This window comes from Arthrobacter sp. Leaf141, from assembly GCF_001424565.1.
Taxonomy (GTDB): Bacteria; Actinomycetota; Actinomycetes; order Actinomycetales; family Micrococcaceae; genus Arthrobacter.
This window is the reverse complement of record NZ_LMOL01000010.1, coordinates 228-57,898: the sequence shown is the minus strand read 5'-3', so window position 1 is coordinate 57,898 and position 57,671 is coordinate 228. Positions and strand designations below refer to the sequence as shown.

Here is a 57,671-nt window from a genome sequence, read left to right as displayed (position 1 = left end):
GAACAACGGCGTGCTGATTGACCAGCTCGGTTTCGGGCTCTACAAGGTTCCGGCGGCGGGGACCGCGGATCTCGTGGCAGCGGCCCTGGATGCCGGCTACCGACACTTCGACACGGCAGCCATGTACGGCAACGAGACCGGCGTGGCCCGCGGGCTGTCGCCCCTGCTGGGCGGTCCGGCCGGCAGCGGCGGTTCCGGCGAGCTCAGCAACTCCCTGGCCCGCGGGGACCTGTTCATCACCACCAAGCTCTGGAACGACCACCATGGCTACGACGCCGCCCTGCGGGCCTTCGACACGTCCATGGTCAACCTGGGCCTGGACTACATCGACCTGTACCTGATCCACTGGCCGTGCCCGGCCAAGGACCTGTACCGGGAGACCTACCGCGCCCTGGAAACCCTCTACCGGGAAGGCAGGGTCCGCGCGATCGGCGTCAGCAACTTCCAGCCCGCCCACCTGGACCGGCTCCTGGAAACCGCAGAGGTGGTCCCCGCCGTCAACCAGGTCGAACTGCACCCCTGGCTGCAGCAGGAGGAGCTCCGGGCCAAACACGCCACCCTGGGGATCCGGACCGAGGCGTGGAGTCCGCTGGGCCGCGGCCAGGTCCTCACGGATCCCGGCATCGCCGGCATTGCGGCCGCCCACCACCGGACGCCCGCGCAGGTAATCCTCCGCTGGCACATGCAACTGGGCAACATCGCCATCCCCAAGGCATCCTCAGAACCGCGCCTCCGCGAAAACCTGGATGTTTTCGGCTTTGACCTGTCCGCGGCGGACATGGCCGCGCTCGCAGGCCTCGACCGGAACCAGCGCACCGGCTCCCACCCCGACACCGTCAACTAGGACCAGCACTTATGCAGACTGCAGACCCGGGCGCACCCACCTACCTCAGCGCAGGCCTGGCCGCGCGGACCACGGCCGGCGTGGTCCAGCTGGCGGGGGCTCCGGTGGCTTACTGGACCTACGAACCGCAGCACGCGGCCCCGGAAACCAGGACCATGCTGGTCATCCACGGCTTCCGCGGCGACCACCACGGCCTGCTGCGCGTGGCCGATCTCCTGCCGGACATGCGGATCATCATGCCGGACCTCCCCGGCTTCGGCAGCTCGGCCGCTTTCGCCGACGGCAACCACTCCGTGGCGCACTACGGCCGCTTCATCACCGGGTTCATGGCGGAACTGGGACTGGGGCCGGAGACCGTGCTGCTGGGCCATTCCTTCGGTTCCATCATCGCCGCGCACTTCGTGGCAGCTAACCCCGGCACCGTCACTCCGCTGATCCTGGTCAATCCGATCGCCGCACCCGCGCTGGAAGGGCCCAAGGGTGTCATGACGCGGCTGGCCGTGCTGTATTACCGGCTCGCGGCCCGCCTCCCCCGCCGCGCAGGGCTTGCCCTGCTCCGCAGCCCGTTGATTGTCCGGATCATGAGCGAGGCCATGGCAAAGACCAGGGACCCGGGACTGCGGGGGTTCATCCACGGCCAGCACCATGCCTATTTCAGCGCCTTCGCCGACCGGGACAGCCTGCTCGAATCGTTCACGGCGTCCGTCAGCGGCAACGTCACCGAGGTGGCCGCCCGGCTTACCCTGCCCGTCCTGCTGATCGCCGGCGAAAAGGATGAGATCGCCGCCCTGCCTGACCAGCACACCCTCCTGGCGCAGCTGCCGGACGGCGAGCTGAAGGTGATTCCCGGCGTCGGACACCTGATCCACTACGAAACGCCGGAACCGGCCGCCCACCACATCCGCAGCTTCCTGAAGGACCATCCCGCGTGAAGATCGTCATCGATGCCCGGTTCACCCGCACCGACCACCACGACGGCATCAGCCGCTACGGTGCCAGCCTGATCGCGGCGACCGCCAGGATCGCCGACGTCGAGATGCTGGTGTCCGATCCACGGCAGCTGGCCCTGCTGCCGGACGTGCCGTACACCCTGATCAGCAGCCCGTTATCGCCAAAAGAGCTGTTTGTGGCACGTCAGGTCAACAGGCTCGGCGCTGACGTGGTGGTCTGCCCGATGCAGACCATGGGCACGTGGGGCCGGAAGTACGGCCTGGTGCTGACCCTGCACGACCTGATCTACTACGAGCACCCCGCCCCGCCCGGATTCCTGCCGGCCCCTGTCCGGGTGCTGTGGCGGCTTTACCACAAGGCGTTCTGGCCGCAGCGGCTGCTGCTGGACCGCGCGGACACGGTGGCCACCATCAGCCGGACCACCGAGGCGCTGATGGCAAAGTACCGCTTGACCAAACGTCCGGTGGAAATCATCAGCAACGCACCCCAGCCGGACCAGGTGCCCCGCGACGCCGCTGCCGGCGCGGACCGCTCGCTGGTGTACATGGGCTCGTTCATGCCTTACAAAAACGTGGAAACCATGGTGGCGGGCATGGCCGGTCTGTCCGGGTTCACGCTGCACCTGCTCAGCAGGATCACACCCGCCCGGCGGGCGGAGCTGGAACGCCTGGTTCCTGCGGGCGCGCAGGTGGTGTTCCACAACGGGGTGACCGATGCGGAGTACGACGCGCTGCTCCGGAAGGCCACGGCGCTGGTCAGCCTGTCCCGGGCTGAGGGATATGGCCTGCCGCTGGTGGAGGCCATGGCCGTGGGCACGCCGGTGATTGCCAGTGACATTCCCATTTTCCGAGAAGTGGGCGGGGACGTTGCGGCGTACGTGGATCCGGCCTCGCCCGTCGGGTTCGCCGCGGCGGTGGCGGACCTGGCGGACCGGGAGCACTGGGAACAGGTGTCCCGCCGCTCCGTGGCCAGGGCCGCCCAGTTCAGCTGGGAGGACTCGGCCCGCCAGCTGGTGGCCGTCGCCGAGGGAATTGTCCGCCGGCGGCAGCTCTAGAGGACGTCCACGCCGTCCAGCCGCAGCTGCACCGGTTCCACGGTGCGCTTCGCGGCGGCCGCGGCCCGGGTGGCCCGGAGTACGCGGACCACGCCCGCGGCCTGGGCATAGGAGAAGAAGAGCAGTGTCCGCACGTCCTCAGCCGGCCGGCGTGCCGATGCCGGCCCGTTGAGGAGCACCGGCGCCGGCCCGGCGGTCCGCAGTGTTGTTCCTGCCGTGTCGAGTGCCGCGGCCACAGTGCCGGTGAAATGGTCGACGGCGGCGCGCGGCCCCGTCACGGAGGCGACCCGGACGGACGGCGGCAGCTGCAGTTCGGTCCGCAGGGCCAGTTCCCGGTAGGCGTGGCCGGCCGGATCCCAGCGCAGCAGGGCGCCCACCGCCGTGGTGTCTGCAGCGGTGACCACCACCAGGCCGCCGTCCGCTGCGGGGCGGACCAGTGCGGCAGCGTTGAACCAGCGCCGCACGGTGTCCTCGCCGGCGCGGAGGCTTTCCCGGCGCAGCAGCGACTCGCCGTCCAGCAGCAGCGCGGCCGCGTAGCCGCCCTCGGCCACAGGTTCGGCGCCAACCGTGGCCACCACCAGCGCCTTCCCGGAGCCTACGGTGGCCTTCACCTGGTCGCCGGATGAGGTGATGACTGTTTTGCCGGGAAAGGCCCGGCCCAGTTCCTCGGCGGTCCGCAGCACCCCGGTGGCGCCCTTGCGCAAATGCCGGCCACCGCAGTGCGTGCAACGCCAGTCCGGGGCGGGCGTGGAGCACCAACGGCATTGGGCCATGGCCGACCCCGCCCCGGCGATCGCCAGGGGGCCCTGGCAGGTTCCGCAGCGCGCCGGCTCCCGGCAGGTTTCACAGGCCAGCGACGGCGCGTAGCCGGCCCGGGCCACCTGCACGAGCACGGGGCCGCGCTCCAACCCGTCCTTCGCGGCACGCCAGGCTGCGCCGGGAAGCCGTGCGATGGAGGCAAGGGGGTCGCGCTCCTGCTCAAAGCTGTCGGCGGTATTCACCACCCGCGGTACCGTGCGCCGCATTTCGGTGCGGCCCGATTCCACAGGGAAGGCCCACCCTGCAGCCACCAGGCGCTGGACCTCGGTGCTTCGGGCGTGCCCTGCCAGAAGGCACGCGGTGCCCTCCTGTTCGGCGCGCAGCAGCAGGACCTCGCGGGCATGGGCGTAGGGTGCGCGCTGTTCGATGTGGAGGTCGTCGCCGTCGTCCCAGCAGGCAACAAGCCCCAGGTTGCGGACCGGGGCAAACGCAGCGGACCTGGTGCCGATGGCCACCGTGGCGGTTCCGGCGAGCAGGCGCAGGAAATTCCGGTAGCGGGGGGTGGGCCCGTCATCGGCAGTCAGCCGGGCCACTGCTTTGGCCGGTATAAGCGCCAGGACTGCGGCCTCGAGGCGGTCCAGGTCGCGGTAATCGGGGACCACCACCACGGCTCCCCTGCCCGCTGCGTGGGTGGCGGCGATGGCCTCGGCCATCAGCTGCGGCCAGCCCGCGGCGCCATAGCCCTGCAGCGGATGGAGCACGGCCCGGGGGGAACCCCCCTGGCCCAGGTGCCGCAGGTAGGCGGGCCCGTTGTGGTAGGTATCCCAGGCGGAGCCGGCATCCGGCGCAGCTGCGGGCGGATCCTGCTCCGCCCCGGATTCGCTTCGCGGGTAGTCCTTGTCCAGTTTGGCCACCCGCGGCGGAATGGCCACGCGGATGACGTCGCTGACAGTGCCGGCGTAACGGGCTGCGACGGCGTTCACCAGGTCGCGGATGGCCGGGGTGAGGACCGGTACCGGTGACACGACTTTGGCCAGCGGCACAAGCGTGTGGCCGGCGTCCGACTCCGCTGTGCGTTCCAGGAGGAAACCGCTGAGGTCCTGGCCGTTGAAGCTGACCTTGACCCGCACGCCTGGTTGGGCGGCCTGGTCGAGGGATTCCGGGACGGCGTAGTCGAAGGGCCGGTCCAGGTGCGGCAGCGTCGATTCCACCAGCACCCTGGCCACCGGCAGCTCCCGTGCCAGGGGTACGCCGGTGGGCAGCCGCCTGGCCGGGAAACCCTGCAGCAGTGTGGGCTGCAGGGCGCCCGGAAGCTCCAGTGCCGGTTGGGCGGGGGTGTCAGCAACCACTGCGGCTACCTCCGATCGGCCTGGTGGTGGATGGGTCCAGCCAATCACCAGGCACCGACAATCGGCCGGGAGCCCGGCGGCTGCGGACCCTAGGCGTTGAAGTAGGCCTTGAGGTCGTCCACGCGGTCGAGGCGTTCCCAGGTGAAGTCCGGATCGTCGCGGCCGAAGTGGCCGTGCGCTGCGGTCTTGGCGTAGATGGGCCGCTTCAGGTCCAGGGCGTCGATGATGGCCCGGGGCCGCAGGTCGAAGATCTCGGCTATCGCGGCGCTGATCCGGGCAGGATCGACAGTCTCGGTGCCGAAGGTTTCCACGTAGGTGCCAACGGGCCGGGCCTGGCCGATGGCGTAGGCGATCTGGATTTCCGCGCGCTTTGCCAGGCCGGCGGCCACCACGTTTTTAGCCACCCAGCGCATGGCGTACGCGGCGGACCGGTCCACCTTGGACGGGTCCTTGCCCGAGAACGCGCCGCCGCCGTGGCGGGCCATGCCGCCGTACGTGTCAACGATGATCTTCCGGCCGGTCAGGCCGGCGTCGCCCACCGGGCCGCCGATGACGAACTCGCCTGCCGGGTTAAGGATGTTCGCGGCGCGGGAGATGTCCAGGTTGGCGCCGGCCAGGACGGGTTCGATCACGATCGAGGCAAGGTCCGCGCGCAGCTGCGCGAGGCTGGTGCCTTCGGCGTGCTGGCTGGAGATGACCACCGTTTCGACGGACACGGGCACATCGCCGTCGTATCCCACGGTGACCTGGGTCTTGCCGTCCGGGCGCAGGTAGGCCAGTTCGCCGGACTTGCGCACCTGGGTGAGCCGTTCGGAGAGGCGGTGGGCCAACCAGATGGGGGTGGGCATAAAGGAGGGGGTCTCGTCGCTGGCGTAGCCGAACATCAGGCCCTGGTCGCCGGCGCCCTGAAGGTCGTAGTCGTCCTCCTGGCGGCCTTCCCGGGCTTCCAGGGAGTTGAAGACGCCACCGGCGATGTCGTTGGACTGCTGGCCGATGGAGACGGACACTCCGCACCGGGCACCGTCGAACCCGTTCGCTGAAGAGTCATAGCCGATGCCGAGGATGGTCTCCCGGACGATCTGGGGAATCTCGACGTATGCGTCGGTGGTGACCTCGCCTGCCACGTGGACCAGGCCGGTGGTGGCCATGGTTTCCACGGCAACCCTGGATTCAGGGTCCTTGGACAGCAATGCGTCCAGGATGGCGTCACTGATCTGGTCACAGATCTTGTCCGGGTGGCCTTCCGTCACGGACTCTGAGGTGAAGAGCCGGAGGGCGGCGGGCGTAGCCCGGGAGGTCTGGGGAAGGTGCAGCGGTAAAGTCACTCAACTACCTTACTGGTTGGAGGCGGCGCGCCCGCCGGGACATGACCCCGCGCTAAGCGGGGGTGGCCCGGATCACGTCAGGCGCGGTGCGGTACGTGGTTCAGTTCACAGCCGATCCTGCGGATGACTGCCGCCGCAACCTCGGTCTTGGTTCCGGCGGCCTCCTGTGGTTCGGAGCCGGAGCGGGACAGGATGACCACGGCGTTGGTGTCCTGGCCAAAAACCTTGTCCGCGCCCACGTGGTTGACCACCAGAAGGTCGCAGCCTTTGCGTTGCAGTTTGGCCTGCGCGTAAGCCAGCACACCGCCCTGTTCATCCCCGGTTTCGGCGGCGAAACCGACAATAAGCTGGTCTTCGCGCTCCGGGCCCTGGTTCCGGAGCTCCACCAGCTCCTGGAGGATGTCCGGATTGCGGACCAGGCTGATGACGGGGTCGGCGGTGTCGTCCCGCTTTTTGATTTTGGTGCCGGAGATTTCCGCCGGCCGGAAGTCGGCCACGGCGGCGGACATGATCACGACGTCGGAATCAGCTGCGGCGGCAAGGGCGGCTTCGCGAAGCTGCAGGGCAGTCTCCACGGACACCGTTTCGACGCCGGGAGGCGCAGGGACTTCCATGTGGGCGGCGAGCAGCCGGACTGTGGCGCCGGCGTTCCGGGCGGCCACGGCGAGGGCCACGCCCTGCTTGCCGGAGGACCGGTTGCCCAGGAACCGGACCGGATCCAGGGGTTCCCGGGTGCCGCCGGCGCTGATGGTGACGGTGCGGCCGGCCAGCGGCAGCGCGATGTCGGTGTCGCCGTGCATCAGGGCCATCGCGGCGGCGAAGATGTCTTCGGGCTCGGGCAGGCGGCCGGGTCCGGAGTCGGAGCCTGTCAGCCTGCCGCTGGCGGGTTCCAGGACCGCCACTCCCCTGCTGCGCAGGGTTTCCACGTTGGCGCGGGTTGCGGCGTGCTGCCACATCTCGGTGTGCATGGCGGGGGCGAAGAGCACGGGCCCGGAGGCCATCAGCAGCGTGTTGGTGAGTAGGTCACCGGCCTGGCCGGCTGCCGCTTTGGACAGAAGGTCCGCGGTGGCCGGGGCCACCACAACGAGGTCCGCCTCGTGGCCCAACCGGACGTGGTTAACCTGGTGGACGTCGTCGAAAACGCTGTTGCTCACCGGGTTGCCGGAGAGGGCTTCCCAGGTGGCAGTGCCGACAAACCGGGTGGACGCCTCGGTGGGGATCACCGTGACGTGATGGCCGGCTTCAGTAAAAAGCCGGAGGAGCGATGCCACCTTGTAGGCGGCAATCCCTCCCCCGACTCCGAGGACTATGCGCACGTGACCTCCGTCAACAGCAAGTCAGGCTCGGCTGCAGGACTACTCTGCGGCTTCGATCGGTGTGGACACCAGTTTGCCTTCGTTGATCTCGCGGAGCGCGATCGAGAGGGACTTTTCGTTCAACTTGGTGTCGACCAGCGGGCCAACGTACTCGAAGAGGCCCTCGTGCAGCTGGGCGTAGTAAGCGTTGATCTGGCGAGCACGCTTGGCACCGAAGATCACCAGGCCGTACTTGGAATCGGCTGCCTCAAGCAGCGAATCGATCGGCGGGTTAATGATGCCTTCAAGGTTCGTGGACACGAATTCTCCAAATTACTAGCGGGCTGACGAAGCGGTCAGTGTGGATGCGGGGTCAGCCCCATGAGTGAAACAAGCTCGTCCGCTGCCCGGCGGACGTCATCATTGATGACTGTGTGGTCGAACTCCGGTTCAGCAGCAAGTTCCACTTTACCGGTTTCCAGCCGTCGCTGCTGCTCCTCGGCGGATTCCGTGCCGCGGCCCACAAGCCGGCGGACCAGTTCTTCCCAGCTGGGCGGGGCCAGGAAGACGAACTGCGCCTCCGGGAGGGCCTCCTTGACCTGGCGCGCGCCCTGCAGGTCGATCTCCAGGAGGACCGACTTGCCGTCGGCGATGGCCTGGTTCACCGTGCTCTTCAGCGTGCCGTACGTGTTCTGCCCGTGCACCACCGCCCACTCAAGGAATTCACCCTCGGCAATGAGCCGTTCGAACTCGTCCTTGGATTTGAAGAAGTAGTGCACCCCGTCAACCTCGCCCGGGCGGGGCGCCCTGGTGGTGGCGGACACTGACAGCCACACTTCGGGGTAGTTGTCGCGGATGTAGGTGGACACGGTGCCTTTGCCAACAGCCGTCGGACCAGCGAGGACTGTCAGTCCAGGTAACTTGTGCACGTATTCCTTTTGCCGGGGGTGGGGATGCGGCCGGATGCGGCCCGCTAACTCTCGTCTATAAAATCTACCAGCGCCTGGCGCTGGTGCACGCCGAGGCCCCGGACCCGCCGGGACGCGGCAATGCCGAGCTGCTCCATGATGGCGGCGGCACGGACCTTTCCGATGCCGGGCAGCGATTCGAGCAGTTCGGACACGCGCATCCTGGCCAGGGCGTCGTCCTCCCCCGCCGAACTGATGATGTCCGCCGCGGAGCGCTTGCCGTTCTTCAGGCTCTCCTTGGCGTCCGCCCGGGTAGCCCTGGCGGCTGCCGCCTTGTGAAGTGCGTCAGCGCGTTCCGCAGCAGATAAAGGTCGCAGGACCATAAGAGGACACCCCCGGATTCGGCGGATGGTCCAGGGCGGCCGCCCTTGAACCTGTCCTGAAACTACTCTTCAGGACTGCGTGAATCAATGGATCGGCCTAAACGGCGCCCTATTACCCGCACAGCCCGTCCAGGGTCCGGGCCGCAGCTGCCCGGAGCCGGACCGGATCGGGGCCGGCGGACAGGATGTCGCGGCTGGATGTGCCCAGCACCTGCGGATACGCCGCGCCGAACGTGGCGCGCAGATCCGCGGGGGTGGCCCCCTGTGCTCCCAGTCCCGGAGCCAGGATGGGGCCGCGGACGGCCGCCAGATCAAGGTCCAGGCTTGCCAGAGCGGAGCCCACGGTGGCGCCGACCACCAGGCCCACCGAGCCCAGGTCCCCGGCGTAGCGGGTGTTCTCCGCTGCCGCCGCTTCGACGATCCGCCGGGCCACGGAGTCCGCACCGCCAACGTGCTGGACGGAAGCGCCTTCCGGGTTGGACGTCAGTGCCAGGACAAATACGCCCCGGCCCGTTTCCGCGGCCAGGTCCAGCGCCGGGCGCAGCGACTCAAAGCCCAGGTAGGGGCTGAGGGTCACGGAGTCCGCGGCGAGCGGCGAACCGTCCCGCAGCCAGGCGTCCGCGTAGGCGGCCATGGTGGAGCCGATGTCGCCGCGTTTGGCGTCCGCGATGGTCAGCACGCCCGTCTCGGTGGCAGCTGCGAGCAGTTCCTCGAGCACCGCCATGCCGGCCGAGCCGTGGCGTTCGTATAGGGCCACCTGCGGCTTGATCGCGGCAGCGAGGGAACCTACGGCGTGCAGGACGGTGCGGGAAAACGTCCGCAGCCCTTCGGCGTCGTCGTTCAACCCCCACGCGGACAGCAGGCCCGGGTGCGGGTCAATGCCCACGCACAGCGGGCCGCGGCTGGCCATGGCCGCGCCGAGCCGGGAACCGAAAGGCTCCCGGCCGGCGGATTCCTGCTCAGGCATTCCGGCGGGCCGCTTCCTGCGAGGCGGCCAGCGCGGCAGCGTGTTCCTGCAGGCTGGTGACGGACCATTCGTAGGTGCGCATGGCCTCGATGGCCTGGACCGCCGCGTTGAACTCAGCCACCGTGGTGATGCAGGGAATCCCGATCGAGGTTGCCGCTGCCCGCAGTTCGTAGCCGTCGCTTCGGGCTTCGCCGCCGGAGGGGGTGTTGAAGACCATGTCGATCTCCCCGGCGACGACCAGGTCCGCGATGGTGCCTTCCCCGTCGGCACTGGATCCCTCGGCCACCTTGCGGACCGGGGTGGCCTGGATGCCGTTGCGGCGCAGGACGTCTGCGGTACCGCCGGTGGAGACGATCTCGAAGCCCAGGTCGGAGAGCCGCTTGACGCCCATAATCACGGAGCGCTTGTCCCGGTTGGCCACGGAGACAAAGATCTTGCCTTCAGTGGGCAGGGCGTTGTTGGCTGCGGCCTGGCTCTTGGCGAAGGCGGTGTCGAAGTGCTTGTCGATGCCCATGACCTCACCGGTGGACCGCATTTCGGGGCCAAGCAGGGAGTCAACCACCTTGCCCTCCACGGTGCGGAAGCGGCTGAACGGCAGCACGGCCTCCTTGACGGACACGGGGGCGTCCAGCGGGAGCGTGGAACCGTCGCCGGTTTCCGGCAGCATCTTGTAATCGCTGCGGAGCTGGCCAATCGTGACGCCGGTGCCGATCAGGGCAGCGGCCTTGGCCATCTGCACGCCCGTGGCCTTGGACACAAACGGTACGGTGCGGGAGGCCCGCGGGTTGGCTTCGAGGACGTAAAGGACGTCGGAGGCCAGCGCGAACTGGATGTTGATCAGGCCCCGGACGCCGACGCCTTCAGCGATGGCGCGGGTTGCCGTGCGGACCCGTTCGAGCACGTTGGTGCCCAGGGTGATGGGCGGCAGGACACAGGCGGAGTCGCCGGAGTGGATGCCGGCTTCCTCGATGTGCTCCATGATGCCGCCCAGGTACATGTCGGTGCCGTCAAAGAGGGCGTCGACGTCGATTTCGACGGCGTCCTCAAGGAACCGGTCGATCAGGACCGGGTGGTCCGGGGTGATTTCCGTGGCGTTGGCGATGTAGCGGGACAGATTGGGCTCGTCGTAGACGATTTCCATGCCGCGGCCGCCCAGCACGTAGGACGGGCGGACCAGGACGGGGTAGCCGATTTCGTCGGCGATCTTCTTGGCGTCCTCGAAGGACACGGCGGTGCCGTTCTTCGGGGCGATCAGGCCGGCCTGGTCCAGGACCCGGGAGAACATGCCGCGGTGCTCGGCAAGGTCGATCGCTTCCGGTGAGGTGCCCAGGATGGGCACGCCGGCGTCGGCGAGCTGCTGCGCCAGCTTCAGCGGCGTCTGGCCGCCCAGCTGGACGAAGACACCCATCACGCCGCCGGTGCGCTCTTCAGCGGCAATGACTTCGAGGACGTCCTCGAGGGTGAGCGGCTCGAAGTACAGCCGGGTGGAGACGTCGTAGTCGGTGGACACCGTTTCCGGGTTGCAGTTGACCATGACCGTTTCGTAGCCGGCCTTGCGCAGCGCCATGGAGGCGTGGACGCAGGAGTAGTCGAATTCGATGCCCTGGCCGATCCGGTTGGGCCCGGAGCCCAGGATCAGGATCGACGGCTTGGCATGCATCGCCACCTCGTCCTCTTCGTCGTAGGACGAGTAGTGGTACGGGGTGTAGGCGGCGAATTCGGCGGCGCAGGTGTCCACCGTTTTGTAGACCGGGCGGATCCCCAGGGCCTGGCGGACACCGCGGACCACAGCTTCGGAGTTGTGTGTCAGCGCGCCGATCTGCTCGTCGGAGAAGCCGTGGCGTTTGGCCCGCTCCAGCATTTCCTTGGTCAGGGCGGAGGCCTGGCGGATTTCGTGCGAGATCTCGTTGAGCAGCTGCAGCTGGTCCAGGTACCAGGGGTCGATCTTGGTGGCCTCGAACAGCTGTTCCACAGTGGCGCCGCCCAGGAGGGCGCGCTGGACCTGGTGCAGGCGGTCAGTGGTGGGGCGCTTGGACTTCTCGATCAGCTCAGCGACTTCCCATTCCGGGACGCTGCTGAAGTCCAGCTGCGAGCCCTTCTGCTCCAGGGAGCGCAGCGCCTTCTGCAGGGCCTCGGTGAAGTTGCGGCCCATGGCCATGGCCTCGCCCACGGACTTCATGGTGGTGGTGAGGGTGTTGTCGGCGGCGGGGAATTTCTCGAACGCGAACCGGGGAACCTTGACCACCACGTAGTCCAGCGTCGGCTCGAAGGACGCCGGGGTCTTCTGCGTGATGTCGTTGGGGATCTCGTCCAGGGTGTAGCCCAGCGACAGTTTCGTGGCGATCTTGGCGATCGCGAAGCCGGTGGCCTTGGAGGCCAGGGCGGAGGACCGGGAGACGCGCGGGTTCATCTCGATCACAACAACGCGTCCCGTGTCAGGCTCCACGGCGAACTGGATGTTGCAGCCGCCGGTGTCAACGCCGACTTCGCGGATGACGGCGATGGAAATGTCACGCAGCCGCTGGTACTCGCGGTCGGTGAGGGTCAGCGCCGGGGCCACGGTGATGGAGTCGCCGGTGTGGACGCCTACGGGGTCGAAGTTCTCGATGGAGCAGACCACCACAACGTTGTCGTTTTTGTCGCGCATCATCTCAAGCTCGTACTCCTTCCAGCCCAGGATGCTCTCTTCAAGGAGCACCTCGGATGTAGGGCTGTACTGCAGGCCCTGGCCGACGATGCGGCGCAGGTCGCTTTCGTCGTACGCGAGGCCGGAGCCCAGGCCGCCCATGGTGAAGGAGGGACGGACCACCATGGGGTACCCCAGGTCCTCGGCGGCCTTGAGGGCCTCGTCGATGGTGTGGATGATGTGGCTGCGGGCCGATTCGGCGCCGCAGCGCTCCACCACTCCCTTGAACTTTTCGCGGTCCTCGCCGAGTTCGATCGCGGCGATGTTGGCGCCGATCAGCTCCACGTTGTACTTCTCCAGCACACCGTTCTTGTCCAGGGCGATGGCCGTGTTCAGGGCCGTCTGCCCGCCGAGGGTGGGGAGGACAGCGTCAGGCCGTTCCTTGGCGATGATCTTCTCCACCACCTCGGGGGTGATGGGTTCGATGTAGGTGGCGTCGGCGAACTCGGGGTCCGTCATGATGGTGGCCGGGTTCGAGTTCACCAGGATGACCCGCAGGCCCTCCTCCTTGAGGACACGCAGTGCCTGGGTGCCGGAGTAGTCGAATTCGGCGGCCTGGCCGATGACGATCGGGCCGGAACCGATGACCAGGACGCTTTTGAGGTCAGTTCTCTTGGGCATTACTTGGTGTCCTCAGTGTTGTCGTTGGTGTTCTGGGCGCCGTTTTTGGTGCTTTCCATCAGGTCGATGAACCTGTCGAAGAGGTAGGCGGCGTCGTGCGGGCCGGCTGCGGCTTCGGGGTGGTACTGGACCGAGAACGCGGGGATGTCGAGGCAGGCGAGGCCTTCGACGACGTCATCGTTGAGGCTGACGTGGCTGACCTCAACGCGGCCGAAGCGCTCCTCGGGGGCCAAGGTGGCGCCGTCGAGCGGAGCGTCCACGGCGAAACCGTGGTTCTGCGAGGTGATTTCCACCTTGCCGGTGCGGCGGTCCATGACGGGCTGGTTGATGCCCCGGTGGCCGTAGCGCAGCTTGTAGGTGCCGAATCCGAGGGCGCGGCCCAGGATCTGGTTGCCGAAGCAGATGCCGAAGTACGGCAGTTTCTCGTCCAGGACGGAGCGGAGGAGGTTGACCTGGGCGTCGGCGGTGGCGGGGTCGCCTGGCCCGTTGGACATAAAGAAGCCGTCCGGGTTGACGGCCTGGACATCTGCCAGGGTGGCGGTGGCGGGCAGGACGTGGACCCGGACACCGCGTTCGGCGAAGCGGACAGGCGTCATGGTCTTGATGCCGAGGTCGATCGCGGCGATGCTGAAGCGGGCGTCGCCGTCCCAGCCGTGGTCAGCGGGCTCCACGACGTAGGCTTCGTCAACGCTGACTTCCTCCGCGAGCCGGGACCCTTCCATCGGTGAGCTCGCCAGGACGGCGGAGACCAGTTCCTTATCCGTGGCGTTGGCCGCGTCGCCCGAGAAGATCCCGGCGCGCATGGTTTTGTTTTCCCGCAGGTGGCGGGTGATGGCGCGGGTGTCGACGCCCTGGATGCCTACAACGCCCTGTTCGATGAGTTCCTCGTCCAGGGAACGCTCGGAACGCCAGTTTGAGGGGCGGCGGGCGGCGTCGCGGACCACGTAGCCGGCCACCCAGATCCGCCGGGACTCGGCGTCGTCCTTGTTCACACCGGTGTTGCCGATATGCGGGGCGGTCTGCACCACCAGCTGGCGGGCGTAGGAAGGATCCGTGATGGTTTCCTGGTAGCCCGTCATGCCGGTGGCGAACACTGCCTCGCCCAGGGCCGTTCCGGTGGCGCCGTAGCTGCGGCCGCGGAAGATGCGGCCGTCCTCGAGGACCAGTGCTGCCGGGGCGGACGGGGTGCCGTGGTTGGCGGCACTTCGGGGTGTGGCGGTTGCTGTCACTGTTTTCGCTTTCACTGCTGGGTCTGTGGCGTTGCGGGTTTCGGTCACTGGGTCCTACTTTCCACTGGTGGTGCCAGCCGCGGGGGCTGGGGAGATCAGGTCCGTAAGGGCGGCGTGCAGGACGTCCTTGTCGGCGGCCCGGCGGGTCCGGAAACCGGTGTCCAGTTCCCGGCTGCCAAGCAGCCAGGTGAGCACCAGCAGGCCGTCCTTTTCGACGAACTTGCCTGCCATGCCGCTGTCCTGCCGGACCCCGGTGAGGGACGCGGCAGGGATGTAGAGGGCGGGAGCGCCGGTGCGCTCGAAGAACACCCCGTGCGGGTGGACGGCGAGGGTGGCGTTGGTGCGGATGCCGAGGCTCTGCACGGCGATCCGGTCCAGCCAGTCGCCGCCGGTGGTGGTGGCAACGTACTGGCCCTCGGCAGAGGTGATGGGCTCGCCAGGTGCGGCGGGCACGGCGGGGAGCTGTTCGACGTCGGACTGGCGCTTGAGCCGGTTCCGCCAGCCGATCCAGATCAGGACAAACACAACGGCGATGACCGCCAGCATCAGGAGTCCGGGGAGGATTCTGTCCATCAGGCGGCCCCTTCCGTGGTTCCGGCGCCGCGGTAGGGGGTGTTCAGGGCGCCGTTGAGGACTGTGGGGTGGCCCTTGAAGAACGTGGCCACCACCTTGCCGGGAAGCTCCAGGCCCTTGAACGGCGAATTGCGGCCCATGGTGGCCATGGCCGAGGGGTCCACGGTCCAGCGCGCGGCGGGATCCACGAGCACCACGTTGGCTGGCTCACCAGCTTCCAGCGGCCGGCCCTGGTCTGTTACCCGGCCGATCACGGCGGGCACGGTGGAGGTGACCCGGGCGAAGTCCGCCCAGCTGAAGAGCCCGGTTTCGATCATGGTTTCCTGCACCACCGACAAGGCTGTCTCGAGGCCCGTCATGCCCATGGCCGCCTGCGCCCATTCGCATTCCTTGTGCTCGCTGGGGTGCGGTGCGTGGTCCGTGCCGATCACGTCGATGGTGCCGTCGGCCAGCGCCGCGCGGAGGGCCTGGACGTCGGCGTCGGTGCGCAGCGGCGGGTTGACCTTGAAGACGGGGTCGTAGCTGCGGACCAGGTCATCGGTGAGCAGGAGGTGGTGGGGGGTGACTTCGGCGGTGACGTTGATGCCGCGTTCCTTGGCCCAGCGGATGATTTCCACCGATCCGGCGGTGGAGACGTGGCAAACGTGCAGGCGGGAACCGACGTGCTGGGCGAGCAGGACATCGCGGGCGATGATGCTTTCCTCGGCGACGGCGGGCCAGCCGGCAAGCCCCAGGACGGAGGAGACTTCCCCCTCGTTCATCTGGGCGCCCTCGGTGAGGCGCGGTTCCTGCGCGTGCTGGGCCACCACGCCGTCGAACGCCTTGACGTATTCCAGCGCCCGGCGCATCAGCACGGGGTCGTGGACGCAGATGCCGTCGTCGGAGAAGACCCGGACGCCGGCGCGGGAGTCCGCCATCGCGCCGAGTTCCGCGAGCTGCTTGCCGGCCAGGCCCACCGTGACGGCGCCTACGGGGCGGACGTCCACCCAACCGGCGGCCTTGCCGAGGCTGTGGACCTGTTCCACAACGCCGGCGGTGTCGGCGACGGGGTTGGAGTTGGCCATGGCGTGCACGGCCGTGTAACCGCCAAGGGCGGCCGCGCGGGTGCCGGTTTCCACGGTTTCGGCGTCTTCACGGCCGGGTTCGCGGAGGTGCGTGTGGATGTCCACCATGCCGGGCAGCGCCACCAGGCCGGCTGCCTCGATGACGGTGGCGTCCCCGGCTGCCAGGCCGGTGCCGGTTTCGGCGATGACGCCGTCGCGGATCAGCAGGTCTGCAGGGGCGCCGCCCAGCACGGAGGCGCCGCGGATCAGGTAGGTTCCGGTGTTCGCTGCCATCAGATGCTCTCCTTGGTGGAAGGGGCGGCGCCGGCGAAGTGGCCCGCTCCCGGGGTGGCGGCTGGTTCGCGGGTGTCCCCGGAAAGCAGCAGGTACAGTGCGGCCATCCGGACGGACACGCCGTTGCGGACCTGGGCCAGGACGGTGGAACGCGGTGAGTCGGCGGCCGCGGAACTGATTTCGAGGCCGCGGTTCATGGGCCCGGGGTGCATGATGATGGTGTCCTTCATGCCCAGGGTGTCCAGGGACCGCAGCCGGTTGTCATCAAATCCCCAGCGGCGGGAGTATTCGCGGGTGCTGGGGAAGAACGAGGCGTTCATGCGTTCGCCCTGGACCCGGAGCATCATGACGGCGTCGACACCCTGCTCGAGGGTGCGGTCCATGTCATAGCTGACCTTGCAGGGCCACTGTTCGACGCCGATGGGCAGCAGGGTGGGCGGGGCCACCAGGGTGACGTCGGCGCCCAGGGTGCGCAGGAGCCACACGTTGGAGCGGGCCACCCGGGAGTGCAGGACGTCGCCGGCGATGGCCACCCGCATGCCGGACAGGTCGGCGCCCTGGGAACCGGTGCCTGCCAGCCGCGACCAGTGGCGGCGCATGGTGAAGGCATCCAGCAGGGCCTGGGTGGGGTGTTCGTGGGTGCCGTCGCCGGCGTTGATGACGGCGGCGTCGATCCAGTCGGTGGAAGCGAGGCGGTGCGGCGCGCCGGAGGCCCAGTGCCGGATGACCACGGCGTCCGCACCCATGGCGGCCAGCGTCTGCGCGGTGTCCTTCAGCGATTCGCCCTTGGAGACCGAGGATCCCTTGGCTGCGAAGTTGATGACGTCGGCGGAGAGGCGCTTGGCGGCGGCTTCGAAGGAGATGCGGGTCCTGGTGGAGTCCTCGAAGAAGAGGTTCACTACGGTGCGGCCGCGCAGGGCGGGCAGCTTTTTGACTTCGCGGTCCCCCACGGCGGCCATTTCCTCGGCGGTGTCCAGGATGCGGATGGCGTCGCCGCGGCTGAGGTCCTGGGTGGAGAGCAGGTGCCTCATGCGCCGCCCTCGATCACTACTTCGTTGACGGGGTCGCCGCCGGGCGCGGTGTCGGTCTCTTCGAGCCGGACCCGGACTTTCTCGGACGACGACGTGGGAAGGTTTTTGCCCACGTGGTCTGCACGGATGGGCAGTTCGCGGTGGCCGCGGTCGATCAGCACGGCCAGCCGGACGATCCGGGGGCGGCCAAGGTCGATCAGGGCGTCCAGGGCGGCGCGGATGGTCCGCCCCGAGTACAGGACGTCGTCGATCAGCACCACCACTTTGTTGTCGATGCCGGTGCGGGGAAGCCTTGTGGGGTACACGGGGCGGGTGCCCTGGTGGGAGAGGTCGTCGCGGAACATGGTGACGTCCAGCTGGCCCACGATCGTGGCGGCGTCAACGGTGGGGTCTGCGGCGGCGATTTTTTCGGCCAGCCGCACTGCCAGCGGGTAGCCGCGGCGTGGAATGCCAAGCAGGACCAGGTCCTTCGAGCCTTTGTTGGCTTCGAGGATCTCATGGGCGATACGAGTGAGTGCCCGGTCAATGTCCGCCGGGCTGAGGACAACCCTGGCTGGAACCGGCGCGCTGGTGACAGATGTCAACGCTCGTCTCCCCTTTCCCCGCCTCACTGGACGGAATTAAAAAAGGATCATGTGCGTTTCAAAATTACCATACGGGCGGCCGGTAATCCGGCCTGTGACGGGCGGCGCTGGTCACATCCGCGGGTGCCGGGCCGGGGTCCTTGGAGCCATGGCCGGGCCCGCCTAGGCTGGCCGTTATGTCGATGCCCCCGCACCAGCCATCCGGTGATCCTTCCGCCGGCCCCGGCCGGCCGTTTCCCGCCCAGGCCAATCCCAGCTGGATGGGCCAGGTCCGGCAGCAGGACTACCGCCCGGCGCCCGGCCACCAGGGCAGGGCACTGGCCCCCGTGATGCCGGGCCCGGCGCAGGACTCCCTGCAGCGCTCACCGGGGAGGCGTGGCGGGTTGCTTGGGCTGACCATTGGCGGCAGTGTCCTGGCGTTCCTGAGCCTGTTCCTTGTGGTGCCGTTCCTGTTCGCCAATACCGGGCCCGGCGGGCTGGTGATCGGCTTCGTGGCCTCGTTGGTTCCGTTGTCCATTGTGCTGCTGGCTGTCCAGGCGATCGACAAATGGGAACCGGAGCCCAAGCGGCTGTTGTTTTTCGCCTTCACCTGGGGCGCGGCAGTGTCCATCGCCGTGACCCTGCTGATCCAGCCGCTGTTTGTGGTGACGTTCCAGTTCTCCGACGAGCCGGACCTGCGGACCTACCTGGCCACGGTCCAGGCGCCCATTGTGGAGGAGTTCGCCAAATCGCTGGGTCTGCTGGTCATCCTGCTGCTGGCGCGCCGCCATTTTGACGGACCGGTGGACGGGGTGGTGTTTGCCTTCACCATCGCGGGTGGCTTCGCTTTTACGGAAAACATCCTGTATTTCGGCCGGGCCATCGCGGAATCCACGGACCCCGCGGGCGACTTTGCCCAGGTGTTTTTCCTCCGGGGCATCATGTCGCCTTTTGCGCATGCCTTATTCACCGGCACCACCGGCCTGGTCATGGGCTTCGCAGCCCGGCGCTGGCATGCCGGCGCCTCGGTGGCCGCGTTTTTTGTGGGGCTGCTCCCGGCCATGCTCCTGCACAACCGCTGGAACAGCATGGGCCAGGGCTTCCTGCTTGATTACGCGCTGGTCCAGGTGCCCATCTTCCTGCTCGCCGTGGCCGGCATCATCCTGCTGCGCGTTGCCGAGAAGCGGCTGACCCGGCAGCGGCTGCTGGAGTATTCGGCTGCCGGCTGGTTCACTGCCCAGGAGGTGCAGTTGCTCGCCACCCTGGCCGGCCGCCGGGCGGCCCTGGCATGGGCGGCAGGCTACGGCCGGAAACGGCAGATGAAGGACTTCATCAGAGCCGCCACCCGGTTGGCCAACATCCGCCAGCGCATCCTCAGCGGCAGGGACGTCCCGCTGCACCAGGCGGAGGAGCGGCAGCAGCTGCAACGGGTCCTGGCGCTCCGGGCCTCCGTGGCGGGCTGAGCCGGATGCACAAAAGGCCCCGCTCAGAGGAGCGGGGCCTTCCGTAACCAGTAGATGGCCCGGGTTAGGCCAGCAGTGAGGGTTTCAACTGCTGCAGCCGGCCCAGGAGGCCGTTGATGAACTGCGGCGACTCGTCAGTGGACAGCGTCTTGGCCAGCGCTACTGCTTCGCTGACCGCAACACCGTCGGGGACGTCGTCGTTGTAGAGCAGTTCCCAGGTGCCGATCCGCAGGATGATGCGGTCAACCGAGGGCATCCGCTCCAGCGTCCAACCCTGGGAGTACGTTTCGAGGAACTCGTCGATGGTGGGCTGCTGGGAGACCACACCCTCAACGATTTCCAGGGTGTAAGGGTTGATGATCTGGTCAGTCTTTTCCCGACGGGCGCGGAGGACATCAAAGGCAGACACTGAACGCTGCTCAGCCTCAAAAAGTACGTCCAGCGCCTTGGTCCGGGCTTTACCGCGTGCGCTCACTACTCGGAAACCCGGCCGAGGTAGCTGCCGTCACGGGTGTCCACCTTGACCTTGGTGTTGTTCTCCACGAAAAGCGGGACCTGGATCTCGTAGCCGGTTTCCAGGGTGGCCGGCTTGGTACCGGCGGACGAACGGTCGCCCTGCAGGCCCGGTTCGGTGTAGGTGATTTCGAGTACAACGCTGGGCGGCAGCTCGATGTAGAGCGGGTTGCCTTCGTGGATCGCGATGTTGACCATCTGGTTCTCAAGCATGAAGTTGGTGGCGTCGCCTACGGTGGCGGCGGACACGGTGATCTGGTCGTAGTCCGAGGTGTCCATAAACACGTAGTCCGCACCGTCCTGGTACAGGTACTGGTAGTCGCGGCGGTCAACGGTGGCGGTCTCGATCTTGAGCCCGGCGTTGAACGTCTTGTCAACAACCTTGCCGGACATCACGTTGCGCATCTTGGTGCGGACGAAGGCGCCACCCTTGCCGGGCTTGACGTGCTGGAATTCAATGATGTTCCAGAGCTGGCCCTCAAGCTTCAGGACCGTACCGTTCTTGATGTCGTTAGTGGTTGCCACTGTTTCCTCAGGTTTCCGTATCGGGTTGCGTGCAGACGCTGTATGCCGGGCGGGCACGCCAAACGGCTTGCCGGCGCCTGTTTGTCAAAAATCCAAGAATCATTCTACCGGTAATTGGACCGGTCCTGCCGTCCGGTCCCGCGACCGGCCCTCAGCAGGCCAGATCCAGGACATCGCGGGCCCGTCGGAGCGCCACGGTGGAGGAGTAGATCAGGGCGGCATCAGCGGACGCGGCGACGCGGAGGTCAAGGGCCCGGGCGAAGGACTCGACGGCGGCTGAGGTCTGCCCGGCGGTGTATTGGGTTTTGCCCAGGAACTGCAGCGCCATGGCTTCCCGGGGGGTGCCCTGCACCTCCGCCAGGAGCTGCCGGAACAGGTCCACAGCCAAATCCAGGCGGTTGGAGACCCGCAGCACCTCGGCTTCGAACGCCCGGAGCTTGAAGGACTCAGGGTCGCGGAAGCGGGCGTCAGCCAAAAGCTCGGCGGCCTCGGAGGAGTGTCCTTCCACCAGCAGGACAAAAATGGCGTCCGCGGGATCCACCGACGCTTCCAGGGCCGCACGGCACGTCTCAGGGTTGATCACCTGCGGCAGCAGGGTTTCGGGGTTGATCCTGACGCCGGGGAAGCCGGCTTCGGGCCAGTCGGCCGTTCCTGCCAGGTCGCCCTGCATCAGGAAGCTATTTCCTGGTAGGCGGCGAACAGCAGGGACGTGTCCGGAACGTCCAGGATCCCTGGTTTGGCGACGCCGTCGAGCACGACAAACCGCAGCAGGTCACCGCGGGACTTCTTGTCCCGGCGCATGCCGTCCAGCAGGCCCTGCCAGCGGTCCCGCCGGTAGGTGACGGGCAGCCCCAGCCCTTCCAGGATGCTCCGGTGCCTGTCGGCGTCGACGTCGCTGAGCCGGCCCACGCTGCGGGCAAGTTCAGCGGCGAACATCATGCCGACGGAGACCGCGGCGCCGTGCCGCCAGGAGTAGCGTTCCACCAGTTCGATCGCGTGGCCCAGGGTGTGGCCGTAGTTCAGGTATTCCCGCAAACCGGCTTCCTTGAGGTCCTCGGAGACCACCTTGGCCTTGACGGAGATGGCCCGTTCGATCAGTTCGCGGAGCACCGCAGACTGCGGGTCCACCACGGCGGCGGTGTCCTTTTCCAGCAGGTCCAGGATGGCGGGGTCGGCGATGAACCCGCATTTGATGACCTCGGCCAGGCCCGAGATGATTTCGTTTTTAGGCAGTGTGGCCAGCGTGTCCAGGTCGACCAGGACACCGGCGGGCGGGTGGAAGGAGCCCACCAGGTTTTTTCCTTCGGCCGTATTAATGCCCGTTTTGCCGCCCACGGACGCGTCCACCATGCCCAGCAGGCTGGTGGGCATGTGGATGACCTTGACCCCGCGCAGCCAGGTGGCGGCCACGAAACCGGCCAGGTCCGTCACGGCTCCGCCGCCCACTGCCACAATCGCGTCGGAGCGGGTGAAGTCGTTCTGGCCCAGGACCTGCCAGCAGAACGCGGCCACCTGGATGTGCTTGCCTTCTTCCGCGTCGGGGATTTCGGCGGTCAGGGAAGTGAATCCGGCGGCCGCCAGCTCATCGCGGACGGTATCGCCGGTGAGGCGGAGCGCGCGCGGATGGATCACCAGTACCCGCCGGACCCGTTCACCGAGCAACGCCGGCAGTTCACCGAGCAGGCCGCGTCCCACCACCACGTCGTAGTTGCTGGCAGCGGCGTCGCCGGTGACTTTGATGACTGTTGATTCGGTGCTCACTTCTCAACTTCCTGTCGGGCAGCTGCGTAGCTCCGCAGTGCTGCTTCCAGCCGTCCGCCAAGCTCGGAAACCGAGCCGTGCCGCACGTCCAGGGTGATGTCAGCCAGCCGTTCATAGACGGGCTGGCGGGTAGCAAACATGGTGGTCCAGCGGCCCATGGCGTCGCCTGCCAGCAACGGCCGGCTGGAATTCCTGGCGATCCGGCCGGCGACGGTGGACGCGTCGCATTCGAGGTACACCACCGTGCAGTTGCCGATGACCTGCTGGGTGCCGGAATCAAGGACCGCTCCCCCACCCAGGGAGATGACGGTGCCCGTCCCGGCGGCTGCATCCACTACACCGGCCACGGTGCGCGCCTCGATTTCACGGAAGGCGTGTTCGCCGCGGCAGGCGAAAATATCCGCAATGCTGCCGTGGCCGGCCACAATGACGGCGTCCGTGTCCACAAACGGGGCACCGAGCTGCTGGGCAAGCTGGTGGCCGATGGCGGACTTGCCCACGGCCATGGGGCCGATCAGGACGATCGGCCGCTGGTCCGCAGGACCGGAGTGGCTGCGGTGCTGCACTAGTGGCCGATCGAGTCCAGGGCTGCCGGAATATTGTCCAGGTAACCCTTGATGTTCCGTGCGGTTTCCGCCACGGAGTCGCCACCGAACTTCTCGATGACTGCCTCTGCCAGGACCAGGGCCACCATGGCCTCGGCCACAACCCCGGCAGCGGGGACGGCACAGACGTCCGATCGCTGGTGGTGGGCCTTGGCGGCCTCGCCGGTGCTGACGTCGATGGTTTTCAGCGCCCGGGGCACCGTGGCGATGGGCTTCATCGCGGCGCGGACCCGCAGTACGTCGCCGATGCTCATGCCGCCTTCGATGCCGCCTGCGCGGTTGCTGGTGCGGCTGATCCGGCCGTCGGAGTCGCGGACAATCTCATCGTGCGCGGCGGAACCGCGGCGGGCGGCGGTCAGGAAACCGTCACCCACTTCGACGCCCTTGATGGCCTGGATGCCCATCAGCGCCGCGGCGAGCCGGGAATCCAGCCGCCGGTCCCAGTGCACGTAGCTGCCAAGTCCCGGCGGAAGCCCGTAGGCGAGGACCTCAACAACGCCGCCGAGTGTTTCGCCTTCCTTGTGGGCCGCGTCCACTTCGGCCACCATGGCGTCGGAAGTTTCCCGGTCAAAGCACCGCAGCGGGTCCGCGTCCAGGGCGATGACGTCCCGGGGAACGGGCAGCGGCCGGCCTTCGGGCACGGTGACGCTGGCAATGGAGACGGTGTGGCTGACCAGTTCGATGCCCAGGTGCTTGAGGAACGAACCGGCAACGGCACCCATGGCCACGCGGGTGGCGGTTTCGCGGGCGCTGGCCCGTTCCAGCACGGGACGGGCCTCGTCGAAGCCGTACTTCTGCATGCCGGTGAAGTCGGCGTGGCCGGGCCGCGGCCGGGTCAGGGGCGCGTTCCGGGCCTGGTCGGCGAGGATTTCGGGCGCCACGGGGTCGGAGGCCATGATCTGTTCCCATTTGGGCCACTCGGTGTTGGCCACCTGGATGGCCACCGGGCCGCCCTGGGTGAGGCCGTGCCGCACGCCGCCAAGAATGGTGACAACATCCTGCTCAAACTTCATCCGCGCGCCGCGCCCGTAGCCCAGGCGGCGGCGTGCCAAAGAGTCCGCGATGTGCCCGCTGGTGATTTCCACACCGGCGGGGACGCCTTCAATAATTCCCATCAGAGCCGGGCCATGGGATTCACCGGCAGTCAACCAACGCATAATTTCCATCCTGCCACGTAGGGCGGTTAGAACGCCCGTCGGGCAAGGCCGACTGCGTCACACATCACATCTATGACAGCTCCATTAACGTCCGCACCCCGGCCGGTGAACAGGCGGACCTGCTCCACCGCCTGGTACAGGAGCATCTCCAGCCCGGGCACCACGGCACCGCCGCCGGTCTCCCAAACGGATGCCAGGAGACTGGGCCATGGGTCGTAGGCCACATCCAGCAAGACGCCCGGGGTGGCGGTTTTCAGGGCAGCCACCTGCGCAGCCAGCCCGTCCGCGGCGCGGGGCGGCAGGGTGGAAATTACGACGTCGGCAGCCGCCAGGACGGAAGCGGCGCCGGCCATGTCCCGGATATCCAAGGCCACGCCCAGGCTGTCCGCGGCGGCGCGCACCTCAGCGGTCCGGGCGGGGTCGCGGACGATGACCGTCACGGTTGCTGCGCCAAGATCCCGCAGTGCAGCCACGGCGGCGGCGGCCGTACCGCCGCCGCCCAGCACCACGCCAGCCGGCGTGGCGCCGGCGCCGGCATACCGCAGCGCGTTGACGATTCCGGCCACGTCGGTGTTGGACCCGACGGTCCGGAATCCGCCAGCATGGGCCTCGAAGGAGACGGTGTTCACCACGCCGAGGGTCTGCGCAACGCCCCGGACCTGGTCCACCTGCCGCAGCATGGCGGTTTTCAGCGGCATGGTCACGGAGAGCCCGCACCAGCCGGCCTGCCCGCGGACCTGGCGCATGAGCGCCGGCAGGAGTTCCTCGGTGACATCGATGGCCGTGTAGCCGATCTCCACGCCGAGCTTGGCGTACGCGGCAAGGTGCAGCGCCGGTGATTTCGAATGGCTGATCGGGTGGCCCAGGACGGCAGCCCTTAGGCTCATGTGCAACGTCCCGCGTTGGCCATGCACCAGGTGTTGTACTGCTCCACAAACACGTTGTGCTCAGCCAGCGTCCGGGAGAACTTGGTCTCCTTGGTATCGAGGTTGACGGTGACCCAGTACAGGTAGTCGTTCGCCTTCGGCTTGGCCGCCGCGTCGATGGCTGTTTTGCCCGGCGAGCCGATGGGGCCCGGCGGAAGGCCGGGGTTGGCGTAGGTGTTGTACAGGTTGGACTTGTCCTTGCGCTCTTCATCGGTGAAGTTGAAGCTCTTGGTGCCCAGCCCGTACGTGACGGCGGAGTCGACCTGGAGGAAGCCGCCGGTCTGGTCGTTGGGCTTGAGCCTGTTGTAGATGGCACCGGCCACATCGCCGTACTCGGCCTGGCCGCCTTCAGCCTGGACGATGCTGGCCACCGTCACGGCTTCGTATTGCTTGGCGGGGTCGGTGATGCCCTGGGATTTAAGCTCGTCAACGGTGGTGCTGACAAGTTTCTGCAGGATCTCCTTGGCCGGGGTGCCCAGGGGGAACCGGTACTCGCCCGGTGCCAGGTATCCTTCGAGGTTTTTCGCCGTGGCCGGCAGCCCGAACTGGGCCGGCGCATTGTTGAAAGCCTGGAGTTGCTGGACGGTGACGCCGGAGCCGTCGGCGATTGCCTGCAGCGATTCGCCGACGCGCAGCCCGGCGCTCAGGGCGATGTAGATGACCTTCGCCTGGCTCTTTCCGAGCAGCACGTCCACGGCGTCGGTGTTCTTCATTTCAGCCTTGAAGGTGTAGTCCCCAGGCGCAAGGACTCCCCCGGAGGCTGCGAACGCCTGCAGGAAGGTGTCGGCGTTGGCCACCACGCGCTTGCTTTCAAGATCCGCAGCCACCGAGCGGGTGCCTTCGCCGTTGTCCACTGTCACCTGCACCTCACCACTTCCCGGGCCCGGGAAGTCGGCGGCCTGGTCGCTGCCCAGGAGGGGTTTGAGGAATTGGGCACCAACGGCCACGGCCGCCACAAAAACGGCGAGGGTGATCAACAGGGCGAGGAAGCGGCGACGCCGCCGGACCTTCCGGGACGGCTTCGCCACTACCTGTACCGCCGCGGAGCCGGGCAGCAATTCGTGGTGCTCGTCAGTGTGCCGGGCATCAGCAAGGTGGTGGGCATCGTGGTGGTCCCCGCTGTGTTGGCTGCCGGCACCGTGGTGCGCGCCGTCGTCGTATGCGCCGTCCGGGTGCGCATCTGCCTGCTGTTGGTGATGTACGGCGTACGCGGGTTCCCGGTCGGCCGGGTCCGCGTAGGCCGGGTCGGGCTGGCCGTACTGGTCCGGGTGGGCGGCGTCGTCGTGGTGCGCATCCTGGATGGAAGGCAGCGCGTCGGGAACGGCGGGAATGCCTGCCGTTGCGGGCGGCGCTGAGGGTTGCGGCGGAACGGCGGGGCCGTCGCCCTCTTGCAGCTCCGGGCCGGGGCCGTCGTTGAGGTGCTTCTCGCGTTCCCGGATTTCCTTGCGGGTCAGCGGCCGGGCCGCGCCGGCATCGTGCGCACCGGAAGCATCGTCACTGTTGGCAGGACTCACTGTTGCCTTCCATTATCTGAAGATCGGGCCGCGTTTCCCGGCGGAGCAGGGAATGGCTCCCCAGCCCCGCTGACCCCCAAGTCCACGGAAAGGGAAGGAGCGCTCACACGTGAGCCGACATCCGTTCCCCTGGCTTTTTGCATGTCTATGGCGTGCTGGAGTATGCCCGCAGCAGCGACCTGATCCACTACTTTACGGTGATCCCGGCTGCTCATGCCAGCTTCGCGCAGGCTCCGGTGCGCCGAAACGCTGCTGAGCCGCTCATCCACGAGCGTCACCGGCACGTCCAGCGACCGGTTCGACAGCTCTGTGGCGAGCAGCAGGGCATAGTCGGTGGCCATCCGTGCGGACGCGTGTTCCTCGCCCTTCATGGTGCGCGGCAGCCCCACAATGACCTGCACGGCGCCCAGTTCGGCCACCAGGTTGGCGATGACCCTGATGTCGGAGTTCTTTTTCGCGTTGCGGTCCAGCGTTTTGTACGGCGTAGCCAGGATGGAGTCACGGTCGCAGATGGCAATCCCCACCCGCACGGTACCAACGTCCACCCCCAGTTTCACGCCCTGGGGGTAGCCGCCGGATGTTGCAGGATTGTCCATGAAGCGGTTATCGCCGCGCGATCGAGTCGGTCACCGCGGCCAGGGCCTCGCCGACCTTGGCTGCGTCCGTGCCGCCGCCCTGGGCGACGTCGTCCTTGCCGCCACCGCCGCCGCCAAGGATCCCGGCGGCGAGCCGGACCAGGGCACCGGCCTTGACGCCGGCTTCCCGGGCAGCTTCGTTGGTGGCAACCAGGATGACCGGCCGCCCGTTGGCAACACCGGCGACGGCCACGGCGGCTGCCGCGGATCCGAGCCGGGTCCGCAGGTCCAGGGCCAGGCCCCGGAGGTCGTCCGCGCCGCTGACAGTGCCGGCGTCGTGGGCCACAACGCTGACGCCACCGGCGTCGCGGGCACTGCTGACGAGCTGGCCCGCCGCGGCTGCCAGTTGCTCCTTGCGGAGGCGGTCCAGTTCCTTCTCGGTTGCCTTGAGCTTCGCCAGTGTTGTGGCGATCCGGTCGGCCAGTTGGCCCGACGGGACCTTCAGCAGGTCGGTCAGCTCCGTCACCAGGGCGCGTTCCGCGGCGAGGTGCCGGAAGGCCTCCATGCCCACAAACGCCTCGACGCGGCGGTTTCCTGAGCCAACGGACTGCTCGCCCAGGAGCGACAGGCTGCCGATCAGCGAGGTGTTGGCAACGTGGGTGCCGCCGCACAGCTCACGGGACCAGGCGCCGTCGATCTCCACAACCCGTACTTCGCTGCCGTAGTTCTCGCCGAACAGTGCCATGGCGCCGAGCGCCTTGGCTTCGGCGAGGCCCATGACGTTGGTCCGGACCGCGTAGTTGTTGCGGATCGCCAGGTTGGAGACCTCTTCGATCTCGGACCTTGTGGCGGTGCTCAGGCCTTCGCCCCAGGCGAAGTCGAAGCGAAGGTAGCCGGCCTTGTTGAAGGAGCCGCGCTGGGTGGCTTCCGGGCCGAGGATCTGGTGCAGCGCGGCGTGCACGATGTGCGTGCCGGTGTGTGCCTGCTCGGCGGCGTGCCGGCGTTCACGGTCCACGGCTGCACGGACCAGCGAGTCCGCACCGATTTCGCCCTCGCGGACGACTGCCTTGTGGACGCTGAGGCCCTTAAGTGGGCGCTGGACGTCCAGGACCTCAACAATGAACCCGTCGCCCGTGATGAGGCCCGTGTCGGCTGACTGGCCGCCGGCCTCGGCGTAGAACGGCGTCTCGGCCAGGACCAGTTCGATCTCATCGCCCGTGGAAGCCTGCTGGACCGGGCGCCCTGCGGCGAGCAGGCCGCGGACCCGGGATTCGCCGTCGAGCTCGGTGTAGCCGGTGAAGACCGTCTCGCCCTGGGTGAGGATCTCCTGGAAGGCGCTGAGGTCGGCGTGGCCGCCCTTTTTGCCCTTGGCGTCGGCCTGGGCGCGCTGGCGCTGTTCCAGCATCAGGGCACGGAAGGCGGGCTCGTCCACCTTGAGTCCGGCCTCTTCGGCCATTTCCAGGGTGAGGTCGATGGGGAAGCCATAGGTGTCGTGCAGGGCGAAGGCGTCCGCGCCGGAGAGCTGCGTGTTGGCGGCCTTGGATTCCTTGACGGCATCCTCCAGCCGGGCCGTTCCGGAGGCGATGGTGCGCAGGAAGGCCTTTTCTTCGGCGTAGGCGATCCGGCTGATCCGGGCGAAGTCGGTGTCCACCACGGGGTAGACACCCTTCATGGCGTCCCGGGAGGCCGGCAGCAGGCTGGGCAGGCAGGCCTCTTCAACGCCGAGGAGGCGCATGGACCTGACGGCGCGGCGGATGAGCCGGCGCAGGACGTAGCCGCGGCCTTCGTTGGAGGGGGTGACGCCGTCCGAAATCAGCATCAGGGCGGACCGGATGTGGTCGCCAACAACGCGCATCCGGACATCGTCCGTGTGGTGGGGGTCATCCGGGGTTTCGGCGGAGGTGTATTCCCTGCCGGAGAGCTCGGCGGCCTTGTCGATCACGGGACGGACCTGGTCGGTCTCGTACATGTTTTCGACACCCTGGAGGATCATGGCCAGCCGCTCCATGCCCAGGCCGGTGTCGATGTTCTTCTTGGGCAGCTCACCGACGATGTCGAAGTCGTCCTTGGAGCGGACATTGTCGATCTGGTACTGCATAAACACGAGGTTCCAGATTTCGATGTACCGGGTCTCGTCAGCGAGCGGGCCGCCCTCGATGCCGTAGGCAGGCCCACGGTCGTAGTAGATTTCGGAGCAGGGGCCGGCCGGGCCCGGCTGGCCGGTGTTCCAGTAGTTGTCGGCTTTGCCCATCTTCTGGATGCGCTCCGCCGGAACTCCGGTGTTCTTCAGCCACAGTTCCTTGGCTTCATCGTCTTCCTCATAAACCGTCACCCAGAGGCGCTCGGGCGGCAGGCCGTAGCCGCCGTCGGCCACGCTGGTGGTGAGCAGCTCCCAGGCGTACCTGATGGCGTCTTCCTTGAAGTAGTCGCCGAAGGAGAAGTTGCCGCACATCTGGAAGAAGGTGCCGTGCCGGGCGGTCTTGCCCACTTCCTCGATGTCGCCGGTGCGGATGCATTTCTGCACGCTGGTGGCGCGGGCGTAGGGGGCCTCTTCGCGGGCCGTCAGGTACGGGATGAACGGAACCATGCCGGCCACCGTGAACAGCAGCGAGGGATCGCTGGAAACCAGCGAGGCGGACGGCACCGCGGTGTGGCCCTTGCTGACAAAAAAGTCCACCCAGCGCTTCGTGATCTCCTGCGACTTCATGAGCTGTTTTATACCCTTCTTGGTCCGCGCGGCTGTTGGCGCGGAGGAAATTCGTTGTGCGGCAGGGACGTTTCGGGTGGTCGCTGCCGGTTCATTGCGGGTGGAAAGCGTGGGCGCCGCGGCTTAGCGGCGCGCCACCTCCGCCGATTCGATGCCGAGCGCGGTGCGGAGGTCGGTTTCCCGTTCGCGCATACCGGCGCGGACGGTGTCGGCAAAGTCGTAGACCCCGTCCGCCAGCCGTCCAACGGCCCGGTTGAGGCCCTCCGGGCCCAGCGTGGCCTGGGCTTCGGTTACTTTGCGGAACGCGATGACGCCGATGGCCACGCCGATTCCCATCCAGACAAGTCGTTTCATGTGATGTCCTTTCCGGAACTCAGCGGCTGCGGCGGCCGGCGGCGGGTTTCCGGCGGTTGGCCAGCGCGGTGCGCACGCCGTAACTGAAGGCGGCCACCTTGATCAGCGGCGAACCGACGGTTGCTGCCACCAGGGAGGACAATGCCGAAAGGTTGGCGGTGGCGTCCGAGACGTTGGACGAGATGCCATCCACCTTCTTCAGCTGTTGGTTGGTGGTGGACACCGTGGCGGTGACCTCATCCATGAGGGGCGTGGCCCCGTCGCTCAGGGACCGGATGGAGGTACGGACCTCATCAAACACCCGCCCCAGCTTGAGGATGGGCACCGCGAGCAGCAGCACCAGGAGCGCAAACACCCCGGCAGCGATCAGGCCGGCAATATCGCCACCAGACATAAACGATTCAACTCCTTGTAATTCTGTGGTTCGGTTCGACGTCCGCGGGCCCGCGCCTGGCGCGTCCTGCAGATGTCCCCCAAGTACCTTACATACAAAGAAGCCCGTGGCGCTTGCCACGGGCTTCTTTGGATACGCTGCTGGAATTTAGCGTGCGTAGAATTCGACGACGAGCTGCTCTTCGCAGGTCACGGGGACCTCGGAGCGCTTGGGGCGACGGACCAGGCGGGCCTGGAGTGCCTCGAGCTTGACGTCAAGGTAAGCCGGAACGTTGGGCAGAACGTCGCGGTGTGCGCCGGCTGCTGCAACCTGGAGCGGGACCATGGTCTCGCTGCGGCTGTGGACGTGGACGAGCTGGCCCTCGCCGACGCGGAACGACGGGCGGTCAACGCGGATACCGTCAACCAGGATGTGGCGGTGCACAACCAGCTGGCGGGCCTGGGCGATGGTGCGGGCGAAGCCGGCACGCAGGACCAGGGCGTCAAGACGCATTTCGAGCAGCTCGATGAGGTTCTCACCGGTCAGGCCCTTGGTGCGGCGGGCTTCTTCGAAGGCACGGGTCATCTGTGCTTCGCGGATGCCGTACTGGGCGCGCAGACGCTGCTTTTCGCGGAGGCGTACGGCGTAGTCCGAGTCCTGCTTCTTGCGGGCACGGCCATGCTCACCGGGGCCGTACGGACGGCGCTCCATGTACTTGGCGGCCTTGGGGGTCAGAGCGATGCCGAGTGCACGCGACAGGCGTGCGGTACGGCGAGCACGAGTGTTGTTAGCCACTTGTGTCCTTCCAATATCTGCGGTGTGTCAGTGTTACTGGCCTCCATAATGGAGAGCATCGGCCAACCGCTGCCTTTTGCTACTGGGCGCAGGGCACAACCGGATCGAAAGAATTTTTCGGTGATTGGGCGCCCGAACCTTGCCAGACAAACATCAATCCTAGCATGTGGCCTACCTGCCCCTGACAATCTTCCGCAGCCGCTCCAGCCGGACGGCGATGTCCCGTTCGGCGCCGTTGGCGGTGGGCTGGTAGTAGTCCTTGCCCACGATGTCATCGGGCGGATACTGCTGGGTGGCCACGCCATGCGGGGCGTCGTGCGCGTACTTGTACCCCTGGCCGTGGCCCAGCTGTTTCGAGCCGGGGTAGTGCGCGTCGCGCAGGTGCGCCGGGATGCCAATGCCCAGGCCGGCGCGGACATCGGCGATGGCCTTGTTGATGCCCATGTACGCGGCGTTGGACTTGGGGGCCGTGGCCAGGTGCACCACCGCTTCGGCCAGGATGATCCGACCCTCCGGCATGCCGATCAGCTGGACGGCCTGGGCTGCGGCCACAGCGGTCTGCAGCGCGGTGGGATCCGCCATGCCAACGTCCTCCGCGGCGGAGATCACAATCCGGCGGGCCACAAAGCGGGGGTCCTCCCCCGCCTCGAGCATGCGGGCCAGGTAGTGCAGGGCTGCGTCGACGTCGGAGCCGCGGATGGATTTGATGAAGGCGCTGGCCACGTCGTAGTGCTGGTCCCCCGCCCGGTCGTAGCGGACGGCTGCCACGTCCAGCGCCCGCTCGGTGTGCTTCAGTTCCACGGCGATAATGCCGGCGCCGGCGTCATCCGAGTCGCCGAAGGCAACACCGGCGGCGGCTTCCAGGGCGGTCAGCGCGCGGCGGGCATCCCCGCCGGAGAGCCGCACCAGGTGCGCCAGGGCGTCCGGGGACAGCTCCACCTTGCCGTCGAGGCCGCGGTGGTCTGCCACGGCCCGGCCCAGGAGGCCCTCCACGTCCGCGTCGGTCAGCGGCTTCAGCGTGAGCAGCAGGGAGCGGGACAACAGCGGTGACACCACGGAGAAGGACGGGTTTTCGGTGGTGGCGGCCACCAGCACCACCCACCGGTTTTCCACTCCCGGCAGGAGGGCGTCCTGTTGGGCCTTGTTGAACCGGTGGATCTCGTCCAGGAACAGCACGGTGGTGGTTTTGTAGAGGTCCCGCGCGGTGAGGGCCTCGTCCATGACCCGCCGCACGTCCTTGACGCCGGCAGTGATGGCGGACAGTTCAACGAATTTCCGGCCCGGGCCGCGGGCGATCACGTGCGCCAGCGTGGTTTTTCCGGTTCCGGGCGGGCCCCAGAGAATCAGTGAACTGGGCCCGGCGGGGCCGGCCGCGTTGGCGCCGGCGGCAAGCTGGCGCAGGGGTGAGCCGGAGCCCAGCAGGTGCTGCTGGCCCACCACTTCGTCCAGGTTTTTTGGCCGCATCCGTACGGCGAGTGGGCTGCGCGGCGAGGCCTTCGCGCCGGTTCCCGGTGCAGCGGCGGGGGCATCGTCGTCGTCGTTGTCCGGTCCTTGCCCAAAGAGATCTTCCACATGGATAGGCTACTTCCAGTTCACCGTGCGTTTTCGCCGCCCTGCCGCCAAAGGATTCCCCCATGCCGTCCCCCGCCACCGGCCAGCCGTCCGTCCGGACCGCTTTTGTCCCCGGCCACCGGCTCCAGGGCTGGGCCGAACGGTTTGGCGCGTCACATGGCGGCTACCGGCTCCATGATGACGACGACGGGCTGCGGCTTCGCGCCGGGGACGGCACCGGAGCGCTGCTGCAGGCGCCATGGCCCGCGGACGGCAGGCCCGGCCGCGGTTCCGACGGGCTGGAACGGCTCGCGTCGCTGGCGGCCCAGCCGCGGCGGTTGGGGCTGCTGCTGGTGCGCCGCGGCGGGTACGCGGCCGGTGTCGCCACCGAGGGCCGGCTGCTGGCGTCCAAGGCAGGCACCCGGTACGTCCAGTCACGGACGGCCGCCGGTGGCCAGTCCCAGCAACGTTTCGCCCGGCGGCGCGCCAACCAGGCGGATGCCCTGGTGGACGCCGTGGCGGCCCAGGCGGAACCCATCTTTGCCGCGGCCGGCTTTGAATACCTGGTTCCCGGCGGCGACCGGAGCCTTGCGGAGCTGGTCCTGGCCCACCCCTCGCTCCGGCCCTACGCCACCTTGCCGAGGTTGGCGTACCTGGATGTGCCGGAACCGCGTGCCGCCGTCCTGAAAAAAGCCGCGGCCGATGCCTGCTCCGTCCGGATCCAGGTGACGGAACCCGCGTAGGCCGTCTCCGTGAAGCCGGTCAGCAGCCGGTCCGGGCCCGCTGCGGCCGTTCCTGCCGGTACTCGTAGCGCCCCGTTTCGACAAACCCGGCTGCCGCGTAGAGCTGTTGCGCACCGGTGTTGGCCGCCGTCACCAGCAACCAGTAGTTGGCCAGCCCGCGGGCAGCGCCGGCATCCAGCAGGGCCTCCAGGACCTGGCTGGCGTACCCGCGGCGGCGGGCGTCCGGGTGGGTGGCCATGCTGTAGATCCCGCCCCAACCGGGGTGCTGCGCAGGCAGGGCAAGGCGGCCGACGGCGGCAGGCTGGCCGCCGGGATCGCGCACCAGGGCGTACAGGGCGGGGCAGCCCGTCAGGATGGTGCGGGCTGTCGCCATGGCGGCGTCACCGCCGCGGCCGTCCACCTGCCACCACAGCCGGAGCCACTCCGCGGACGGTTCAGCGGCGGTTTCGACGTCGGGGTCTGGGCCTGCGGCCGCTTGCCAGGGCCCCCGGGCCATAACAAGGGTTTCGGACTGCCGGGTGAAACCCTCGGTATCCAGGAACTGATGGAGCGCCGTGCCGGCCGGGCCTGCCATCAGCTGGAAGATGACGGGCAACCGCCGGCTGCGGTACCAGGCCCGGGCCTGCCGCAGGAGCACGGCCGGGTCGCTGCCGGCCGGTTCCGGCCGGGGCCAGATGGAGTTGGCCCGCTGCGTGACGCCGTCGGCGGCCCGCAGGACCCAGCTGCCAACGTTTTCCCGGTCCGGCGCGGGCCAGGCGGCGTCCATGGCGCCCTCCAGCCCGGCGAGGGGGTCCGGCGTGGTTCCGGCGGCTGGTGTGGTCACTGGCATTCCTTCGTTAACGGCAGGAGGCTCCCGGCTGGCGCGGGGAGCCTCCTGCAGCGCCGTGCGCCGGGTTGCGGGCCTAGTTGGCTGCGGTGGCCTTGGCGGCACCGGCCGGTTTGGCTTCGGGCTTGAAGTCCACGCCGGCTTCCTTGCGCTGCTGGGCCGTGATGGGCGCCGGCGCGGCGGTCAGCGGGTCGTAGCCGTTGCCCGTCTTGGGGAAGGCGATGACGTCGCGGATGGACTCCACACCGGAGAGCAGTGCCACAACGCGGTCCCAGCCGAAGGCGATGCCGCCGTGCGGCGGGGCGCCGTACTTAAAGCCCTCCAGCAGGAAGCCGAACTTCTCCTGGGCGTCCTCTTTCGAGAGTCCCATGACCTCGAAGACACGTTCCTGGACGTCGCTCTGGTGGATACGGATGGAGCCGCCGCCGATTTCGTTGCCGTTGCAGACGATGTCGTAGGCGTAGGCCAGTGCCGGCTCGGGGTCGGTGTCGAAGGTGGCCAGGAACTCGGGCTTCGGCGAGGTGAACGCGTGGTGCACGGCGGTCCACTTGCCGGCGCCCACTGCCACGTCACCGGAGGCGACGGCGGCGGCGGCAGGTTCAAACATCGGCGCGTCCACCACCCAGCAGAAGGCCCAGTCGGCCGGGTTGATCAGGCCGGTGCGGTGGCCGATCTCCACGCGGGCAGCGCCCAGGAGGGCGCGGGCCGCTGACTTCTCACCAGCGGCGAAGAAGATGCAGTCGCCGGGCTGTGCGCCCACGGCGCCGGCCAGGCCTTCGCGCTCGGTGTCCGTGAGGTTCTTGGCAACGGGGCCGGCCAGTTCGCCGTCCTCCTTGAAAAGGACGTACGCCAGGCCCTTGTGGCCGCGCTGCTTGGCGAATTCCTGCCAGCCGTCCAGGGTACGGCGTGGCTGCGAGGCGCCGCCCGGCATCACCACGGCACCCACGTAGGGTGCCTTAAAGACGCCGAAGTTGGTGTCCTTGAAGAAATCGGTAAGTTCCGTAAGCTCCACACCAAAACGCAGGTCCGGCTTGTCCGATCCGAACCGCGCCATGGCGTCGTGGTACGTGATGCGCTGGATGGGCGTGGGGATCTCCACGTCGATCAGCTTCCACAGCGCGCTGACGATGCCTTCGCCCAGGGCGATGATGTCGTCCTGCTCCACGAAGCTGGCTTCGATGTCCAGCTGGGTGAATTCCGGCTGGCGGTCCGCGCGGAAGTCCTCATCGCGGTAGCAGCGGGCGATCTGGTAGTACTTCTCGAAGCCGCCCACCTGCAGCAGCTGTTTGAAAAGCTGCGGCGACTGCGGCAGGGCGTACCAGGAACCCGGCGCCAGGCGTGCCGGAACCACAAAGTCGCGGGCGCCTTCCGGCGTCGAACGCGTCAGCGTGGGCGTCTCGATCTCAACGAAGCCGTCCTGGTGGAGCAGGTCGCGCGCCACCCGGTTGGCTTCGGAGCGGAGCCGCAGGTTGCGGGCGGGGCCGGGGCGGCGCAGGTCCAGGTAGCGGTGCTTCAGCCGCGCTTCCTCGCCCACTTCGACGTGCTCATCGATCTGGAACGGCAACGGGTCAGAGGTGTTGAGGATGGTGACGTCCTCGGCGATGACCTCGACGGCGCCGGTGGCCAGCGCGGGGTTTTCGTTGCCGTCGGGACGCTTGGAGACGGTGCCGGTGACCTGCAGGACGTACTCGTTGCGCAGCCCGTGGAACACTTCTTCTTCGCGGACCACAACCTGGGCCACGCCGGATGCATCGCGGAGATCCACGAAGGCCACACCACCGTGGTCACGACGGCGGCCCACCCAGCCGGCCAGGGTTACGGTTTGTCCAATGTGCTCGGAACGAAGGGATCCGAGGTCATGTGTGCGCAGCACAGCACGCCTTTCTGCGGGAAAACAGTGGGAAGTCAATAGGATCGCTGCGGGAGCAATCCCGATCGAGTTTACCCGCTGGAAGGACACCCGTACCCCATGGACGCACACCGGCAGCTTGAGCGGCGGCTCACCACCGCCGATGCCACCGCGATCGGACTCGGCTCGATGCTGGGCGCCGGCGTGTTTGTGGTGTTTGGCCCGGCCGCCGCCCTGGCTGGAACGCTGCTGCCCGCCGCGGTGGCCATTGCCGGCGCCGTGGCGTACTGCAATGCGGTGGCTTCGGCTGCCTTGGCCGCCCGGTATCCCACCAGCGGCGGCACCTACGTTTACGGTCGGAAGCAGCTGGGCGAGTGGGCCGGGTTCCTGGCCGGCTGGGGCTTTGTGACGGGAAAAACGGCGTCGTGCGCGGCGATGGCCCTGACGTTCGGCAGCTACGTTGGCGGCGGCTACGCCATCCCCGTTGCCGTGGCAGCGGTGGTGGCACTCACCGGCGTGAACCTCCTTGGCATCACCCGCACGGCGCTGCTGACGCGCATCCTCCTCGGTGTGGTTCTTGCGGTCCTCGCATTTGTGGCCGTTGCCGCCGTGGCCGGTCCGCATCCGGCAGCTGCCGCTTCGCCGGACATCGCCGGCGGGGCTGCGGGTGTGCTGCCAGCGGCGGGGTTGATGTTTTTTGCGTTTGCCGGTTACGCCCGGATTGCCACTTTGGGCGAGGAGGTCAAAAATCCGGCCCGGACCATCCCCCGCGCCATCCTGGCCGCCCTGGCCGGGGCCTTTGCCATCTACCTGCTGCTGGCAGGACTGCTCCTGAACCATCTTTCGGCCGGGCGGCTCGCAGCGTCCCGCACTCCCCTGCTGGACGCCGTGCTTGCCTCCGGCCTGGCCGGAGGCGCACCGATCGTGCAGGCAGGCGCTGCTGCCGCGTGCCTGGGCGCGCTGCTGGCGCTCATCACGGGTGTGGGCCGCACGGGCCTGGCGATGGCCCGTGCGGGCGACCTGCCGCGCTTCCTGGCGAAGGTAAGCGGCAAACGGACGGTACCGGTGGCCGCCGAACTCAGCGTAGCCGCCGTCGTGATCCTGCTCCTGCTCACCAGCGACGTGATGACGGTGGTGGGCTTCTCCAGTTTCGGGGTGCTGGTGTACTACGCCGTCGCCAACGCCGCTGCGTTCACCCTTCCCGCGCATCCCAGGTACGCCCCGCGGTGGCTTAATGCCGTGGGCGTAGTGGCCTGCGTCGGGCTGGCACTGACCCTCCCGCCGGCACCGGTGCTGGCCATGGTGGCAGTCCTGGCGGCGGGCGCGGCGGGCCGGTGGCTGGTCCTGCGGCGCCGCCGCTGAGTCCGTGGAGTGTCTTTAAGCCGGCGGATCAAGCCGTGGTGCTCACCTGGACGGAAAGGTCGGCAGCGGGCGGCGCCCACGTTCCGGGCTCCGCCGGCACCTGCTCGCCGGTGCGGATGTCCTTGACCTGGTGCGCGCCGTCGTCGTCCGTGAACCAGACGAACGGGATGCCGCGGCGGTCCGCGAACTTGATCTGCTTGCCGAACTTGTCCGCTTTGGCCGCCACTTCGGTGGCGATCCCCCGGCTGCGCAGCTGGGCAGCAACGTCCTGCGCCGCGCCCCAGCTGTCATCGTGGGAGAGTGCCACCAGGACGGCCGTGGGGACCGAACGGGAGGCCTTGGCCAGGTCCTGGCTGAGGATCCGGGACACGAGGCGGGTGACCCCGATGGACAGTCCCACACCGGGGAACTTGCGGTTGCCCTTGGACGCCAGGGCGTCGTACCGGCCGCCGGAGCAGATGGAGCCCAGCTGTTCATGGCCCACCAGGACGGTTTCCACCACGGTGCCCGTGTAGTAGTCCAGGCCGCGGGCGATGCTCAGGTCCGCCACCACCTTGCCGGGGGCGCGCTGGACGGCCGCCTCGATGACCTGTTCCAGCTCGCTCAGGCCTTCATCCAGCAGCTCATTGCTGACCCCCAGCGCCTTGACCTGCGCCACGAAGGACGTGTCCTCGGTGCGGATCCCGGCCAGCTGCAGCGCCTTCCGCGCCTGCTCCTCCGTGGCGCCCAGTTCGGACTGGAGGAGGCCGGCCACTTTGTCGGCGCCGATTTTCTCCAGCTTGTCGATGCTCCGCAGGACTCCAGCGGTATCGTCAAGGCCGATCCCCCGGTAGAAGCCCTCCGCCAGCTTGCGGTTGTTGATCCGGAGCCGGAAGTCCGGGATGGGCAGGGCGCTGAGGGCTTCGGCGATGACCAGGGCAATCTCCACGTCGTAGCGGAACGGCAGCCCGCCGTCGCCCACCACGTCGATGTCCGCCTGGGTGAACTCGCGGGCACGGCCTTCCTGGGGCCGTTCGCCGCGCCACACCTTCTGGATCTGGTAGCGCCGGAACGGGAAAGCCAGGTGGCCGGCGTTCTCAACCACGTAGCGGGCAAAAGGCACGGTGAGGTCGAAGTGCAGCGCCAGCGCCTGTGGGTCGGCTTTGCCTTTTGCGTCGCCTTCGTCGTCCTGGAGCCGGCTCAGTCCGTAGACTTCCTTGTCGATTTCGCCCTTGCGCAGCAGCTGGCCCACCGTTTCCACGGCCCGGGTCTCGATCGAGGAGAAGCCGTGCAGTTCGAAAACGCGGCGCAGCGTGTCCAGGACATGCAGCTCCACCAGCCGCTCCTCGGGAAGCCACTCGGGGAATCCGGACAGGGAGGCGTTGCGTGCCATGGTGGAAGATCTCCTCATCGTGTACGGCTGCCGGGCACGCCATGCGGCCCGAAACGGGCGGCTAGGGGCGGCTGTCCAGCCAGTCATGCATAAACTGTGTGCGGCAGTCAGTTTATGCGCCATCCTTGTGCATCTCTAATGCGGCGGGCGGTGCGGCCCGGCCGCCACATCCCTGCATCACGGGCCGGAAGGCTCCGGTGCGGCAGCCCGACTCACGAGGAGGACCCTTGGCGGCCAGTTCCCGCAACGCCCGCGAAACCAAACGGCGCATCCAGCAGATGGAAGCCAAACGTGAGCTCCGGCGTGTGCAGGAGGGCCGCCGCAAGCGCGACAACCTTGTGGCCGCCGGTGCCGGCGCCACCGCCGTGGTCCTCGCCGTCGTCCTCCAGCTCACCGCGTTTTCCGGGAACCCTACCGAGGACGAATACGCGGCCGCGCAGGCCGGCCTGACGAACCCGTCGGCGTCCGCGGAACCCACCCCCAGCCCCGCCCAGACCGCCAACGGACCCGATATCCCTGCTCCGGACACCGCCGCCGGGAAGACCTTCACGGGGGACCTGGTGCTTAACGGCAGCCCGCTGGGCGTTGAGATTGACGGCACCAAGGCGCCGCAGGCCGCAGCCGTCCTGTCGGCGCTGAGCACCGAGGGCTACTACAACGGAAAAGGCTGCCACCGCCTGACCACCGGCGAATCGTTCGGGCTCCTGCAGTGCGGTTCAACGGACGGCACCGGGAACGCCGACGCCGCGTTCACGTGGGGGCCGCTGGAAAACACGCCCACGGACAACGTCTATCCGGCGGGCAGCATTGCCGTGGCCAGGAGCGCGAACAACGCTTACGGCAACGGCCGGCAGTTCTTCATTGTGTACAAGGACACGGCAATTCCCGCGGACACTGCGGGTGGCTACACGGTGGTGGGCAAGGTGACGTCCGGCCTTGAAACGGTGGCCAATCTTGCGGCCGCAGGCATCACGCCGGTCACCAGCGACACGGACGGCTCGCCACGGGAACCAGTCACGATAGACTCGTTCTCTCTGAAGTAGGCGCCCTGGCCTCCGGCCCGGGCGCAGTACGTGAGTATTTTCCTCCAAGCGAAAGACTTTTAGCGGTGACAGACAGTCAGAAATCCGACGAAACAGCAACAGACCTGACCGAGGTGGCCCCGGTGGCCGAGGCCCCAGGCGCTGATGCAACCACCACAACTGCGGCTCCGGCTGAGGAGGCTCCCGTTGCGGACGCCCCTTCTGAGGAGGCTCCGGCTCAGGAGGCTCCTGCTGAGGAGACCCCGGCGGCTGCCGCTCCCGCAGAGGAGGCTCCGGCGGCTGGCGCACCCGCCGAGGTGACCCCTCCAGCGGAAGCGCCCGCGGCACCGGCCGCGCGGCCTGCTGCCCCGTCACCCGCCGCTTTTGCGTCCCGGCCCAAGCCCGCTGCTGCCGCACCGGCTGCCGCGTCGGTCCAGGCTCCTTCCGCAACCTCACTGGCCGAGGCCGCAAAGTGGGGCCGCGTTGAGGGTGACGGCCACGTATTCCTGACCATCGACGGCGGCGAACACCCCGTGGGCCAGTACCCGGATGTCAGCAACGACGAGGCCCTGGCCTACTTCGCGCGCAAATTCGACGATGTCCTTGCCCAGGTTGTCCTGCTGGAGCAGCGGGTGGCTTCCAAGGCCCCCAGCACCGACATGCAGAAGACCGTGACGCACTTGCGCGAGCAGCTTGCCGAGCGCAACATGGTGGGCGACCTCCGCTCAGCAGAGGCCCGCCTGGACAGCCTCGCGGGCCAGATCACCGAGCTGGAGAAGACAGAAAAGGCGGAGCACGACGCCGTCCGCACCGCCGAGCTCGCCGCCCGGGAAGCCATAGTGGCCGAGGCCGAACAGATTTCCGGCCAGGACCCCGCGCAGACGCAGTGGAAGACCTCCTCCGCCCGGATGAACGACCTCTTCGAAAGCTGGAAGACCGCGCAGAAGAGCGGCGTCCGCCTGGGCCGCAGCAATGAGGACCAGCTGTGGAAGCGGTTCCGTGCCGCCCGCACGGTGTTCGACAGGCACCGTCGGGCCTACTTCTCGCAGCTGGACAGCAACAACTCCGCGGCAAAGTCCGCTAAGGAAAAGCTGATCGCCGAAGCCGAGGAACTGTCGGGCTCAACCGACTGGGGTTACGCAGCCGGCGAGTACCGCCGCCTGATGGACCAGTGGAAAGCTTCCCCGCGCGCCAGCCGCAAGGACGACGACGCGCTGTGGGCCCGGTTCCGTGCCGCCCAGGACGTCTTCTTCACCTCACGCCAGGCTGCCAACGATGAGATCGACCAGGAGTACTCGGTCAACCTCACCGCCAAGGAAGCCCTGCTCAGCGAAGCCACTGCCATCCTCCCGATCAAGGACCTCGGCGCCGCGAAGAAGGCCCTGCAGTCCGTCCGGGACCGCTGGGAAGAAGCCGGCAAGGTGCCCCGTGCCGATATGGGACGCATCGAAGCCGGTCTCCGCAAGGTTGAGGACGCAGTGCGCCACGCCGAGGAAGAGCAGTGGCAGCGCTCCAACCCGGAGCGTAAGGCCCGCACCAACAGCGCCCTGTCCCAGCTGGAATCCGCCATCGCGGGCCTGCAGGATGACCTGGCCAAGGCCGAGAAGACCGGCGACCAGCGCAAAATCAAGGCAGCCCAGGAGGCCCTCGAGGCGCGCCAGGCCTGGCTTGACCAGATCCAGCGCTCGGCCAGCGAACTGAGCTGAACCTTGGTGGCGGATCTGCGGCGCTGACCGCTGCGCCACCAACAGACCACAGGTCCGGGCCCGGTTATCCACATGACCGGGACCGGGCCTGTGTCAGTTAACGCTCCCGGGGCAGGATTGACGGATGGCATCCCCTCCAGCCCCGCCCGGCAGTCCCGGGCACCAGTTTCCCGACTTGTATGTCCCAGGGTTGCCCTTTGCGTGGCCGGAACTCCAGGCGCTGGCAGCTGACGGGCTGCTGGCAAGAATCCACCAGCACGGCTATGTCCTGCCGGAAGTCCAGGTATCGAGCCAGCTGCGGGCCCGGGCGGCAGCGGGTGCTGTCCCCTTACAGGTCCGCCGCAGGGTGGTGGCAGGCCGCATGACCGCTGCCTGGATTTACGGCTGCGCGGCTGAACCGGACCGGCTGGCGCTGCTGGTGGACGCCAAGCGCCGCGTCTCCAGCCTGCGCAACACCAGGGGCTGCACCCTGCACGAGGTGAGGCTCGGGCCTTTCGATGTGGTCAGCCTGGGCGGCCTGATGGTCTCCAGCCCGCTGCGGACAGCCGTGGACGTGGCCCTCCACGTGGAGGAGGGCCGCGCCGTCCCTGCACTGGCGAACCTCCTTGCCAGGCCGCAGAATGACGTCAGGCTCAGGTTGCTGGTGCTGGCCATCGAGGCGTCACCGCGGGTGCCCCACAAACGCGCTGCCCTGGCCAAACTGGCCAGGTTAGCTCCGACGCTTGTTCCCGGTGGTGCGGTACACGTCGAAGACCCCGTCGATCCTGCGGACGGCGCTCAGGACGTGGCTGAGGTACTTGGGGTCCCCCATCTCGAAGGCGAACTTTGAGATGGCCACGCGGTCGGTGGAGGTGTGCACACTTGCAGCCAGGATGTTGACGTGGTTCTCGGACAGGATCCGGGTGACGTCGGACAGCAGGGATTTCCGGTCCAGGGCTTCCACCTGGATTTCCACAAGGAAAACGCTGGATTGGGTGGGTGCCCAGTCCACGTCGACAATCCGGTCCGGCTGGTCTTTCAGGTCCGATATGTTGGTGCAGTCGGTACGGTGCACGGAAACGCCAGAGCCCCGGGTGACGAAGCCCAGAATGGGGTCGGGCGGGACCGGCGTGCAGCACCGGGCGAGCTTGACCCACACGTCGCCTACGCCGCGGACCACCACGCCCGAGTCCGAGAAACGTGCCTTGGTCACCTGGGTCGGAATGCTGACTTCGGTGATGTCGTCGTCGGCGTTCTCGTTGCCGCCCAGGCTCTCCACGAGCTTTTCCATCACGGACTGCGCGGACGTATGACCGTCGCCCACCCCGGCGTAGAGGCCGGAAATGTCCACGTACTTGAACTCTTCGGCCACCGCGGCAAGTGCCTCGTGGGTCATCAGGCGCTGCAACGGCAGGTTCTGCTTCCGCATGGCACGGGTCAGCAGTTCCTTGCCCCTGTCGATGGCTTCTTCGCGGCGTTCCTTGCTGAACCACTGCCGGATCTTGTTCCGGGCCCGGGCGCTCTTGACGAAGTGCTGCCAGTCCTGGCTGGGGCCGGCGCCTTCGGCTTTCGAGGTGAAGATCTCCACCCAGTCGCCATGGTTCAGTTCGCTGTTGAGCGGCACCAGTTTGCCGTTGACGCGGGCGCCGATGGTCCGGTGCCCCACCTCTGTGTGCACCGAGTATGCGAAGTCCACGGGGGTGGACCCGGCCGGAAGGGCCATCACCTCACCCTTGGGCGTGAAGACAAACACTTCGCGGGCGTTGATTTCAAACCGCAGCGAATCGAGGAACTCGCCGGGATCGGAGGTCTCCTGCTGCCAGTCCACCAGGGAACGCAGCCACCCCATGTCACCGTCGCGCGGGCTCCCCGGCCCCACCGCGGTCCTGTTGGGCTGGTCCTTGTACTTCCAGTGCGCCGCCACGCCGTATTCAGCCCGGCGGTGCATTTCGTGGGTCCTGATCTGGATTTCCACGGGTTTGCCGCCGGGACCAATCACCGTGGTGTGCAGCGACTGGTACATGTTGAACTTGGGCATCGCGATGTAATCCTTGAACCTGCCCGGCAAGGGGTTCCAGCGCGAATGCATGGTGCCCAGGGCCGCGTAGCAGTCCCGGACGGAGTCCACCAGGACACGGACGCCCATCAGGTCGTTGATATCGTCAAAGTCCTTGTCGCGGACAATCATCTTCTGGTAGATGGAGTAGTAGTGCTTGGGCCGGCCGGTGATGGTCGCCTTGATCCGTGCCGTGCGGAGGTCATCCGTGATCTGGTCCCGGATCACCCCGAGGCTCTTTTCCCGTTCGGGGGTGCGGTCCCCCACCATCCGGACAATCTCTTCGTACACCTTGGGATACAGGGCGGCGAACGACAGATCCTCGAGCTCCCACTTGATGGTGTTCATACCCAGCCGGTGGGCCAGCGGGGCGAAGATTTCGAGGGTTTCGCGCGCCTTGCGGGCCGAGGACTCAGCGGAGACAAAACGCCACGTGCGGGCGTTGTGCAGGCGGTCGGCCAACTTGATCATCAGCACGCGGATGTCCTTGGCCATGGCCACAACCATTTTGCGGACGGTCTCGGACTGGGCCGCCTCGCCGAAGCTGACCTTGTCCAGCTTGGTGACGCCGTCCACCAGCATGGCCACTTCCGGACCGAAGTCGCGTTTCAGGTCCGCCAGTGTGTATGGGGTGTCCTCCACGGTGTCGTGCAGGAGCGCCGCGGCCAGGGTGGTGCCGCTGAGGCCCAGTTCGGCGAGGATGGTGGCCACCGCAACGGGGTGGGTGATGTAGGGATCGCCGCTCTTGCGCTTTTGCCCGCGGTGGCTTTGTTCAGCAACGTCGAAGGCGCGTTGGATGAGGTCGAAGTCCTCTTTGGGGTTGTTGGCGCGGACAGTCCGCAGCAGGGGTTCCAGGATGGGCGAGTAACTCGCCGCGCCGCGGCCGGTCAGCCGTGCCAGCCGGGACCGGGTCCGTTCCCGGCGGCCCGGAAAGGTGGGTCGCGAGCCGGAGTTGTCAACCGGTACCAGGGAACCCGGGCGCGCCGCAGGCGCAGTCCCTGCCTGCACGTCGGCAGGGACTTTACCCTGAGCCGCAGTAGCCGACGCCGAACGTTCTTCCAATGAAGTACCCCTCACCACCGTTTAATTACCTCAGTCTATTCCTCAGCGCGTCGAGTTCTCTAACCGGCCCCAAATAACGGATGGGCCGCACGGCGCAATGAATACGCTGTACGGCCCATCCGTGGACGTGCGGTGCCGGCCTTAGGCTGTGGCAGCCTCTGCAGCCGGCGTGTTCCCGGCCGACGCGGCGCGCCGCTGCTCCACCCGCTTCTCCTGTTTGAGCAGGTCGGGTTCCTTCTGGCGCAGCAGTGCGTACATGGGGGCTGCCACAAAAATGGTGGCAGCCGTGCCGATCAGGATGCCAACGAACAGTGCCAGCGACAGGTCACGCAAGGTGCCCGCCCCCAGCAGGCCGGCACCGATGAACAGGATGGCGCCCACGGGCAGGATCGCAACCATCATCGTGTTGATGGACCGGACCAGGGTCTGGTTGACCGCCAGGTTGACCTCCTCGGCGAAGGTACGCCGGGTGGAGGCGTCCAGCTCGGAGGTGTTTTCCCGGATCTTGTCGAACACCACCACCGTGTCGTACAGCGAGTAGCTGAGCACGGTCAGGAAGCCGATGATGGCGGACGGTGTGACCTCAAAGTCGCTGAGGGCATAGACCCCGGCCGTGATGAACATGGTCACCACCATGCCGGCTATCGCGGACAGCGACATTTTCCAGGTCCGGAAGTACAACGCCATCAGCACCGCAGCCAGCAGCACAAAGACCACCAGGCCGATCAGCGCCTGCTTTGTCACGTCAGCACCCCAGGTGGGGCCCACGAACGTGGACGTCACCTCGTCGACGGTGACCCCGTAGGCCGTGGCGAGGCCTTCCTTGATCCGGAGGGTCTCGTCATCGGTGAGTTTGTCCGTTTGGATCCGCATGGTGGTTCCGGCCACGTTGGCGACGCGCGGAACACTGCCCGCAACGACGTCCGTGACAACCTGCTCGCCCAGGGCGGCGTCCGTGCTCTGGACGTTGGAGACCGTGAATTCAGAGCCGCCCCGGAACTCGATGCCCAGGTTGAACCCGCCCTTGGCCACCGGAATGATGATGGACAGGGCCACCCCCACGGCCGCGATGATGAACCAGATCTTTTTGGCGCCCACGAAGTTGTAGGACCGCTTGCCGGTGTAAAGCTCGTTACCGAAATTGGCGAAGCTTGGCATTACTTGTTCTCCTTCGCTGCGTTCTTCGACGAGCCCGCAAGCTGCTCCTGCTTTTCGGCCAGGCGGCGTTCGGCGATGGTCATCCGGCGTTCTGCCTCTGCGGCCGCACCGGTGTTCTTCGTCCGGACCACGCCCGGTTTGTCCTCAGGGGTACGCACGCGGCCGGCACCACGGTACAGCGGCACGGCTCCGAGCTTCTTGGGGTCAAGGCCGGAGAACCGGTGGCCCTCGCCGAAGAACTTGGTGCGCGCCAGCAGCTGCAGGGTCGGGTGGGTGAACATAAACACCACAAGGAGGTCCGCCAGGGCCGTCAGGCCCAGGGTGAACGCGAAGCCGCGGACGTTGCCCACCGCTACGAAGTACAGGACCAGGGCGGCGAGGAGGTTGACGGCCTTGGAGGCCAGGACCGTGCGCTTGGCACGCTTCCAGCCGTTTTCGACGGCGGATACCAGGCCGCGGCCTTCGCGCAGTTCATCGCGGATGCGTTCGAAGTAGACGATGAACGAGTCCGCTGTCTGGCCGATGGCAACGATGATGCCTGCCACGCCGGCCAGCGACAGCCGGTAGTTCTCAGTCCAGCCGAGGATGGCGATGGCAAGATAGGTCAAAGCGCCTGCCACCACCAGGGAGGCGATGGTGACCAACCCCAGCGCGCGGTACTGGAACAGCGAGTAGACCACCACCAGCAGGAGCCCGATGATGCCGGCCAGGAGGCCCATGCGCAGCTGTTCACCACCCAGGGTGGCGGAAATCTGCTGGTCACTCTGGATCTCGAAGCTGATGGGAAGCGCACCGAACTTCAGCTGGTCGGAGAGAGCCTTGGCGGACGCTTCGGTGAAGCCGCCGGTGATCTGCGGCCGGCCGTCGGTGATGACTGCCAGGGACCGGGGGGCGGAGATAACCTGGTCGTCCAGGACAATGGCGAACTGGGCCTTGGGGTCGCTGCCCGACTCGCCGCCGGCCGCCACGTAGAACTGGTTCAGGCGTTCGGTGACCTCTTTGAACTTGGCAGTACCCTCGTCGTCGAACTGGATGTTCACTGCCCAGTCATTGGTGACCGCGCCCTGCGCACCCTGCTGGAGCTGGAAGGAGGACGTGACAATGCTGCTGCCCTTGACCTCCACCGGACCCAGGATGTACTTGATGGCAGGTGCGGTCTCGGTGGCGGGCTCGCAGGTGACCAGCGGCTTGGCCGGATCGGAGCGTTCCAGCTCCTCCTGTGCCGGGTTGTCGCAGTCCAGCGCCTCGAACTCGCGGTAGATCTCGGGAGTGATCCAGTTGACGTCGCTGCTGTTGGCCGGCTCCGCCGTGGGCTTCGGCAGCTGGTCCTCGGGCGCCCGGGACTCTTCGGGAACCACCGCGCCGGCACCGTTGAGCAGCACGGGGCGGAAGTTCATGTCTGCGGAGGCCTGGATCAGGTCGCGGGTTTCCTTGGACGGCACGCCGGGGAGGCTCACCACTACGTTGCGCCCGGACTGCGTGCTGATTTCAGCTTCGGAGACGCCGGAGCCGTCGACGCGCTGCCGGATGATCGAGACGGCCTGGTTGAGCTGCTCTTCGTTAATGTCCGAACCGCCCTCCACCTTGGGCGCCAGGATCATCTGGGTGCCGCCTTCAAGGTCCAGTGCCAGTTTCGGCGCCCAGCTTGCCTGCCCGGCGAGGGTCCCGCCGGCCAGGACCGCAGTCAGGACGGCGAGGATAACGCCGAGCCAGACCAGGACCCTGAGGCCTGATTTCTTAGGGCCAGTTCGTGCCATTGTCGATCTTTCTCTTATTCACGGAGGAACCGCCGGTGCATGTCTGCACCGGCGGTTGTCCGCAGCGGTAGAGGTGAGTGGGGCGGCAGCGGAACTAGCTGTCCTTTTTGCCTTCGTCGTTGAGGCGCTTCATCGTCTCGTCCGGGGTCTCCAGCGGTGCCGCGGTGGTTCCGGCCTCCTGGCCGGTGAGTGAGGAGGCATCATCCGGTACGGCCGGGGCTTCGTCTTCCGGCACTGCCGTGGGCTCAACGACCTTGGTGACGGCCTGGCGGTGGACGGTGGCCAGGTTGCCCGGGGAGAGTTCCAGGGTGACCTTGTTCTCGGCGTCGTCGATCTCGACGATGCGGCCGAAGAGGCCGAAGCTGGTCATCACTTCAACGCCGGGAGCGAACTGCGATTGGAGTTGCGCCTGCTGCTGCTGCGTCTTCTTGTTGCGGCGGAACATCATGAAGATGAAAACGCCAAGCATGACGAAGAGGAGAATTGACATTAAATCCAAGGGAAAAATCCGTTCTTTACTTACCTAGCCGGTTTTCCGGCACCGTCGGCTTGTTCCCTCCGCCGGCCGTGCGCACGGAAACCCTGACGGATTTCCCAACAGCCCGGGGCAGCCGGAATCACAGTGGCCGCAGGAACAAAGACCCGAACGTGCCGGGCGTCATACCAGTCTAGGGGGAAAAGCTGAACGGAGCCTGCTATTGGCTCTCCGGATCCCAGCCGGACGACGGCCAGACAGGTTCAACGGCAGGTTCAAACAGGTCCAGCTGCTCCTGGCCGAAGGCTCCGGCGGGAACGGCGTACCCCAAGTGGGTCCAGGCCGGAGCCATCGCGATCCTGCCCCGGGGGGTGCGGCCCAGCAGCCCCTCCCGGACCAGGAATGGCTCGGCCACCGTTTCCACGGTTTCCGTTTCCTCGCCCACGGCGATGGCCAGCGTGGACAGGCCCACAGGCCCGCCGCCGAATTTGGTGATAAGCGCCTCAAGCACGGCACGGTCAAGCCGGTCAAGGCCCTTTTTATCCACTTCGTACATGTCCAGGGCCGCGGAGGCTGCCCTGGCGTCGATTTGTTCGATGCCGTGGACCAGGGCCCAGTCGCGTACCCGGCGCAGCAGCCTGTTGGCGATACGTGGGGTTCCCCGGGACCGGCCGGCGATTTCGCTGAACCCTGCAGAGTTGACCTTGAGGTCCAGCAGCCCCGCCGAGCGGCGCAAAACGAGTTCCAGTTCGGAAACCGAGTAGAACTCCAGATGGCCCGTGAACCCGAACCGGTCCCGCAGGGGCCCGGGGAGCAGGCCCGCGCGGGTCGTTGCACCCACCAGGGTGAACGGCGGCAGTTCCAGCGGAATGGCAGTGGCACCGGCCCCCTTGCCCACCACAATGTCCACCCGGAAATCCTCCATGGCCATGTACAGCATTTCCTCGGCCGGCCGAGACATCCGGTGGATTTCGTCGAGGAACAGGACCTCGCCCTCGGAGAGGGAAGACAGGATGGCCGCGAGGTCACCGGCGTGCTGGATGGCCGGGCCGCTGCTGATGCGCAGCGGGGCGTTCATTTCGGCGGCCACGATCATGGCCAGGGTGGTTTTGCCCAACCCGGGCGGACCCGAGAACAGGACGTGATCTGCGCTGCGGCCGCGCATCCTGGACGCCTGCAGCACCAGGGAGAGCTGTTTGCGTACCCGGTGCTGGCCAACGAAGTCGTCCAGGTTCTTGGGCCGGAGGGCGGCTTCAATGGCCCGCTCCTCGGGCTCCTCCCCCGCTGCCACCAGTGACGGTTCAGCCACGGCTGCCTATGCGGTTGCCGGCCCGCGCGCCGTCCTGGCCCAGCCAGCGGAGCGTGGTGCGCAGGATTTCCGCGACGTTGCCCCGGAACGAGACTTCGGGATCGTCGGCGAGGGCCTTGTCGATGCTGGCGGAGGCGTCCTTCTCGGACCAGCCCAGGCTGGTCATGGCGGCCACCACCTGCGGCTTCCAGGCAGCTTCGGCGGCCGTGGGCACCCCTGCGGCGCCGGCCGTTCCGTGCGGCACCAGCTTTCCGGCCAGTTCCAGGACAATCCGGGCGCCAACCTTGGGGCCGATACCCGGCACCTTGGTGAAGGTTTTGCTGTCGCCACTGTGCGCAGCCACCCGGATGGCCTCCGGCTCGTGGACCGCCAGGACTGCCAGCGCCAGCCGGGGACCCACACCGCTGACGCTCAGCAGGATGTCGAAAACTTCCCGCTCGTCATCCGAGGCGAACCCGAAAAGCGTCAGTGAATCCTCACGCACTATCAGTGACGTGAACAGCTTGCCTTCCTCACCGACGTGCAGTCGGCTGAGGGTCTGCGGTGTGGCGTTGACGCTCATGCCGGCGCCGTTGAGGTCGATGACGGCCGTGGACAGGCCTACGTGGGCTACTGTTCCGCGAAGAAAACTGATCAAGGCCGTACTCCTGGTGTACTGCCGGCCGTTGTGGTCAACGCCGGCTATCCGAACATATCTACGAATACCCTAGCAAGCGGCCGGGGCAATCATCGCCCGCGCCGCGCTTTTGCTTCCGCCTCGGCCCACGCCCGTTGGGCCGCCGTAAGCGATGAGCTGCCGGGACCCGTGGTGGCCACAGCCGCCCCGCTGCCGGCCCGCCACGCATGCGTGATGGCGAGGGCCAACGCGTCGGCGGCGTCCGCCGGGCGGGGAGGAGCGTCCAGCCGCAGGATCTTGGTCACCAGCTTGGTCACCGCATCCTTATTGGACGTGCCGCTCCCGGTCACCGCGGCCTTGACCTCGGACGGCGTGTGCATGGCCACCGGGATGCCGCGCCGCGCCGCCGCAGCAATCACCACGCCTGAGGCCTGGGCCACGCCCATCACGGTACTGACGTTCAGCTGGGAGAAGACCCGTTCCACTGCGACCACGTGCGGTTCGTAGCGGTCCAGCCAGTCATCGATGGCCAGGGCGATCACCAGCAGCCGCTGGTCCAGGGACTGCTCCGGCGAGGTGCCCACCACGCCCACACCCACCATCGTGGCGCGGCGGTTGCGTTCAACATCCACCACGCCGATCCCGCAACGGGTGAGGCCCGGATCAACCCCCAGTACCCTGAGGGTCAAGTCCGGGCCTCCGCGGCGGGGTGCCGGCAGGTCACTCGGATTCCAGTGCGGCCTGCACTTCGCTGCTCAGGTCAGCGTTGCTGTAGACGTTCTGGACGTCGTCGAGTTCCTCCAGCGCGTCCGCGAGCTTCAGGAACTTCCGGGCGCCGTCGACGTCGAGTTCCACCTGCATGGACGGGACAAACTCGGCCTCATCGGTGTCGTACTCGATGCCGGCTTCCTTGAGCGCGTCGCGGATGGCCTGGAGGTCGGTGGGCTCGGAGTGGATCTCGAACGTCTCGCCGTTGTCCTTGACTTCCTCGGCGCCGGCATCGAGGACGGCCATCAGCACGTCATCCTCGGTGAGACCGTTCTTGGGCAGGTTCACCACGCCTTTGCGGGTAAAGAGGTAGCTGACGGAGCCGGGGTCGGCGATGGTGCCCCCGTTGCGGGAGATCGCGAGCCGGACCTCGGATGCGGCACGGTTTTTGTTGTCCGTGAGGCACTCGATCAGGAGGGCTGAGCCCTGCGGGCCGCGGGCCTCGTACATGATCTCGGTGTAGTCCACCACTTCGCCGGTGAGGCCGGCGCCGCGCTTGATGGCGCGGTCGATGTTGTCCGCGGGGACCGAGGTCTTTTTGGCCTTGGTGACAGCCAGTTCCAGGCCCGGGTTGCCGGAGAGGTCCGGGCCGCCCATGCGGGCAGCAACTTCGATGTTCTTGATCAGCTTGGCGAAGGATTTGGCGCGTCGGCTGTCAAGGATGGCTTTTTTGTGCTTGGTGGTTGCCCATTTGGAGTGGCCTGACATGCTTTACGCTTCTCCTCTGATCATGCGGATAAAAAGTTCGTGGATGCGCTTTTCGCCCGTCACTTCCGGGTGGAAGGAGGTGGCCAGCAGCTGGCCGGAACGCACTGCAACAATTCTAGCGGCCCCCGGCAATGCGGCGGCGTGGGACGCGTGGCCGGCGTCGGCCGGTTCCACCTGGGCCAGGACCTCCACGCCGGGACCAACCCGCTCAACCCAGGGGCCGCGGATGAATACTGCGTGCACCGGGGCGACGCCGGTTTCCGTGGCGCTGAAGTCCAGCCCCTTGAACTCAAGGTCCGTTTCGAAGGACTCACGCTGCCGGCCAAAGGCGTTGCGCCGGACGGTGATGTCCAGGCCGCCGAAGGTCTGCTGGGGCGCACCGGCCAGGTCGGTGGCGGGATCGGCGATGTCCTGGGCCAGGAGGATCATGCCGGCGCAGGAGCCGTAGACGGGCAGGCCGCCGGCGATGCGTTCGCGCAACGGATCAGCCAGCTCAAAGGCGCGGGCCAGCTTGTCGATCGCGGTGGACTCGCCGCCGGGAATGATCAGGCCGTCCAGTCCGTCCAGCTCCGCGGGCCGGCGCACGCTGACGCCATGGGCGCCTGTCGCCTCGGCGGCGCGGAGATGTTCCCGGAAGTCGCCCTGCAGGGCGAGCACCCCGATCCGCAGGCCGGAACCCGGGCGCGCGGGAGCAACAGGTAGGGAATTTGTCATCCATCCAGCATACGGTGCGGCGGTTGCGGGGCCCGCGGACAGGGGAAGCCTGCGGCGGTTCCATGCCGCTGCTGGGATATATTCGAACCATGTTCTACATCAGTGTTCCGCTCGGCAAGCTCGTCCGCCGGGTGTCCCGGCTCCGGGGCGGCGGCTCCGCCCTTCCCGGCCTGGTGGTCGAGAAAATCGATCCTGGCTTTATGCGGCGCACGCTGACCACCCTCCCCCATGGCGTGGCGGTGGTCAGCGGCACAAACGGCAAAACCACCACCACCAAAATGGTGGTGGAACTGCTCGAAAGCCAGGGCCTGACCGTGTTCACCAACCGGACGGGCAGCAACTTCACCCGCGGCGTGGCCGCTGCACTGTTGGGTGCCGTGGATTGGCGCGGCCGGCTCAAGGCGGATGTGGCGGTCCTGGAACTGGATGAAGCCCACGCCGTGCACTTCGTTAACAGTGTTCCGCCGCGGTACAGCCTGCTGCTGAACGTCCTGCGGGACCAGCTTGACCGGTTCGGCGAAATCGATAAAACTGCCCAGCTGCTCCAGCACATTGCGGACAAAACCACCGGCACCGTGGTGCTGAACCGCGAGGACCCGCGCGTGGCGCGGATCGCGGAGACCCTGACGGGGCAGGACGTCCGCTACTTCGGCCTCGACGATTCCCTGCTCAGTACGTTCCCCAACGACGACGACATGCGCACCGCTCCCGGCAGCCCCGCCCCGGCGGCCCTGCCGCAGAAGCCGGCTGCCGACGTCGTGCTCAGCACAGTGGGTGCGGACTCCGCTGCCTTTGAGTACGACGGCGGCACCGTCACCACCGGGATGAAGCTGCGCGGTGTGTACAACATCTTCAACGCTGCCGCCGCGCTGACGCTGGCCCGCAGCATCTGCGGCGGGGGCGCCGCCACCGCGGACCACGACGCCCTGCTCGTTGCGCTGGGCAAAGTGGAACCCGCGTTCGGGCGCGGCGAAAGCCTCACCGTGGACGGCCAGCCCCTGGACCTGGTCCTGGTGAAAAACCCCAGCGGTTTCCGGCTTGGCCTGAAGTCGTTCCCCGCAGAGGGGTACGCCACCATGATCGCCATCAACGACAACTACGCGGACGGCCGGGACATGTCCTGGCTGTGGGACGTCGGGTTCGACTCGCTGCAGCCCGGCGGGGTGGACCAGCTCACCGGGTCCAGGGCCTATGACATGGCCCTCCGGCTGCAGTACGACGACGTCCGGATCGGCGCCGTCCAGCCCGAGATCGCACCCGCCCTGGCGGCATTTATCCGGGAAGCTGCCGGCAAGCCGAAACGCATTTTCTGCACCTATACGGCAATGCTGGCCATCCGCCGCGAGCTGTCCAAGATCACCACCGTGGAGGTTGTCTCATGAGCACCGGACACCAGGACAAGGGCACCCTCCGGGTCCTCCAGCTGTATCCGCGGGACATGAACATCTACGGCGACTGGGGCAACGCCCTGGTGCTGCAGCAGCGCATCGGCTGGCACGGCTACACGCCCGAGCTGCTCGAATACAACGTGGGCGATGAGTTCCCGGCCAACGTGGACATCATTGTTGGCGGCGGCGGGCAGGACAGCGGCCAGCTGGTGATCCAGGACGACCTGCAGGCCCGGGCCGTCGAATTGACGGACCTGGCCGAGGACGGCGCCCCCATGCTGGTCATCTGCGGGCTGTACCAGCTTTTTGGCAAGTCCTTCAAGACCCGGACCGGCACTGTCATCCCGGGTATCGGCATCCTGGATGTGGAGACGCTGGGCACCGATGAGCGGCTGATCGGCAACGTCAAGGTGGCCACTACCGAATTCGGCGAGGTGCTGGGCTACGAGAACCACAGCGGCCAAACCACCCTGGGCAACGGCGTCCGTCCGCTGGGCACGGCGGCGAAGGGCACCGGGAACAACAGCGCCGACGGCCATGAGGGCGCCCGCTACCGCAACATCGTGGCGAGCTACCTGCACGGCTCGCTGCTGCCCAAGAACCCTGCCATCGCCGATTTCCTGATCAGGACGGCGGCGGAACGGAAGTTCGGCAGCTTCGAACCGGGCACCCCGGACGACTCCTACGCGGTACTGGCCCGCGAACACGCCGCCCGGCGGCCCCGCTAGGAATCCCTCAGGGCTGCCGGGTCACCAGCAGCTCATGGGCGCCCGCGGCGGCTGCGCCCATGGACTCCACCACTTCGGTGGTGCGCGCCCTGGTGGCGGCGTCCTCTTCCGGGCCGGCGCAGGTGCCCTGCGGGGCGTCCGACGCCACGGAACACCACCGGTAAGGGTCCCGGACAATGACCGACGGCGCCCAGGCCAGGTCCGTGGGCGCCCATTTGCCTGCAGCGTCCTGGCCGAACTGGGCCCGGACCAGCAGGCCCTCGTTGTTGACCACATACCAGGGCGATAGCTCGGTGACCCCGTTGCCCAGGCCGTACACAATCCAGGTGCCCTTGTAATTTTCGATGGGCAACACCGAGTGGGTGTGGTGGCCGTAGACCATGCTGAACTGTCCGCTGTCCACCAGGGCGTGGGCTACGTCCTGTTGCTGGCCGTTCGGGACGCTGGCATATTCGTCGCCGGCGTGCATCACGCCCAGGACGATGTCCGCGCCCAGGGCCCGGGCCTTGACGGCCTTCGCAATCATGGCCGAGGCGTCCAGCATGTCCACCTGCCACGGGTATTCGGCGATCTGGCCGTTCAGCCCGTAGCTGGCCTGGATGATGGCCACCTTGGCGGCCGGCGTCTGCATGATGAGGATGCCCTGGGATTCAGTTGCGGTCCGGTAGGAGCCGGTGTGCTTCAGCCCCGCGGCGTCCAGCTGGTCAAGGGTCCGGAGCAGGCCGTCCGTACCGCGGTCGATGGTGTGGTTGCTGGCGGTGGTGCAGGCCTGGTAGCCGACATTTTTCGCGGCAGTGATGATTTGGGGTGGAACGTTGAACGACGGGTACGCGGAGAAAGGCCCATCAGGTCCTGCTACCGGCGTTTCCTGATGGCAGATGGCCAGGTCACTGCTGTCGATGTAGCGGCGCTGGCCTTCCAGCAGCGGCACGAAGTCCAGGCCGGGCTTGCCCGCGGCGGCTGCGTCCTGCTGCGCCTGCTGCCACAGCTGGGTGTGGACCAGCATGTCCCCCGTCACCAGGACGGTGGTGCAGCGCAGGACGGGGCAGTCGGGTCCCTGGCCCGGGGTGGGGACCGGCGCCGGAACGGTGGCTGTGGGTGTGGCCTTGGACGTGGCCGCGTTGGTTTGCGGGTCCGCCGTCGCCCGGTTCTGCTCGGCCACCAGGCCGCAGCCGGCCAGCGCCGTCAGCAGCGCTCCGGCCGAGGCTGCTGCCAGCCAGCGCCGGGAAGTTATGCCTGATGTGATCCCCATAACGCCATTCTAGGGACGGCCAGGACCCGCCGCAGGCATTTGGCCGCGTTGAGAAGCGTGCCCGGGCTGTGAAAGGTTTACCTCATGACGAACCCCCTCCTCCACCCCAGTCCCCTGCCCTATGAGCTTCCTCCGTTCGCCCAGCTTGGGCCCTCGGACTATGCGGAGGCCATCGGGGCCGGCTTGGCCGGCCAGCTCGCTGAAATCCAGGCCATCGTGGTGGACCCGGCGCCGGCCACGTTCGAAAACACCGCATTGGCCATGGAAAGGTCCGGCAGGCTGCTCCACCGCGCGGCGTCGGCGTTTTTCACCCTGGTATCCGCGGATGCATCAGAAGAGATCCGCGCCCTCGAAACCGAGCTGTCCCCGCGGTTCTCCGCGCACCAGGATGAGGTTTACCTGAACCGGGACCTCTACGAACGGTTTGCCGCCATCAGCACGGCGGACTGCGGCCCCGAGGCGGTCCGGTTGGTGGCCGAGTACCTGAAGGAGTTCCGGCAGTCAGGCATCGCACTCGACGCGGCCGGCCAGAAGCGGTTGAAGGAGATCAATGCAGAACTCGCCGCCCTGGGCACGGAATTCGGGCAGCGGGTCAAGGCCGGCATGAAGGCCGCGGCACTGCTGGTGGACGACGCCGGCGACCTCGCCGGACTGCCGGCAGACGACGTTGCCGCCGCCGCGGAGGCAGCCAACACGGCAGGGCACAAGGGAAAGTACCTGCTGACCCTGATCCAGCCGGGCAACCAGCCGGCCCTCGCCGCGCTCCAAAACCGGGACGTCCGCCGTCGGCTGTTCGAAGCGTCCGTGGCCCGCGGCAGCAGCGGCGGCGCCCTGGACGTGCTGGACATTGCCCGGGCCACCGCAGCGCTCCGTGCGGAAAAGGCAAACCTCCTGGGTTTCGAGAATTACGCAGAGCTGGTGGTGGACCGGCAGACCGCACCGGACTTCGAAGCCGTGCAGGCCATGCTGAACCGGATGGCCCCCGCCGCTGTGCGCAACGCGGACGCGGAGGCTGCCGCACTGGCGGAACAGGCAGGGCATCCGCTGGAGGCCTGGGACTGGGCGTTCTACTCGGCGAAGGTCCGCAAAGACCGCTACGAGGTGGACGAGCAGGCCCTGCGGCCCTACTTCGAGCTGGACCGGGTCCTGACGGACGGCGTCTTCTTCGCCGCCACCTCCCTGTACGGCATCACGTTCCACGAACGCGGCGACCTGTCCGGCTACCACCCGGACGTGCGGGTGTGGGAGGTCCGGAACGAGGACGGCAGCGAACTGGGCCTTTTCCTGGGCGACTATTACACCCGTGAGTCCAAGCGCGGCGGGGCCTGGATGAACTCGCTGGTGGATCAGTCGGAGCTGCTGGGCACCAAACCCGTGGTCATCAATACCCTGAACATCTCCAAGCCGCCGGCCGGGGAACCCACCCTGCTGACGCTCGACGAGGTGCGCACCACGTTCCACGAGTTCGGCCATGCCCTGCACGGGCTGTTCTCGGACGTTACCTTCCCGCGGTTCTCGGGGACTTCGGTTCCCCGGGACTTTGTGGAGTACCCGTCCCAGGTCAACGAGATGTGGATCATGTGGCCCGAGGTCCTGGCCAACTACGCCCGCCACCACGCCACCGGCGAGCCGCTGCCGCAGTCCGTGGTGGACAAGCTGAACGCTTCGCGGCTGTGGGGCGAAGGGTTCGGCACCACCGAGTACCTGGGTGCTGCCTTGCTGGACCTCGCCTGGCATGTGCTGGAGCAGGCCGCCGTCCCGGACGGCGCCCTGGCCTTCGAGGACAAGTCACTCGCCGCCGCAGGGATCGCGCACCCGCTGATTCCGCCGCGGTACCGGACCGGCTACTTCCAGCACATCTTCGCGGGTGCCGGCTACGCGGCCGGTTACTACTCCTACATCTGGAGCGAGGTCCTGGACGCGGAGACGGTGGACTGGTTCACCGAAAGCGGCGGTATGACCCGTGCCAACGGGGAACGGTTCCGCCGGGAACTGCTGGGCCGGGGCAACAGCCGCGACCCGCTCGATTCGTTCCGCAGCATCCGCGGCCGCGATGCCACACTCGAACCCCTGCTGAAGCGCCGCGGCCTGGAGTAGCCTCTCGCCTCCCCCCTCCCCTCCTCCCCC

52 protein-coding genes (1 of these 52 only partly in view) are annotated in these 57,671 nt (G+C 67.5%); 12 read left to right on the top strand and 40 right to left on the bottom strand.

Annotated features, from left to right (window positions below):
- The 3 genes in view from ASF72_RS09220 to ASF72_RS09210 are tightly spaced (at most 11 nt apart) and all read left to right on the top strand, a layout consistent with a single transcriptional unit that may run on beyond the window.
- Positions 1-844, top strand: partial view of an aldo/keto reductase gene (locus ASF72_RS09220; RefSeq protein WP_050684676.1) — the 3' portion only. 26 nt of this gene lie to the left of the window's left edge; 844 of the gene's 870 nt are visible here — the last part of the coding sequence; the start codon falls outside the window, past its left edge; it ends in the stop codon at positions 842-844.
- 11 nt (positions 845-855) lie between these two features.
- A complete protein-coding gene (locus ASF72_RS09215; protein ID WP_056598202.1) occupies positions 856-1,776 on the top strand; it encodes an alpha/beta fold hydrolase in 921 nt (306 codons plus the stop codon).
- Positions 1,773-2,849, top strand: coding sequence for a glycosyltransferase family 4 protein (locus tag ASF72_RS09210; RefSeq protein WP_056598199.1), 1,077 nt, complete (start codon positions 1,773-1,775; stop codon positions 2,847-2,849). The genes ASF72_RS09215 and ASF72_RS09210 overlap by 4 nt, the downstream gene beginning before the upstream one ends.
- Here the strand turns inward: ASF72_RS09210 and ASF72_RS09205 are convergent.
- The 13 genes from ASF72_RS09205 to pyrR form a co-directional block, all read right to left on the bottom strand.
- Entirely contained in the window at positions 2,846-4,957 is a 2,112-nt protein-coding gene (locus ASF72_RS09205; protein WP_056598197.1) for a primosomal protein N', read from the bottom strand. The two genes, ASF72_RS09210 and ASF72_RS09205, sit on opposite strands and share 4 nt — an antisense overlap.
- Positions 4,958-5,046: 89 nt before the next feature.
- On the bottom strand, positions 5,047-6,282 hold the full coding sequence (metK, locus tag ASF72_RS09200; protein WP_050684672.1) for a methionine adenosyltransferase: 1,236 nt from the start codon (positions 6,280-6,282) through the stop codon (positions 5,047-5,049).
- Between the two features lie 77 nt (positions 6,283-6,359).
- Complete coding sequence (gene coaBC / locus ASF72_RS09195; protein WP_056598195.1) at positions 6,360-7,598, bottom strand: bifunctional phosphopantothenoylcysteine decarboxylase/phosphopantothenate--cysteine ligase CoaBC; 1,239 nt, start codon at positions 7,596-7,598, stop codon at positions 6,360-6,362.
- Positions 7,599-7,637: 39 nt separating this feature from the next.
- Positions 7,638-7,898: a DNA-directed RNA polymerase subunit omega gene (rpoZ, locus tag ASF72_RS09190; protein WP_003800778.1), complete on the bottom strand. Its 261-nt coding sequence runs from the start codon at positions 7,896-7,898 to the stop codon at positions 7,638-7,640.
- 35 nt (positions 7,899-7,933) lie between these two features.
- A complete protein-coding gene (gene gmk / locus ASF72_RS09185; protein ID WP_050684670.1) occupies positions 7,934-8,506 on the bottom strand; it encodes a guanylate kinase in 573 nt (190 codons plus the stop codon).
- 44 nt (positions 8,507-8,550) lie between these two features.
- Positions 8,551-8,868 carry an integration host factor, actinobacterial type gene (mihF, locus tag ASF72_RS09180; RefSeq protein ID WP_050684669.1) on the bottom strand — a complete coding sequence of 106 codons (318 nt, stop codon included), beginning with the start codon at positions 8,866-8,868 and terminating at the stop codon, positions 8,551-8,553.
- Between the two features lie 112 nt (positions 8,869-8,980).
- A complete protein-coding gene (gene pyrF / locus ASF72_RS09175) occupies positions 8,981-9,835 on the bottom strand; it encodes an orotidine-5'-phosphate decarboxylase (RefSeq protein ID WP_056598193.1) in 855 nt (284 codons plus the stop codon).
- Positions 9,828-13,142, bottom strand: a complete 3,315-nt coding sequence (gene carB, locus ASF72_RS09170) for a carbamoyl-phosphate synthase large subunit (protein ID WP_056598191.1) — start codon at positions 13,140-13,142, stop codon at positions 9,828-9,830. The genes pyrF and carB overlap by 8 nt, the downstream gene beginning before the upstream one ends.
- The gene (carA, locus tag ASF72_RS09165) at positions 13,142-14,371 is read right to left on the bottom strand and encodes a glutamine-hydrolyzing carbamoyl-phosphate synthase small subunit (RefSeq protein ID WP_157370950.1); all 1,230 of its coding nucleotides are present in this window, start codon (positions 14,369-14,371) and stop codon (positions 13,142-13,144) included. The genes carB and carA overlap by 1 nt, the downstream gene beginning before the upstream one ends.
- A gap of 54 nt (positions 14,372-14,425) precedes the next feature.
- Positions 14,426-14,944 (bottom strand): PH-like domain-containing protein, encoded by a 519-nt coding sequence (locus ASF72_RS09160; protein ID WP_056598190.1) that lies wholly within the window; start codon positions 14,942-14,944, stop codon positions 14,426-14,428.
- Positions 14,944-16,281: a dihydroorotase gene (locus tag ASF72_RS09155; RefSeq protein ID WP_050684664.1), complete on the bottom strand. Its 1,338-nt coding sequence runs from the start codon at positions 16,279-16,281 to the stop codon at positions 14,944-14,946. Before ASF72_RS09155 ends, ASF72_RS09160 begins: the two co-directional genes overlap by 1 nt.
- A complete protein-coding gene (locus ASF72_RS09150) occupies positions 16,281-17,312 on the bottom strand; it encodes an aspartate carbamoyltransferase catalytic subunit (RefSeq protein ID WP_056598187.1) in 1,032 nt (343 codons plus the stop codon). Before ASF72_RS09150 ends, ASF72_RS09155 begins: the two co-directional genes overlap by 1 nt.
- Entirely contained in the window at positions 17,309-17,896 is a 588-nt protein-coding gene (pyrR, locus tag ASF72_RS09145) for a bifunctional pyr operon transcriptional regulator/uracil phosphoribosyltransferase PyrR (protein WP_050684662.1), read from the bottom strand. Before pyrR ends, ASF72_RS09150 begins: the two co-directional genes overlap by 4 nt.
- Positions 17,897-18,072: 176 nt before the next feature.
- Here pyrR and ASF72_RS09140 point away from each other — a divergent pair, with 176 nt between their 5' ends.
- Positions 18,073-19,338, top strand: coding sequence for a PrsW family intramembrane metalloprotease (locus ASF72_RS09140; protein ID WP_050684661.1), 1,266 nt, complete (start codon positions 18,073-18,075; stop codon positions 19,336-19,338).
- A gap of 64 nt (positions 19,339-19,402) precedes the next feature.
- Here ASF72_RS09140 and nusB read toward each other — a convergent pair whose 3' ends face one another.
- From nusB to ASF72_RS09070, 14 genes are all read right to left on the bottom strand, one after another.
- Positions 19,403-19,813, bottom strand: a complete 411-nt coding sequence (gene nusB, locus ASF72_RS09135; RefSeq protein ID WP_050684660.1) for a transcription antitermination factor NusB — start codon at positions 19,811-19,813, stop codon at positions 19,403-19,405.
- Entirely contained in the window at positions 19,813-20,376 is a 564-nt protein-coding gene (efp, locus tag ASF72_RS09130) for an elongation factor P (RefSeq protein ID WP_050684659.1), read from the bottom strand. Before efp ends, nusB begins: the two co-directional genes overlap by 1 nt.
- Before the next feature lie 151 nt (positions 20,377-20,527).
- Positions 20,528-21,046 (bottom strand): tetratricopeptide repeat protein, encoded by a 519-nt coding sequence (locus ASF72_RS09125; RefSeq protein ID WP_056598184.1) that lies wholly within the window; start codon positions 21,044-21,046, stop codon positions 20,528-20,530.
- Positions 21,046-22,137 carry a 3-dehydroquinate synthase gene (gene aroB, locus ASF72_RS09120; protein ID WP_056598182.1) on the bottom strand — a complete coding sequence of 364 codons (1,092 nt, stop codon included), beginning with the start codon at positions 22,135-22,137 and terminating at the stop codon, positions 21,046-21,048. The genes ASF72_RS09125 and aroB overlap by 1 nt, the downstream gene beginning before the upstream one ends.
- Complete coding sequence (locus tag ASF72_RS09115) at positions 22,134-22,703, bottom strand: shikimate kinase (RefSeq protein WP_050684656.1); 570 nt, start codon at positions 22,701-22,703, stop codon at positions 22,134-22,136. The genes aroB and ASF72_RS09115 overlap by 4 nt, the downstream gene beginning before the upstream one ends.
- On the bottom strand, positions 22,703-23,902 hold the full coding sequence (gene aroC / locus ASF72_RS09110) for a chorismate synthase (RefSeq protein ID WP_050684715.1): 1,200 nt from the start codon (positions 23,900-23,902) through the stop codon (positions 22,703-22,705). The genes ASF72_RS09115 and aroC overlap by 1 nt, the downstream gene beginning before the upstream one ends.
- Positions 23,903-23,925: 23 nt before the next feature.
- Positions 23,926-24,786 carry a shikimate dehydrogenase gene (locus tag ASF72_RS09105; RefSeq protein WP_056598180.1) on the bottom strand — a complete coding sequence of 287 codons (861 nt, stop codon included), beginning with the start codon at positions 24,784-24,786 and terminating at the stop codon, positions 23,926-23,928.
- Positions 24,783-26,339: an endolytic transglycosylase MltG gene (gene mltG, locus ASF72_RS09100; RefSeq protein WP_056598178.1), complete on the bottom strand. Its 1,557-nt coding sequence runs from the start codon at positions 26,337-26,339 to the stop codon at positions 24,783-24,785. The genes ASF72_RS09105 and mltG overlap by 4 nt, the downstream gene beginning before the upstream one ends.
- A complete protein-coding gene (gene ruvX / locus ASF72_RS09095; RefSeq protein ID WP_050684653.1) occupies positions 26,336-26,935 on the bottom strand; it encodes a Holliday junction resolvase RuvX in 600 nt (199 codons plus the stop codon). Before ruvX ends, mltG begins: the two co-directional genes overlap by 4 nt.
- Before the next feature lie 7 nt (positions 26,936-26,942).
- Positions 26,943-29,621 (bottom strand): alanine--tRNA ligase, encoded by a 2,679-nt coding sequence (gene alaS / locus ASF72_RS09090; protein ID WP_056598175.1) that lies wholly within the window; start codon positions 29,619-29,621, stop codon positions 26,943-26,945.
- Positions 29,622-29,744: 123 nt separating this feature from the next.
- A complete protein-coding gene (locus ASF72_RS09085) occupies positions 29,745-29,975 on the bottom strand; it encodes a DUF6167 family protein (RefSeq protein WP_235504685.1) in 231 nt (76 codons plus the stop codon).
- A 19-nt stretch (positions 29,976-29,994) separates the two neighbouring features.
- Positions 29,995-30,369, bottom strand: a complete 375-nt coding sequence (locus tag ASF72_RS09080; protein WP_050684651.1) for a DUF948 domain-containing protein — start codon at positions 30,367-30,369, stop codon at positions 29,995-29,997.
- A gap of 147 nt (positions 30,370-30,516) precedes the next feature.
- The gene (gene rpsD / locus ASF72_RS09075) at positions 30,517-31,143 is read right to left on the bottom strand and encodes a 30S ribosomal protein S4 (protein ID WP_050684650.1); all 627 of its coding nucleotides are present in this window, start codon (positions 31,141-31,143) and stop codon (positions 30,517-30,519) included.
- A 171-nt stretch (positions 31,144-31,314) separates the two neighbouring features.
- Positions 31,315-32,715, bottom strand: a complete 1,401-nt coding sequence (locus tag ASF72_RS09070; protein WP_056598173.1) for a replication-associated recombination protein A — start codon at positions 32,713-32,715, stop codon at positions 31,315-31,317.
- 62 nt (positions 32,716-32,777) lie between these two features.
- On the opposite strand from ASF72_RS09070, the gene ASF72_RS09065 reads away from it, so the two are divergent.
- Positions 32,778-33,437: an acVLRF1 family peptidyl-tRNA hydrolase gene (locus ASF72_RS09065; RefSeq protein WP_056598171.1), complete on the top strand. Its 660-nt coding sequence runs from the start codon at positions 32,778-32,780 to the stop codon at positions 33,435-33,437.
- A 19-nt stretch (positions 33,438-33,456) separates the two neighbouring features.
- Here ASF72_RS09065 and ASF72_RS09060 read toward each other — a convergent pair whose 3' ends face one another.
- Together ASF72_RS09060 and aspS are read right to left on the bottom strand one after the other, a co-directional pair.
- The gene (locus tag ASF72_RS09060; protein WP_056598168.1) at positions 33,457-34,266 is read right to left on the bottom strand and encodes a GNAT family N-acetyltransferase; all 810 of its coding nucleotides are present in this window, start codon (positions 34,264-34,266) and stop codon (positions 33,457-33,459) included.
- Positions 34,267-34,339: 73 nt separating this feature from the next.
- Entirely contained in the window at positions 34,340-36,136 is a 1,797-nt protein-coding gene (aspS, locus tag ASF72_RS09055; RefSeq protein ID WP_056598167.1) for an aspartate--tRNA ligase, read from the bottom strand.
- Between the two features lie 96 nt (positions 36,137-36,232).
- Here aspS and ASF72_RS09050 point away from each other — a divergent pair, with 96 nt between their 5' ends.
- A complete protein-coding gene (locus ASF72_RS09050) occupies positions 36,233-37,474 on the top strand; it encodes an APC family permease (protein ID WP_056598165.1) in 1,242 nt (413 codons plus the stop codon).
- Between the two features lie 28 nt (positions 37,475-37,502).
- On the opposite strand, the gene hisS is transcribed toward ASF72_RS09050, so the two are convergent.
- Positions 37,503-38,846, bottom strand: coding sequence for a histidine--tRNA ligase (hisS, locus tag ASF72_RS09045; protein ID WP_056598160.1), 1,344 nt, complete (start codon positions 38,844-38,846; stop codon positions 37,503-37,505).
- A gap of 227 nt (positions 38,847-39,073) precedes the next feature.
- Between hisS and ASF72_RS09040 the strand changes: the two genes are divergently transcribed.
- The 3 genes from ASF72_RS09040 (at position 39,074) to ASF72_RS20030 (ending at position 42,403) form a co-directional block, all read left to right on the top strand.
- Positions 39,074-39,889, top strand: coding sequence for a peptidylprolyl isomerase (locus tag ASF72_RS09040; protein WP_050684644.1), 816 nt, complete (start codon positions 39,074-39,076; stop codon positions 39,887-39,889).
- A 65-nt stretch (positions 39,890-39,954) separates the two neighbouring features.
- On the top strand, positions 39,955-41,574 hold the full coding sequence (locus ASF72_RS09035) for a DUF349 domain-containing protein (protein ID WP_056598158.1): 1,620 nt from the start codon (positions 39,955-39,957) through the stop codon (positions 41,572-41,574).
- A gap of 124 nt (positions 41,575-41,698) precedes the next feature.
- Positions 41,699-42,403: a type IV toxin-antitoxin system AbiEi family antitoxin gene (locus ASF72_RS20030; protein ID WP_157370949.1), complete on the top strand. Its 705-nt coding sequence runs from the start codon at positions 41,699-41,701 to the stop codon at positions 42,401-42,403.
- Here the strand turns inward: ASF72_RS20030 and ASF72_RS09025 are convergent.
- The 9 genes from ASF72_RS09025 to pdxT all read right to left on the bottom strand — a co-directional run bounded on the left by ASF72_RS09025 (position 42,284) and on the right by pdxT (position 52,176).
- Positions 42,284-44,671, bottom strand: coding sequence for a RelA/SpoT family protein (locus ASF72_RS09025; RefSeq protein WP_050684641.1), 2,388 nt, complete (start codon positions 44,669-44,671; stop codon positions 42,284-42,286). The two genes, ASF72_RS20030 and ASF72_RS09025, sit on opposite strands and share 120 nt — an antisense overlap.
- A 141-nt stretch (positions 44,672-44,812) precedes the next feature.
- Complete coding sequence (secF, locus tag ASF72_RS09020; RefSeq protein ID WP_056598156.1) at positions 44,813-45,829, bottom strand: protein translocase subunit SecF; 1,017 nt, start codon at positions 45,827-45,829, stop codon at positions 44,813-44,815.
- A complete protein-coding gene (secD, locus tag ASF72_RS09015; protein ID WP_056598155.1) occupies positions 45,829-47,586 on the bottom strand; it encodes a protein translocase subunit SecD in 1,758 nt (585 codons plus the stop codon). The genes secF and secD overlap by 1 nt, the downstream gene beginning before the upstream one ends.
- Before the next feature lie 94 nt (positions 47,587-47,680).
- Entirely contained in the window at positions 47,681-48,076 is a 396-nt protein-coding gene (gene yajC, locus ASF72_RS09010; RefSeq protein WP_050684638.1) for a preprotein translocase subunit YajC, read from the bottom strand.
- Positions 48,077-48,281: 205 nt separating this feature from the next.
- Complete coding sequence (gene ruvB, locus ASF72_RS09005) at positions 48,282-49,370, bottom strand: Holliday junction branch migration DNA helicase RuvB (RefSeq protein WP_050684637.1); 1,089 nt, start codon at positions 49,368-49,370, stop codon at positions 48,282-48,284.
- Entirely contained in the window at positions 49,363-50,007 is a 645-nt protein-coding gene (gene ruvA, locus ASF72_RS09000) for a Holliday junction branch migration protein RuvA (RefSeq protein ID WP_050684636.1), read from the bottom strand. Before ruvA ends, ruvB begins: the two co-directional genes overlap by 8 nt.
- Before the next feature lie 89 nt (positions 50,008-50,096).
- Positions 50,097-50,675, bottom strand: a complete 579-nt coding sequence (gene ruvC, locus ASF72_RS08995) for a crossover junction endodeoxyribonuclease RuvC (RefSeq protein WP_050684635.1) — start codon at positions 50,673-50,675, stop codon at positions 50,097-50,099.
- A gap of 31 nt (positions 50,676-50,706) precedes the next feature.
- Positions 50,707-51,462 carry a YebC/PmpR family DNA-binding transcriptional regulator gene (locus ASF72_RS08990; protein WP_050684634.1) on the bottom strand — a complete coding sequence of 252 codons (756 nt, stop codon included), beginning with the start codon at positions 51,460-51,462 and terminating at the stop codon, positions 50,707-50,709.
- Positions 51,463-51,465: 3 nt separating this feature from the next.
- A complete protein-coding gene (gene pdxT / locus ASF72_RS08985; RefSeq protein ID WP_056598154.1) occupies positions 51,466-52,176 on the bottom strand; it encodes a pyridoxal 5'-phosphate synthase glutaminase subunit PdxT in 711 nt (236 codons plus the stop codon).
- A gap of 89 nt (positions 52,177-52,265) precedes the next feature.
- Here pdxT and ASF72_RS08980 point away from each other — a divergent pair, with 89 nt between their 5' ends.
- Positions 52,266-53,558 carry a Mur ligase family protein gene (locus tag ASF72_RS08980; protein WP_200933637.1) on the top strand — a complete coding sequence of 431 codons (1,293 nt, stop codon included), beginning with the start codon at positions 52,266-52,268 and terminating at the stop codon, positions 53,556-53,558.
- A complete protein-coding gene (locus tag ASF72_RS08975; RefSeq protein WP_050684631.1) occupies positions 53,555-54,292 on the top strand; it encodes a type 1 glutamine amidotransferase in 738 nt (245 codons plus the stop codon). The genes ASF72_RS08980 and ASF72_RS08975 overlap by 4 nt, the downstream gene beginning before the upstream one ends.
- 7 nt (positions 54,293-54,299) lie before the next feature.
- Here ASF72_RS08975 and ASF72_RS08970 read toward each other — a convergent pair whose 3' ends face one another.
- Positions 54,300-55,544 carry a CapA family protein gene (locus tag ASF72_RS08970; protein WP_056598149.1) on the bottom strand — a complete coding sequence of 415 codons (1,245 nt, stop codon included), beginning with the start codon at positions 55,542-55,544 and terminating at the stop codon, positions 54,300-54,302.
- A gap of 84 nt (positions 55,545-55,628) precedes the next feature.
- On the opposite strand from ASF72_RS08970, the gene ASF72_RS08965 reads away from it, so the two are divergent.
- Positions 55,629-57,641: a M3 family metallopeptidase gene (locus tag ASF72_RS08965; RefSeq protein ID WP_056598147.1), complete on the top strand. Its 2,013-nt coding sequence runs from the start codon at positions 55,629-55,631 to the stop codon at positions 57,639-57,641.
- Positions 57,642-57,671: the final 30 nt, after the last annotated feature.

What these genes read in the sequence shown, in the direction of transcription:
- ASF72_RS09155 (WP_050684664.1), bottom strand. Translation starts at nt 16,281, where the DNA reads ATGGCAGCGAACACCGGAACCTACCTGATCCGCGGCGCCTCCGTGCTG.
- ASF72_RS09140 (WP_050684661.1), top strand. Translation starts at nt 18,073, where the DNA reads ATGTCGATGCCCCCGCACCAGCCATCCGGTGATCCTTCCGCCGGCCCC.
- ASF72_RS08965 (WP_056598147.1), top strand. Translation starts at nt 55,629, where the DNA reads ATGACGAACCCCCTCCTCCACCCCAGTCCCCTGCCCTATGAGCTTCCT.
- ASF72_RS08975 (WP_050684631.1), top strand. Translation starts at nt 53,555, where the DNA reads ATGAGCACCGGACACCAGGACAAGGGCACCCTCCGGGTCCTCCAGCTG.
- ASF72_RS08990 (WP_050684634.1), bottom strand. Translation starts at nt 51,462, where the DNA reads ATGTCAGGCCACTCCAAATGGGCAACCACCAAGCACAAAAAAGCCATC.
- yajC (WP_050684638.1), bottom strand. Translation starts at nt 48,076, where the DNA reads ATGTCAATTCTCCTCTTCGTCATGCTTGGCGTTTTCATCTTCATGATG.
- mihF (WP_050684669.1), bottom strand. Translation starts at nt 8,868, where the DNA reads ATGGTCCTGCGACCTTTATCTGCTGCGGAACGCGCTGACGCACTTCAC.
- ASF72_RS20030 (WP_157370949.1), top strand. Translation starts at nt 41,699, where the DNA reads ATGGCATCCCCTCCAGCCCCGCCCGGCAGTCCCGGGCACCAGTTTCCC.
- ASF72_RS09105 (WP_056598180.1), bottom strand. Translation starts at nt 24,786, where the DNA reads ATGAGCCTAAGGGCTGCCGTCCTGGGCCACCCGATCAGCCATTCGAAA.
- secD (WP_056598155.1), bottom strand. Translation starts at nt 47,586, where the DNA reads ATGGCACGAACTGGCCCTAAGAAATCAGGCCTCAGGGTCCTGGTCTGG.
- ASF72_RS09125 (WP_056598184.1), bottom strand. Translation starts at nt 21,046, where the DNA reads ATGCAGGGCGACCTGGCAGGAACGGCCGACTGGCCCGAAGCCGGCTTC.
- carB (WP_056598191.1), bottom strand. Translation starts at nt 13,142, where the DNA reads ATGCCCAAGAGAACTGACCTCAAAAGCGTCCTGGTCATCGGTTCCGGC.
- ASF72_RS09085 (WP_235504685.1), bottom strand. Translation starts at nt 29,975, where the DNA reads ATGAAACGACTTGTCTGGATGGGAATCGGCGTGGCCATCGGCGTCATC.
- hisS (WP_056598160.1), bottom strand. Translation starts at nt 38,846, where the DNA reads ATGGCACGCAACGCCTCCCTGTCCGGATTCCCCGAGTGGCTTCCCGAG.
- ASF72_RS09065 (WP_056598171.1), top strand. Translation starts at nt 32,778, where the DNA reads ATGCCGTCCCCCGCCACCGGCCAGCCGTCCGTCCGGACCGCTTTTGTC.
- ASF72_RS08980 (WP_200933637.1), top strand. Translation starts at nt 52,266, where the DNA reads ATGTTCTACATCAGTGTTCCGCTCGGCAAGCTCGTCCGCCGGGTGTCC.
- ASF72_RS09050 (WP_056598165.1), top strand. Translation starts at nt 36,233, where the DNA reads ATGGACGCACACCGGCAGCTTGAGCGGCGGCTCACCACCGCCGATGCC.
- ASF72_RS09060 (WP_056598168.1), bottom strand. Translation starts at nt 34,266, where the DNA reads ATGCCAGTGACCACACCAGCCGCCGGAACCACGCCGGACCCCCTCGCC.
- ASF72_RS09215 (WP_056598202.1), top strand. Translation starts at nt 856, where the DNA reads ATGCAGACTGCAGACCCGGGCGCACCCACCTACCTCAGCGCAGGCCTG.
- alaS (WP_056598175.1), bottom strand. Translation starts at nt 29,621, where the DNA reads ATGAAGTCGCAGGAGATCACGAAGCGCTGGGTGGACTTTTTTGTCAGC.
- pyrF (WP_056598193.1), bottom strand. Translation starts at nt 9,835, where the DNA reads ATGCCTGAGCAGGAATCCGCCGGCCGGGAGCCTTTCGGTTCCCGGCTC.
- secF (WP_056598156.1), bottom strand. Translation starts at nt 45,829, where the DNA reads ATGCCAAGCTTCGCCAATTTCGGTAACGAGCTTTACACCGGCAAGCGG.
- ASF72_RS08970 (WP_056598149.1), bottom strand. Translation starts at nt 55,544, where the DNA reads ATGGGGATCACATCAGGCATAACTTCCCGGCGCTGGCTGGCAGCAGCC.
- ruvX (WP_050684653.1), bottom strand. Translation starts at nt 26,935, where the DNA reads ATGGACAATCCTGCAACATCCGGCGGCTACCCCCAGGGCGTGAAACTG.
- ASF72_RS09080 (WP_050684651.1), bottom strand. Translation starts at nt 30,369, where the DNA reads ATGTCTGGTGGCGATATTGCCGGCCTGATCGCTGCCGGGGTGTTTGCG.
- ASF72_RS09150 (WP_056598187.1), bottom strand. Translation starts at nt 17,312, where the DNA reads ATGAGGCACCTGCTCTCCACCCAGGACCTCAGCCGCGGCGACGCCATC.
- ASF72_RS09160 (WP_056598190.1), bottom strand. Translation starts at nt 14,944, where the DNA reads ATGGACAGAATCCTCCCCGGACTCCTGATGCTGGCGGTCATCGCCGTT.
- pdxT (WP_056598154.1), bottom strand. Translation starts at nt 52,176, where the DNA reads ATGACAAATTCCCTACCTGTTGCTCCCGCGCGCCCGGGTTCCGGCCTG.